Genomic DNA, 57671 nt, shown 5'->3' on the forward strand with positions numbered 1-57671 from the left:
CGGCGGCTGAATTTCTGGCGGTGCACGAATACACCCACGTGCAGCGCTGGGCGCATGAAATCGCCAAACGTCCTGCGGTTATTCGGGGCACCCGAGTCAACCGCACCTGGGGCGATGAAGCGACCCAAGTGCCGGAGCGGCATGACGCTGCGGATCTGGATTGAGGCGCAAGCGGCTCACATCTCCTCGATAGAAATCACGCCCTCCCGGCTAAAGCCAGTCCTACAGTTATGTGATATCCGTAGGAGCGGCTTTAGCCGCGAGAGGATTGACGTTACCTCAACCTTTCGCCGCCATTGCCGTCACTTCCACACGCATGCCTTCAACTGCCAACGCAGCCACGCCAACGGCAGCGCGCACGGGCCAGGGCTTGGCAAAAAAGCGTTTGTACACTTCGTTGAATGCGGCGCGGTCGGCCATGTCGGTGAGGTAAATGGTCAGGTGCAATACCCGATCCATGGAGCTGCCAGCCTTTTCCAGCGCTACTTTCAGCGCTTGCAAGGTGCATTCGCTTTGCAGCGTGATATCGCCCAGCTCCAGGCTGCCGTCGGCATGGGTCGGAATCTGCGTGGATACCAGCAAGCCGCCAAAACCGGCGACGTCGGAAGAAATGGAGTCCGAATCAGGGTCCGGGACGAAAGTGATGTCTTGGTTTGCCATGAAGGTCTCGTGTCTGGAAAGTATAAAGGTCACTTACTCAATTGCGTGAACAGTTTACAGCCCGACAGGCCTAAAACGCAGGCATGAAAAAACCCGCCGAAGCGGGTTACTTTTCATCAATACCATTCCAACATCCTGTCAGTAGCCATCCGGGCCATGGTGGTCATCCTTTACCTCCGAAGCGCTTCCTGCGTTTCGGTTGATGGGTTTAGATTGCGCTTATACGACACAGGGATAAATGGACGATCAGCAGCACGCGATGTAAGCCTTTCGCCATTAGTGGCGCTGTTTTCTCCTACATGATGGCACCACCGGTTACTCCGCTCTGTCCCAATACGGCGGTGTACCGATCGCATTCAAAAAATAATCCCATACAACCCGCACTTTCTGCGAGCGAAGGCGATTCTCAGGCGATAGCAGATGGATCTGGCTCGACGAAGGCTCGACAGCCCCCTCCCACTCGGGCAATAGCTGGATCAGCTCCTTGCTTCGCAAGTGCGCCTGATTGAACAGCCATGAAGGAAACAACACGATCCCCCTGCCCGCCAGCGCAGCCTCCATCAACACTTGGCCGTTATTGCTTCGTAACGGCCCGTCGACGTCAATGACCTCTTCGGCATCATGCCCGGGGTGGCGAAAATGCCAGCGCTGTATGCCGCTCACGCCTTTGTAAACCAGACAGGCATGATTACGCAGATCCTGTGGAGAAGTCGGTTGCCCGTGCTTTTCCAGGTATTCGCTGCTCGCACACAACAAATAGCGCTGATCGCAAATTTTGCGGCCTATCAAGCCCGAGTCAGGCAGTTGCCCGACCCGGAAGATGATGTCGGTGCCCTCCAGAACGGGATCAATGAACGCATCAGTGACGTTCAACTCGACAGTCAGCTCGGGGTACTTTTCATAAAGGCCATTCAATAACTTCACGATGTGCAAATGACCAAAGGCGACCGGAGCATTGATCCTCACCAGGCCGCGAATATCGCCGACCTTGCCGTTGACCTCCTCGTCCGCCGCGTCCAGCAACTCCAGAACTTCACGGATCTGCACGTAGTAACGTTCGCCTGCGTCGGTGAGTTTCACTGCGCGGGTATTGCGATAGAGCAGTTGCTGCCCCACGTCCCGCTCCAATGCCGCAATGAAGCGGGATACCGAAGAAGCAGGTACCTGAAAGTGCCGCGCCGTCGCGGAAAAACTACCGGTGACGGCGACCATGGCGAAGAATCTGTGGGCTTTTAGGTGCATGGGGAAAACTCAGGCGGCGATGCGAGAAATATAGAGTCTGTAGGAGCTGCCGAAGGCTGCGATTGCGGTGTGTCAACAAAATCTATCGCAGCCTTCGGCAGCTCCTACAGACCAATACGAGTCCAGCAAATCGTTTCGCGGCACATCCATCCAGTAAAACCACCAATTGCTAATACAGCAATAGTCTTTTGCTTTTCCGCTCAATTGTGGCTGCTTTAGCAACAACCTACCATGGGGGTCAATTTCATCTGACGAGAACGCCCTGTAGCTCCGGGCTTCTCGCTGGAACCAGATTCTGTCCATGGAGACTACAATTCATGACCAACCTTTTTGCCTCCTATGATCTCAGCGGCCTGACGCTGAATAACCGTTTCGTCATGGCGCCAATGACTCGCTCCCGCGCCCCGGAAGACATCGCCACCGAGCAGATTGCGCTGCATTACACCCAACGCGGCACTGCGGGCCTTATTGTTTCAGAAGGCACGCCGATTTCTCGTGAAGGCCAGGGTTATCTGTTCAACCCCGGCATCTTCAGCGATGCGCAAATCAAGGGTTGGAAACTGGTGACGGACTCCGTCCACAGCGTTGGCGGCAAGATGTTCGCCCAGCTCTGGCATGTCGGCCGGGTTTCTCACACCTCTATTCAGGTCGATGGCAAAGCCCCGGTCAGTTCCACGACCAAGCCAGCCCAAGGTGGCAAGGCATTCGGTTACACCGAGGACGGCGAGCCGGGCTTCGTTGACACGTCCATCCCGCGAGCGCTGACCACTGAAGAAGTTGGCCGAGTCGTTGGAGACTTCGCTCAAGCGGCTGCAAACGCTATCGATGCAGGTTTTGACGGCGTGGAAATTCACGGTGCGAATGGCTATCTGCTTGAGCAGTTCCTGAACCCGCTGGTCAACGATCGCACTGATCGCTATGGCGCGAAAAATCTCGAAGACCGTTTGCGTTTCGTGTTCGAAGTGGTTGATGCCGTCAGCGCCAGAATCGGTAAGGACAAGGTCGGCATTCGTATCTCGCCGTACGGCCAGTTGTTCGATATGCCGATCTACCCTGAAATTGATGAAACCTACGCGGCGCTCTGCGCAGGCATGAATGAGCGCGGCATTGCCTACGTCCACGTCATGGACCAGACCCACTTCTTCATGGCCGGTGAAAGCTCCGCTGCACAGGAAGAAGCGCTGCGCGAATTGCTCAAGGAATGCAAAGCCAAACTGGGCAACACCGCACTGATTCTCGCGGGCGACATGACGCTGGAGCGCGCTCAGGATCTGGTGGATGCCGGCTTGATTGACCTTGCCGCCTTCGGCCAACCCTTCATCGCCAACCCGGACCTCGTCGCCCGCCTGAAAAACGGCTGGCCACTGACCACTCCGGATCGCGACACCTACTACGGTGGCGATGCCAAAGGCTATGTGGATTACTCACCGTACGAAACGGCCTGACGTCGCAAGCGAAGGACCTCTGGGGAGCCAACTTGTTGGCTCCTACAGGTTCACCGCGAAGCCAGTACACACCGCTCCCCCTGTAGGAGCTGCCGAAGGCTGCGAAAGCGCTAAGCCTGACACACCGCAATCGCAGCCTTCGGCAGCTCCTACAGATCTCCCGCTTACGGCACGACAGCGTCCTGGTCGAACCAGATGGCGCATTTGTTCCACTTTCGGAATCTGTACACTCACTCCACCTTCACCAGACCCGCCGCATCGTACCGCTCACGAGCCTCGCGAAAACCCTCTGCATTGCCCGCCACCCACATCCAGAGCGGAATCATCTGCACCAGCAGTCCGCGACCAAGCTCCGACAGTTCGTAGTCGACGCGTGGCGGAACTTCGTTGTAATCCCGACGCAAAACCAGACCATCTCTTTCAAGCTGACGCAGGCTGCGGGTCAACATCCGCTGCGTCACGCCGCTCATGCGCCTGGCGATTTCCGCATGCCTCAGCCGCCCTTCCACACCCAGCGTGTGAACGATGCCCAGCGACCAGCGATTACCCGCATGAGTCAGCACTTCTCGCTTCAAACCATCGTCTTGCGCACTCAGCGCTTCGCAGGCCGCTTGCGATTGCCTGATGATTTCTTCGTTGTCCATTTGCCCCCCAGGATCACTCGTGTGCCTACTTATGGCCGCGTCTCAATGGTGACAGGATAACAACCGCTCGCCATTGAGCGGCTATCCGGAGGACATTCATGCAACCGACCACACCTGTGAAAACCGACAATATTCTCGTATTGGGAGCCGGAGAGTTGGGCACTCAAGTCCTGCGCGAACTGGCTGCAATGAGTGCTGACAGCACAAACGCGCGCATCACCGTGCTGCTGCGCCCCTCCGCTGTCGCCACTCAAAACAGCTCGAAAAAACGTGCCCTTGAAGAACTCCGAACGCTGGGCATCCATATTTTGCAGGCCGATGTGATCAACGATTCCATCGAGGCACTCGCCGAACACTTTCGGCAATTCGGTACAGTTATCAGCTGCGTTGGCTTCGTTGCTGGCGCGGGCACCCAACTCAAGCTCACTCAGGCGGCACTCAAGGCAGGCGTGAAGCGCTATGTGCCGTGGCAGTTCGGCGTGGACTATGACGTAATCGGTAAAGGCAGCCCGCAGGACCTCTTTGATGAGCAGCTCGAAGTCCGCGAGCTTTTACGGGCCCAGCGCACAACCGAATGGTTGATCATTTCCACCGGCATGTTTACCAGCTTCCTTTTCGAGCCCGCGTTTGGGGTGGTCGAGCTGGCTAAAAATACGGTTCACGCCTTGGGCACCTGGGACACGCAGGTCACCGTCACCACGCCAGAGGACATCGGCAAGCTGACGGCGCAGATAATCTTTGCCGAACCCCGCCTGATCAACCAGGTGGTGTTCGTCGCGGGGGACACGCTGAGCTATAGACAACTGGCGGACATCCTCGACGAAAAGCTTGGTCGCACGCTGTCTCGCGTGGAATGGACAGTCACGCAGTTGAACGGCGCTCTTGCCGCAGCGCCGGAGGATTCACTGTGCAAATACCGGGCGGTGTTTGCCCAGGGTAAAGGCGTCGCCTGGGATAAAAACCGCACATTCAACGCCACCCACGGTATTGAAATGACCACAGCCGCTGACTGGATCGAGCAGAACCTACTGCCTGCCAAGGGCGCGCTTGTGTAACACCTGCCTTAACAGATCGTGCCCGCTCACCAGCAGAATGCCGGCGAGAACCAGTCCCGAGCCGATCACAAAGGAGGATTCCAGCGTCTCATCCAGCAGCCACACACCAAACACCACGCCGAACAAGGGCGTCATGAATGACAGCACGCCCAGGCGCGAACCGAGATAGCGGCCCAGCAGCCAGAACCAGACGAGGAAACTCAGGAACGAGACGCCGATGGTCTGGTAAGCCAGGCTGCTGACCGCAACGGTGGTCAGGTTGATGCCCGTTTGACCGGTGGCCAGAGCCATCAACGCAAGGATCACAAAGGCCCCGGCCAACTGATAGAACAGTGTCAGCGGTGCGGGCGCGTCGGACAGTCTGGAGCCGCGAATGGTGAGGGTCGTACCGGCCCACAGAATAGCCGCCAGCAAACCCAACCCGTCACCAATCCGCTGATGCAGCACTGATACGCCGGGGGCTGCGGGGGCATAGAACGCCAGCACGACACCTGAGAAAGCGATGAGGATCCCGATCCATTGCAGCAACGTCAGCCGTTCACTGCGGAACCGAAAATGCAGACCGATGGCGACAAATATCGGTGCAGTGTAAAGGAAGATCACCATGTGCGCGGCCGAGGTATAGCGCAGCCCTTCGCCCACCGCGAGGTACTCCAGCGCAAACAGCACACCGACCATGATCCCGGCTTGCCAGGTGCCGCTGCGTTTCATCTGGTGCCAGCGCAGCATCAGCAACACGCCGACCATCAATGCCGCAAAGCCTGAGCGCAGGGCGATCTGGAAAATCGGCGCAATGTCCGGTGCAGCGGCCTTGATCGCGACTTGCTGCAGACCCCATACGGTACACAGCACGGTCATCATGACCGCAGCCTGACCGTCGATGGGTTTACGAATATTCACAGGGCTCGATCTCAGACTTTATTAGTCGCGGCATTATGGGGTTTGGCTGAAACGAAATGTTGAACATCTGAGACTGGGTGCCGGGATGTTGTGGGAGATTCTATGTTTGCTTGCAATCCCGTAGGACCGGCTTTAGCCGGGAGAGCGGTATTTCTGACGAGGAATATGTAGTGAATGTCCCGAAGCCCTCCCGGCTAAAGCCGGTCCTACGGAATAGCGCGGTCTATGTGTGCGGTGCTTGCTCGCGAAGCAGTCATTAAGGTGGATCAGATACACCGAGCCATCCTTGTTCGCGGGCAAGCCTCGCTCCAACAGATATTGCGTAACCCGTCGTAGCCGCGCCTATCCCCGATCAACCCGCCCCGCGTAACACCCTCTGCGCGCGTTATGAACATGGATGTAACTGACCTCTGGATTGGCAAATATCTGCTCGATCACCGGCTCTATCGCCACGCCCTCCACGACGTCAGCTTCGATCATCATCCCTTCCGCGTCATAGCCCCTCAGCGACAGCAGGCGGATGCGCATTGACTCAGGAACCTGATCGATAGCGTCGTAAGTCTGGCTAGCCCCTTCGCGGATGAAAATCGCATGAGTCGCGCGATAAGGAGTCATGGCCGGCTGGCAGACGTGATTCAGTAAAAGCACCGTCTCGCCAATTTCCGCGTCCAGCAATTCAATGCGGTCAGGGAAGCCTGGTTTTTTATCGACGTGGTAACGCTTTACGCCGAGCGCTTTCAAGGCGTCGTCGGATAAACCAAAAAGCGTCTGGAAAGGTTCCGGGGAGAGGCCTGTGATCCGAAAAGTCATGCTGAGCTCCTGCTGGATTGGAGCGTGTAGCAAACCCGCTATCCAACCTGATCACACCCTGCTTCTTGCTGTCCAACCCGAACTGCAATCAAAGTGACATCTCACCATTCACGGCTTTTTGCCTCGCTTGTGTGATAATCGCCGATTGGCTCACTTTCCTCCGTACAGAGAACTGCGCATGTCCTACCGGGCACCTCAGGACTTGGCCCTCGACCTTGCACTCTCCGCACTGCTTGAAGCCCAGGTGCGCGACGGGCATTACGCAAGTGTTGAAGACGCGCGCCAGGCGACTCTGCGGCTCATGCAAGTTCCCGAGGCCGGAGCGCGAGATGTGACGGCCGAGGAGACCGGCGAGACGGCGCTGTATGACTCCATGGATTTCGCCCGCCTTGCCCTTTCGGCGGTCAGCGGGGTTGGAGTCTGGACCTATGAAGTGTCCAGCGACTGTTTCTACTGCGACGCTGGCATCAGCGAGTTGTATGGCATTGACCCGGTGCAGGCCGCCGGTGGCATCAAGCGCAAGGATTTTCTCGCCAACGTTCACCCCGATGACCTGGCCGCGCTGCGCAAGACCATGGCAGGCGGGTTGGTCAACAGCGGCGACCTCGAACTCGAATACCGCATCGTTCATCCCGACGGGTCAGTCCGCTGGGTGCTTTCTCGCGGCCACACGTATTTCAGTAATACCGGCGAGCCGGTTCGGCGTACAGGCGTCGGCATCGAGATGACGGCTCAGCGTCTGCTCGAACAGCAACTGCGGCAGAGTCAGAAAATGGAAGCCGTCGGCCAACTGACGGGCGGTCTGGCTCATGATTTCAACAACCTGCTGACCGGAATCACCGGCAGCTTGGAGATGATCAAGCGGCGGATCGCACAGAATCGCGTCGGTGAAATAGACCGCTACCTCGACGCGGCACAAGGCGCCTCGCGTCGGGCAGCGGCACTGACCCATCGATTACTCGCCTTCTCGCGCCGCCAAACCCTGGAACCTATCGCAACCGACGTCAATCGCTTGGTCGCGAGCATGCTTGAGCTGATTCGCAGCACGATCGGCCCCGCCGTGAATGTGCAAGTCAAGAACGACGCTAATCTGTGGCTGACGCAGGTCGATCCAAATCAACTGGAAAACGCCCTGCTCAACCTGTGCATCAATGCCCGCGACGCCATGCCCGAGGGCGGCACCCTGACCATCCGTACCGGCAATTGCACTCTGCAGGCCAGGGCCGCCGCCGAACGGGATTTGCCTGTAGGCGAGTATCTGACCCTGAGTGTCTGCGACACCGGCAGTGGCATGAGCAGCGACGTTATTGCCCATGCATTTGACCCGTTCTTCACCACCAAACCCATGGGCGAAGGCACCGGTCTGGGGCTGTCGATGATCTACGGTTTCGTCCGGCAGTCGGGCGGTAGCGTGCACATCCATTCGATCATGAATGTGGGCACCAACATGACCTTGTACTTGCCACGGTCACGGAGCGAGATTGCGCCATCTGACACGCCATTGGCCCTGACGCCACCGCCGCTGGCCGAACGTGGCGAAACGGTACTGGTGATTGATGACGAACACACCGTGCGCATGCTGATCCGCGAGGTGCTGGAAGATCTGGGCTATACCGCCATCGAAGCGGAAGACGGCGCCAGCGGGCTGCGAGTACTCCAATCCAGCCGGCACATTGACCTTCTGGTCACTGATGTCGGTCTGCCCGGTGGTATCAATGGCCGCCAGGTAGCAGACGCCGGACGCAGTCTGCGCCCTGACCTGAAAATACTGTTCATCACCGGCTATGCCCATAACGCGCTGGGCTGGGAAGAACAGCTGGAGCCCGGCATGCATTTGCTGACCAAGCCGTTCTCCATGGATGAGCTGACCAGTCGCATCAAAAGCGTCATTACCGACTGACGTCCTTTGCAGGCGATTTACCAAACCTTTACCGAATCCAGACCTCCGCTTACATGAAACGGGTGTTTCATACGTCCATGGCGAACCCACTTATTTTCGCCAAAGGAGACACCATGTTTTCGAAGATGACCCAAGTCCTGATTCTGTCCGGTAGCCTGCTCGTTGCCGGGGCCGCTACCGCCAATGAACGCGACGTGATCGTCCCCGTTATCGCCGGTGCAGCCGTGGGTGCGGTATTGGCTACTGTGATCAGCCACTCGAGCAGGGACAATGACCGCCCGCGCTATCAGGAATACCGGCCACAACCGCGTTATCAGCCACGTTATCAACCACAGTATCAAGCGGTGCGCTACGTCCCGGTGCGTGCGGTTGAATACCGCCGCTACGACCCGCCCCGTGGCGGCTATTACGACCACAGGCCCCGCCGGGATTATGATCATGGCCGTGATCGCTGGTAAGGCTTGATCCGCAAGAGCCGCTGCCATCTGGCAGCGGCTTTTTTCATTCCCTGCATTCCGTCCCCGGGGTCGCCTGTGTATGATAGCAGCAGGCCAATGCTGCCTGCCGCTCGCTCCCGATGGGAAAGGTGAAAGCATGTTTTCTTCCGAATCCTGTCGCATCTCTTGATAGTCCAGGTTTGGCAATGCGAGCACCAGAAAGCCTCGACTCCAGGAGCCTTCATGTTTTCCATCGAACACGCCAAGCAAATGGCCAAGCGGCTGCGCGCCGACCTCGCCAGGTCTCATCAGGACATTTCCCACTCCGCAGCCCTTGAACTGGTCGCCCATCAACTGGGCCACAAAGACTGGAACACTGCGTCAGCGCTGCTCACCCACGAAGTTGCCCCGGCGGGTATCACCTTCGACAAATCGATCCCTATTCTGCGATCGTTTGACGAAACCAAGGCTCGCGAGTTTTACCTCGATTTCCTCGGCTTCAGCGTTGAATTCGAGCACCGGTTCGAAGCGGATCTGCCGCTGTATCTGGGAATAACCCGCAACGGCCTGCAACTGCACCTCTCCGAACACCACGGCGATGCCAGCCCCGGCTCGACGGTATTCATCCCGATGCAAAATATCGAACTGCTTCGCGATGAATTGCAGGCCAAGCGCTACGGCTACGGCCGACCGGATATCGTCGAGCAAGGCTGGGGCAAAGTGCTGGAGGTTTACGACCCGTTCGGCAACCGGCTGAGGTTTTGTGAGGGGTGAAACAGGCAGCGCCCTAAAACAGACATATAAACCCTCTTACTGAAATATCCTTCTGTAGGAGCCAACTTGTTGGCGAGGCGTCGTGTCAGTCATTACGTCTCGCGAACAAGTTCGCTCCTACCAAGGTCGAGGTATGCCAGATTTATAGCTGATCAACAGTCCTCCCCCTCACCCCAAAAAAACGCACCACCCGTCCAGCCCTTTACACATTCTTGGAATTTATCCGGAAGCCCCCGCCTCAGACCTACATACCAAGAACATTTGTAGGCTGCCTTATGAACTCTCTGCGCAATTTTGCTGATCGCCTGACCCCGGCAATGCATTCAGATGCAGATGCCAGAACCCTCTACCACCAGCTGTTGAGCGATCCCCAGCAGGTAGATGCCCGTACGCTTCGTCACTTTCTCGACGTCCATCTTCATGAAGCGCGGCAATGTTCCGTGGATCTTCCTGAAGACCTCAGCGAGATGCCCGCGTGGATGGAGGGAAAGGCAAGTGTTGTCGCCAGTGCGTACAGAGAGTATCTCGAAGGACGGCATGCAGGCGCAGGTAGGCAATTCTTCGGAAACAAGGCTCATGCCCTTTATTTTCTAAGACAGGTAGCACCGACCAAACTGGTGGATGGGGCCTGGCTATACGCGGCGATAAAACACACCGACGACTGGCGCTATCACGGTCTGATCCGTACCTATCTGGAAGAGCTGGGGGATGGCGATCCCGCGCTGAATCATGTGGTGCTGTACCGCAAGCTTCTGGCTGATCACGACTGCGCGCCCACCGAACAACTGGAAAACGTGTTGTACGTCCAGGGCGCCATTCAGCTCGCACTCGCGCAACTGGGTGACGAGTACCTGCCAGAGCTGCTCGGGTATAACCTGGGCTATGAGCAGCTTCCGTTGCACTTGTTGATTACTTCGTTCGAGCTCAACGAGCTGAACATCGATCCGTACTATTTCACGCTGCACGTCACCATCGACAATGCCAGTAACGGCCACGCCCACAAAGCCGTGCAAACCGTTCTCGACCTCTTGCCGACAGATGACACCCGGGATGAATTCATTGAGCGGCTGCGCACTGGCTATGCCCTGAACGAACTGGGCACGGGCACTAAAGAGGTCATCGCCAGCTTTGATCTGGAGAACGAAGTCGTGGCCATGCTGGAGCGCAAGCGTTCCTTTGGTCAGTACATGCATTCGGACTATTGCCGTCTGGACGGGTTGACCATCAACCAGTGGCTGGGCGAGCCCGGACGCAGCCGCGCGTTCCTGACCGCTCTTGAAAATAAAGGCTGGATCAAACGCAATCAGGACCCGACCCAAAGTCGCTTCTGGCAACTGATCGACGGCCCGGGAGCGGTGATGTTTGGCGTGTTCAGCGGTTATGAAATGCAGCTGTTGAGGGACTGGATTGCAGGGGATTGGGTTGACGAAAGTGCTTCGGCCAACAGCAACCCGTTTCGTGCCCGGTTCCGGCGTCGGGCGACACCCGCCTCTGTATCGCCAAAGCAACCTAAAGCTAACGGCTCGACTGAGCGATTGATCAGTCTGCTGTCCCCTTCCCAACACTCGACGCCTGAGGGCCTGATCGCCACTCGGGCCTATTCCAGCCAACTTGCTCAAGGATCGTTAGCGTGATGGACCACACCACTGCATCGTCATCGTTTACTAATGCACCCAACACTGAAGAACAGACCCATGACCTGGCACTCGTTCAGTTGGGTCGTCGACTACAGGCCGATGAGTACAAGTTCGTCACGGTGACGCCCCTGACCCATCAGCGCAATAACGAGCGCGAGCAAAACTGCAAGGCTCGTAACCTGCGCGATATCTTTGGCTGGAACCGGCCGTTTGAAACAAACCTGCTGCCAGAGGCGGAAATAAACGCCCTGCTGGCCAGCGGAATCATCCGCGCCCATGCCGGGTTGTTACTCAGTGAAGTACGCTGGTCGAGCCTGCAGGACCTGCTTTTCGTGCATTCCGGCTTCCCGACCATTTCAAACGATGCAGTCTTTTTCGGCCCCGACACCTACCGATTCGCCCAGGCCATTGAAGAGCATCTGAGAACCTCATTGCATCCGGTGCGCACTGCGGCTGATATTGGTTGTGGCAGCGGCATGGGAGCCATCCTCATCGCAAAATCCAGACCCAACGCCCAAGTGTTGGCACTGGATATCAATCCGACAGCCCTGAGGTTTACAGCGGTCAACGCTGCACTGGCGGAGATCGAAAACGTGCACGCCTGGCACAGCGATCTGCTGGAAAGTACTTCCGGCGAATTCGACCTCATCGTCGCCAACCCGCCTTATATGCAGGACAGCCAGAAACGCGCCTATCGTCATGGCGGCGGACGCCTGGGTTCAGAGCTTTCCGTACGCATCGTCGAGCAAGCGATGGGCCGCCTGGCACTGGGCGGTAGCCTGTTGCTGTACACCGGCACGCCATGGGTCGACGGAGTGGATCTGTTCCTTGAACACGCCCTGCTGTTGATTGATCGCCCAGGTTTCGCGTGGTCCTATCGCGAGATGGACCCGGATGTATTCGGCGAGGAACTGGAAACCGAAAACTACGCTCAGGCAGAAAGAATCGCTGCGGTGGTGTTAACGGTTACCCGGACGGCGTGAGCGGTTGTCGGCGTTCTTGACGTTGCAAATACTGTGGCTGTACCCACCCATTCGCGAATGAATTCGCTCCCACCGGATGTGCGCAAGTCTGATGCTCAACGCAAACTGGTAGGACCGAATTTATTCGGGAAGACAGCATTCCCGACGACGCAGATGCTGTGGCCGTACCGAACCCTTCGCGAATGAATTCGCTCCTACCGGATCTGCGCTAGCCTGAAGCTCAACACAACCTGGTAGGACCGAATTTATTCGGGAAAACGGTATCCCTGACGACACAGAGGCTGTGGCTGTATCGCGGGTGCTTAAGCCTCAGCAAGAGCCTCGCGCACGAAGTCTTCATAAGTGCGTAATGGGTGCCCAATGATGGTCTGAAGCTGCTCAATGGTTCCTTCTTTTGCCTGCATGCCAAACTTCTGAATCCCCGCCATCATCAGGCGCATGTCATACGCCAGCCAATTGGGACCGTATGAAGCGAGCTGCCCTTCGAAAGCCGCAACGTCATCACCACCGTAGGCGATCTCGCGCCCCAGCGCGGTACTCCAGACTTTCGCCACAGACGAACCGGTGAGCGGCTGCGGTCCGATCAACTCCAGCGTTACACAATCCAGCGCCGAGGCTGCTCTGTCACGACGCAGCAATTCCGCAACGGCGACATCAGCGATATCGCGCGCATCAATCATGGAAACACCTGCCGAACCGATTGGCATTGGATAAACCGAGTAATCCTGAATGGTCTGTTGGACCATGCGATCGTTTTGCATGAAATAAGCCGGACGCAAAATAGTCACGGACATGTCGAGGGTCTCGATCATGCGCTCAACCGTACGCTTGCCGGTGAAGTGCGGGACATTGGTGAACTTGTCCGCATGGATCACCGACAGGTAAACAATGCGCTCAATACCCACCTCGCGAGCAAGGTTCAGCGTAATGAGGGCTTGGGTGACCTCATCAGGCGTTACCGCATTGAGGAGGAACAGCGTACGCACCGACGACAGTGCCTCGCGCATCGACGCTACATCGGTTAGGTCTGCGACCACCTCAGTGACGCCCGTCGGGAAGGTCCGCTTACCCGGTTGGCGTACGAGAGCTTTGACGTCAGCGCCCGCGTCAGCAAGGCCTTGGGTGATCAGTGAACCAATAGTGCCGGTGGCACCAGTAACCAGAATGCTCATATTGAAACTCCTGCTGAGGATTTGAAGTTGATCTGCGAGTGAAATCCGCAACGACCTTGACGAGAAAGTAATCCGTTGCACTTATAAAACGAAGACCCCAAAATCCAGACACCTCGTTGCAAATATGGAACACCATGAACCTGAACGCGCTGATCGATTTCATGCTCGTCGCCACCCATTCAGGGCTGGGAAAGGCAAGCCGTGCGAGCGGTGTTTCCAAAGCCACGTTGTCGCGCCGAATCGCCGACCTTGAAGAGCAACTGGGCGTAAGGTTGATTGAGCGCAGCGCCCGCGGCCTGAAACTCACCGAAGCGGGCAAGGCGCTGATGTCTCGAACTGAAGCCCCGCTGAGTGAAGTAACTGAAGCAATGACGGCTGCAAGTGAAGGCGTTTCAACGCCTCGCGGGCGCTTGCGGGTCGCGGCACCGATTTTGTTCTCTCAGCTCGCGATGGGCCGTATCGGCGCCGAGTTCTGTGCGGCCTATCCGGAAGTCTTGATTGAGGTGGTTGCGGAAGATCGCATGGTCGATCTGGTGGAGGAGCAATACGACGTCGCCATCCGGATCAATCCAGGCCCGGACAGCAGCCTGGTCGGCAGGTGCTTCGCCAAAGACCGGCTGATAGTCGTGGCGGCGCCTGAAATACCCAAGCCGATGCCCGGCGCAATCAGACCCGTTCCGGGCATCGTGACTTCAACGTTCCAGCCCACCCACTGGAGTCTCGATGGCGGGCAGTTGGTCCTGGAGCCGATCCCGAAAATGAGCTTCTCTTCATTGCTGATGGTCCGCGATGCAGCTATCGCCGGGGGCGGTGCGGCCCTCATTCCACAGTCCATCGCCTGGAGTCAGCTTGCCCGAGGTGAGTTGGTTCAATGGGGGACTGTGTCGGGTGTCGAGCCGTCGCTGTGGGTTTTGCATACATCCAGGCGGCTTGCGGCTCCCAAAGTACGGGCATTTGTCGACTTCATGTGTGCCAGGTATCCGGACATGTCTCTGGTGCTTGATGGGTAGAAAATCGCTCACACAAGGGAATGCATTTCTGATCGCACAGATGCTGTGATGGTATAGGCCCCTTCGCGAATGAATTCGCTCCTACCGGATTTGTGCAAGGCTGATGCTCAACGCAAACTGGTAGGACCGAATTTATTCGGGAAGACGGTATCCCTGACGACGCAAATGCTGTGGCTGTGCCGGCCCCTTCGCGAATGAATTCGCTCCCACAGGGTCTGCACCTTCCTCACGTTCACCCCGATCCTGTGGGACCGGATTCATCCGGGAAGGCGGCATTCCCGACGATGCAGATGCTCTGGATGTACCGGCCCCTTCGCGAATGAATATGCTCCTACCGGATTTGCGCCGATCAATCATAAATAATCTTCTGATACACCGGGGTCTGCTGCGCGCTGTGTTTGATACGCCGCACCGAGCTGCCGGTGATCAATTGCCCGCCCAGTAGAAGATTGCCGCATGGTGATCGCGGTTCGAAGAGACGTTGCCTTAATACCCTGATCGCCTCCGCCCCCAACTCATCGCGAGGGACGTGAAGCGTGGTGAGCGGTATGTCGTTGATGTCAGCCAGATTGAAGCCATCCATGCTCATCACCGAAACGTCCTGAGGCACCCTCAAACCAGCGCTCTGTAGCGCTTTCACGGCACCGGCTGCCATGAAATCGCCCCCGGCAAGAATCGCGGTAGGTCGGTCATCAGGTGCGCAATCTGCGATAAAAGCCGCCACCCGCGCTTCCGCCTCGGCACTGCCGAAGCCTTCGGTAATGATCTGATGGTTCGCGTCGACAAACTCGAGATTCTGCTCCTTCCAGGCGTCGCGAATCCCACGCATGCGCAGATCCATCGTGTAGCGCCTGAGGCACTGCAATGTCAGTACGTTTCGATGACCCATCTGAAACAGGTAATTGATCGCAAAATGACCGATCAAAAAGTGGTCGGGCGATATGGAAGGCAGGCGCAGGCTGCGATCAATGCAGTTGATCAGCACAGCAGGCTTGCTGAAATCCGCTGCCAACTGGTGAATGTGCGGATCATCAATGCCGATCAGAATCGCTGCATCGGTTTCTTTCTGATTCATCTTTTCAAGAAACAACAATGCGTCGCTGTCGACCTCCTCAAGTTCGCAGTAACGAACTCGAACATCATGCTGAGCAACCGCCTGGGTGATGCCCTGGATAACCTTGTAGTAGAAGATATCCGAGCGGACGTTGAAGGCACGCGAGGGTGCAAAGATGGTCAGCCCGTTTAGCAGAAACCGGCCATTGGCGAGGTCTTCCATCACCCCATGCTGGCGCGCCACCGCCAACACTTTCTGCCTCGTTGCCGCGCTAGTATTTGATTTACCGGCAAGCACTCGGGAAACCGTCGCAATCGACAGACCTGTTTGTGCAGCGATCTCAGTAATACGTAGCTTGCCCACAGCGACTGATCCATTGAGACAATTTATGTAAAAGCTTTCATATCAGAAAAAGACCACAAGGCCTAGCGTGGTCTGGATTCCACCAATCGATTCACTAAGAAAATGTAAATTTATACATCGTTAGTTCTGTACGGGGCATAAGCCGTTGCCCTAGCGTTGAGCCTCAAATAAAAACAAAACGCCGGAAAATCCGGCACAGGCGAAGAATTGATGACTATCGATATCGACCGCAATGCTCGACTTTCGGCCAAGCGAAAATTCATCCCGCACCTGCGCTGGTGGATGCTCTCCCTGTTTCTGCTTGGCGTCACCGTCAACTACATCACCCGAAACTCATTGGGCATATTGGCCCCGGAACTGAAATCCACGTTCAGCATGTCGACTGAACAATACTCGTGGGTAGTCGCCGCTTTTCAACTGGCTTACACCATCTTCCAGCCCATCTGCGGATGGCTGATCGATGCTGTCGGGTTGAAACTCGGCTTCGTGATATGTGCCGTCATATGGTCGGTGATGTGTCTGCTGCATGCGGGCGCAGCGAGCTGGGTACACCTGGCGATCCTGCGCTTTTTCATGGGTGCTTCGGAGGCTGCCGCCACCCCCGCGAATGCCAAAGCCATCGGCGACTGGTTCCCGAAAAAGGAACGGCCTGTCGCGGCAGGCTGGGCTGGCGTCGGCTTCTCGTTGGGCGCGATGTTAGCGCCGCCCATCATCTATCTGGCTCACGTTTCGCTGGGCTGGCAGGGCGCATTTTTGATTTCCGGTGGCATCGGACTGGTGTGGGCTGGCCTCTGGGCCTGGCTTTACCACGCGCCAGCCATCCACCCTCGCCTCTCTCCCGCTGAGCGGGAACACATCCAACAAGACGGCGAAATAACCGGCCAGCAAATGCCGTTTTTCAAAGCGCTGAAAAAGATCGGTCGGGACAAAAGGTTTTACGGAATCGCCCTTCCCGCCTTCATGGCTGAACCCGCCTGGGCGGTCATGAGTTTCTGGGTGCCTCTGTATCTGGCCAATGAGCGAGGCATGGACCTAAAGCAAATCGTCCTGTTTGCCTGGGTGCCTTTTCTGGCAGCAGACCTGGGCAGCATCGCCAGCGGTTATCTCTCCCGCGCCTACCACCGAATCTTCAAATGCACGCGGGTCAACTCAATCGTTGCGAGTTCGATCACGGGCGCGTTTCTGATGTTTTCGTTAGCCGTCATGACTCAGGTGAAAGATCCCTATGTCGCGATCGCGCTCATTTCAGTCGGCGGTTTTGGCCACCAGATTATCTCCTGCATGTTGAGTGCATTGGTGGTCGAGACCTTTGATCGGGATGAACTGGCGACGGTAAACGGCATGCGTGGTTCCTGCGCCTGGATTGCCAGCTTTATCTTCTCGCTGATCATCGGTGTCAGCGTCGACAAAATAGGCTTTAACCCACTGTTCATCGCCATGGGGCTCTTTGATTTTATAGGGGCAATTTTCATGATCATGTTTATCGCGGACCGTACCCAGTCCAAATCCAGGCCAAAATCTGAAGTGGTGCACCCACAATGAAATCACTCAAAAACTGGAAGTTTCACGCACGAAAAGAAGGCTATATCGAGCTGCTGGTCGAGGACAGGCATGTATTCCGCATCCATATGCTCGAAGATGGTTTGGCTCGTGTCCTGCTGATGCGCGCAGGCACATTGGAACTGGATCGAACCTGGAGCATTGCGCCCAGGGAAGATGTCCCTTGGGAAGGTCGGTCTCGTGAGTCCGTTGCTGACTTTTCCTTGCCCGGCTTTGAGCTCGAAGAGCTCCAGGACCGACTGATACTGACCACCCAAAAACTGCGCGTAACGGTGCATCGGCCACTGTGGTTGCAATGGGAATTCCACGACGGCCTGGCCTGGAAGCCGCTGGTCTCGGATCGTCCCACCGGCGCCTACTCACTCAACGCCCATGGTGATGGCCTCGAGCATTATCAGTTGCGCGCCCCTGAACATCGCTACTACGGCCTAGGGGAAAAAACCGGTGATTTAAACCGCACCGGCAGACGTTTTGAAATGCGTAATCTCGACGCCATGGGCTACAACGCGGCGAGCACTGACCCGCTTTACAAGCACATTCCGTTCGTCATTACCCAGCAGCAAGACGCAAGTTTCGGGATGTTCTACGACAACCTGAACACCAGCGTCTTTGATCTGGGCAACGAGCTGGATAATTACCATCGCCCGTATCGTCGCTACAAAGCGGACGCGGGGGATCTCGACTATTGGGTTATTGCAGGGCCGCGCGTACTCGATGTGACCAAGGCCTTCGTCCGCCTGACCGGACGCACCTTGTTCCTGCCTAAATGGAGCCTGGGCTACAGCGGCTCAACCATGCACTACACCGATGCTGACAATGCTCAAGAACAGTTGCTCGGGTTTCTTGATCTCTGTCGTCAACACGAGATCCCTTGCGACTCGTTTCAGCTGTCCTCCGGGTATACGTCGATTGGCGACAAACGCTATGTGTTCAACTGGAATTACGACAAAGTCCCGGATCCAGAGGCGCTGGCGCAAGCGTACCGTGATGCTGGAGTCAGACTGATTGCCAACATAAAACCGTGTCTGCTGCAGGACCACCCACGCTACCCAGAAGTGGCAGATCAGAAGCTGTTCGTGACCGACTCGGAATACGACCAGCCAGAAAGGTCGGTTTTCTGGGACGACGAGGGCTCGCACCTGGACTTCACCAATCCGGCGGCCATCCGCTGGTGGCAATCAAACGTCACCTCGCAGCTTCTGGAAATGGGCATTGATTGCACGTGGAACGACAACAACGAATATGAAGTATGGGACGGCGAGGCACGCTGCCAGGGCTTTGGTCGCGAGATAGCGATCAAACATATCCGGCCCGTCATGGCGCTGCTAATGATGAGAGCCTCGCTGGAGGCGCAGCAGCGATTCGCACCTTCAGAACGCCCTTACCTCATCTCCCGCTCGGGTTGCGCCGGGATGCAGCGCTATGTTCAGACCTGGAGCGGCGATAACCGGACCAACTGGGACACCCTCCGCTACAACACCCGCATGGGCCTAGGCATGAGCCTTTCAGGGTTGTACAACGTGGGGCACGATGTCGGCGGGTTCTCGGGCAACAAGCCGGATCCTGAGCTTTTTTTACGTTGGGTCCAGAACGGTGTGATGCACCCGCGCTTCACTATCCATTCCTGGAACGACGACGGCACCGTCAACGAGCCATGGATGCACCCCTCCGTTACCGACGCGATCCGCGACGCCATCCGCCTCAGATACCGGTTGATGCCTTATTTCTATACCTTGCTGTGGCAAGCGAGTCATGAAGACGAGCCCGTTTTGCGGCCGACTTTTCTGGACCACGAGCACGATCCGCAGACCTTCGAAGAGAACGACGAATTCCTGCTGGGCCGGGACATTCTGGTCGCCAGCGTTGTAGAGCAAGGCGCACGCGAGCGCGAAGTCTGGCTACCGGTTAACGAGACGGGTTGGTGCGACTGGCATTCTGGTGAATGGTACGAAGGCGGCCAATACGTGTGTCTCGCTGCACCGCTGGAACGCTTGCCATTGCTGATTCGAGGAGGCGCTGCGATTGCCACCGGTGAATGCCACAAGCTCCATGACTCATCTCTTGATCGACATCGCGAGCTGGTGATTTTCCCTGCCCCCTCAGGCTCCGCAAACGGGGTGCTGTTCGAAGATGATGGCATTAGCCACGAGTGGAAAAGCGGCAGCAGCCTGCTGATTAACTGGACCCTCGAATATGGCCCGGACTTCATTGATTTGAAGATCGTCAAAACAGGAAGTTTTCGTCCCGCGTGGGAGCAGCTTGAGGTGTCGCTGAAGGTACAGGATGCGCGACCGTTGAGGATCAATGGCAATAGCCGAACGACTTTAGGGTTGGCCGAGATTCCGGATCACGAACTTGATTGATCAATGACTGATTTGGAATGCTTTTCTGTAGGAGCTCACGAGCACCGCGAGGCAGCGATGGCGGTCTGTCTGATACACCGCTATCGCGGCCTCGCGGTGCTCGTGCGCTCTAATAAAACAACATGCAATTACTGGATTGAAATGCATTTTCTGTAGGAGCTGCCGAAGGCTGCGAAACATTTCTCCTGATACACCGCGATCGCAGCCTTCGGCAGCTACAGGTCCTATGTTTGCCGCGAGACAGCGCGGTGATATGGAAACAGGGCCAGCTTGGCTGCCAGGTCTGTGGATTGCCCAAGCTCCATAACCACCTCAGGATTCGTCGCCCAGCCGGGACAGGCTTGCCGCGAGTTCATCCTTGCGAAACGGTTTGGCAAGCCGCGGAATATCCGCATCAAGCCCCTCACGCTCGGCATAGCCGGAGACCAGGAGGATTGCAGTCCCGGGCCGGGAAGTTCGGACTACTCTGGCCAGATCGGTGCCACTGATACCAGGCATCAGGTGGTCCGTGACGAGCAGGTTGAAGGGCTGCCCGGCGTCCAGCAGTTGCAAAGCCTCCTCGCCTGACGCGGCTTCGATCACCCGGTAGCCCAGGTCCGCCAGCATGTACGAGGTGCTTGCGCGTACCAGTTCTTCATCGTCGACCAGCAGCGCAACGCCGCGCACCGATTGTCGCTCCGGAGCCTCGACCACGCGCAAGGCTGCTGCCGGTACCGTCATGCTGCGCGGAAGCCACAGCTCCACGTTCGTTCCCAGACCGGGCAAGCTTTGAATCGTAAGCGCACCGTTCAACTGAGATGCCAGGCCGTGCACCATCGAGAGGCCAAGACCCGTTCCCTTCCCGACGCCCTTGGTCGAAAAGAACGGCTCCACCGCCCGGGCGAGCGTCGCCGCGTCCATCCCCGTGCCGGTGTCAGCGACAGACAGACAAAGGTATTCGCCGGTCGGAAGCCTCGAGCGGTGACCGCTACTGACCAACTCAGTGCTCGCGGATATGCGCATCGTCCCCCCTTCCAGCATCGCGTCGCGCGCGTTCACGGAGAGATTCAGAAGTGCCATTTCGAGTTGGTTCGGGTCCGCCATTGCCGCAGGCAGATTCTCCGGGGCATCAACGACGACCTTGATTTGCGGACCGGTGGTGCTGGCGACGAGATCGCCCATGTCGCTGACCAGCTTTGCCACGTCGACCGGAACCGCTTGAAGCGGTTGGCGACGCGCGAAGGCAAGCAACCTTTGCACAAGGGTCTTCGCACGATCCGCCGATTGCAGGGCTCCAGAAATCAGCCGCTGCTCTCGCTCGCCGCCCACGCCTCTGCGCTGGAGCATGTCCAACGTGCCAACGATCGGGGTAAGCAGGTTGTTAAAGTCATGAGCCACGCCGCCGGTAAGCTGACCCATTGCTTCCATCTTCTGACTCTGACGCAACGCCTGCTGGACTTCTTCCCGCTCAGCGATGGCCTGGGAAATCCTCGCTTCGAGCGTGGCATTGAGTTCGCGCAGTTCCTCCTCGGCGGCCTTGCGGGCGGTGACATCAACCACGGTGCCGGTAAAACGCAGACAGCGATTGGACGAATTGAATACAGCCCGGCCCTTGGCCGCTATCCAGCGGACAATGCCATCCTCGCGGCCAATCGTGCGGTAGTCCACTTCGTAGAGCGCGCGCTGCTCAGGATCGACGGCCGCTGCGAAGGCCTCAGTCGTTGCTTCTCGATCTTCCGGATGCAAACCGTCATAGAAGTGTTGCAACGTGACCGGCACATCAGCCGAAATGCCGAACATGGCCTTGGTCTGTGGCGGCCAGATGAGCGTTTGATGAACGATATCCACGTCCCAGAAGCCAATGTCGGCGTTTTCCACGGCAAGGCGCAGTCGCTCCTCGCTCTCGCGCAGACGCATCTCGGCACCTACCCGCTCAACATGTGCCCAGCAGCGCTCGACGACTTCCCTGACCAGGGATATTTCGGACGGTTGCCAGTCCCGGGGCTGATCCTGATGAACCGCCATCATTGCCGTCAGCCGGCCGTCCTTCACGAGCGGGCAACAAATGATCGCGTCCACACCAATGGATAGAAAGGTCTCAAGGCCCGCGCCACGGTTCAGTTCTGCGACAACATCACGTATGACCAACGTGCGGCCCGCGCGCATATCTTGCGCAGCACGAGGTCCAAAAAGGTCGAGGCTATAGGCTCCAACCGAACTCTGGATGCCGGGCGCATTGTAATCACTGCGAATCCAGAACCGGTCGTGGTCGATATCCACATCCGCGTAGGCGCAGCGCGAAATGTTCAGCCTCCGACCGAGCAGCTCGGTCGCGGCAAGCAGCGCGTCTTCGGCATGCTGGATATTGAAGAGCCGGTTGTCGAGTTCATCAAAAAAACGCAGTCGCGAAGCACTGTCTTGCAGTGCCGCTTCAGCCTGATGCTCGGCCGTACGGTCGCGGAAGATTTTCACAAAACCGCCATGATCCATGGCGAGCGGCATCATCAATCCCGACCCCCAGAAGCGTGTACCGTTTTTGCGGACGTGCCAGCGCTCGTTGACGGCTCGCCCCTGTTCACCAGCAACTTTTAGCTCGTTGTGGAACACTCGCTCGGCCTGGTCCATGTCCGTATAGAAAAAGTCGCCCTTGCGACCGACTACTTCCTCGGCATCGTAGCCGACCACACGCTGGGCACCGATATTCCAGCTCGTTACAGTGCCTTGCGCATCGAAGGTGATAATCGCGAAGTCCTCTGCGCCCTCAACGATCTGGCAGTATCGCGCCTCACTGACCCGGATAGCGGCCTTCGCCCGAGCTCGATGCACAACGAGACCCACCGTCTGGACAACGAAGTCGACGATCTGAGTATCTGCCAACAGGGGTTTGCGCGGTTCATGGTGGTACATGACAAAAGCGCCGAGCACGTCGCCCTGCGCCGAACGGATCGGGAATGACCAGCAGGCGTGCAGGCCGTGTTCAATGGCTTTCTCCCGGAAACCGGCCCACAGCGGGTCGTTCGCAATGTCGGACATGGGCACTGGCTCGCGCCGAAAAGCCGCAGAACTGCCGTAGCTCGAGCTCTGGCCGACAATGACGCCCTCCATGTCGGCATTGAATGAGCCGGGAAGACTCGGGCCTGCGCAATGCTGCAGCTGCTGACCGTCTTCATCCAGCAGCAGAATACTTCCCAGGAAACGGGACGTGGACAGCGCTTCCACTTCCCGGACAATCTCGTCCAGCGCGACGTTGAGAGGAGTCTCTTCGACGGCCAGTTTCAGGATACGGTTCTGTGCATCGCCCAGCGCGGCCGCGCGATTGCGTGCCTCAGTGAGGCGCGCATTCTCGATGGCAATAGTCGCCAGACGCGCCAGACTTTCCAGCCGTTTGATCGTATCCAGGTCGTGGGTGCGGACCTCCGACCAGTAAGCGCCCAGCGCCGCGACCGAAACCGGTCGTCCGATCGGTACCATCACCATGCTACGGACAAAAGTCGGCGAGTAGGCGTCTTGAGGAATGCGCGGGTCGAGCCGGACATCGGGAATGGCGACCGTCTCGCTGTGGTGCATGACCCAGCCCGAAATACAGTGGTCAGCCGGGAACGTCAGGCCTTCCCACAATGGAGAAACTGCATCCTCCGCCACATAAGAACAACGCCCGTCATGCTCAATAACGACCGCTACGCCCTCTGCTCCGACAGCGGCACGCGCCGTGTCCCGAAGCACGGCAACGACCTCTTCCACCGATGCCGCCATAACCAGTCGCTCACTGGCATCCAGCACATGGGACAAGCGTTCATCAACGCTTGGAGCTATCGGAACAGATGGCAAACGGATCTCCCACCGACGGCCACAGAATCGCTATTCCACGGACGGGTTCAAAATGAATGATGCCAAAAAGACATTATATATAGCATCCCGTCTCGATATGCAGAAATGCGACCATCGAGCATTACGTTAAAGAACTTCCAGCCTTAAGCCGCCTCAAGCGCCGCAGCAATAGCCTCGTTGAAAGCTGGGATATCATCCGGAGTACGCGAAGTAATCAGCGTCCATCCATTGGCCGGGCATTGCTTGACCTCGGCATCGACCCAACCGGCAGCACCGGCATTTTCCAGGTCAAGCTTTACGCTCGGGTACGAGGTGAGGGTCTTGCCATTGATCACGCCAGCGTTGATCAGCAACCACGGCCCGTGACAAATCGCAGCAATGATCTTGCCCGCATCAGCAAACTCCTTGACCAGACGCTGAGCGTTTTCATCCAGTCGCAACGTATCGGCATTGACCGTACCGCCCGGGATCACCAGTGCATCAAAATCCGACGCTTTCAGCCCGGCCAGCGCAGTCTGGGATTCAACCGTGCGATCTTTCTCAGTGTCCTGAACGAAAGTCTGAGCAGTCCCGCCGTCACTCGAACCGTGGGTGACCGAAGCCCCCTGAGCCTTGAGCGCTTCTAGCGGTTTAATCAGCTCGTCCCGCTCGATCCCTGTATTGGAGGTGATGAACAGTACTTTTTTGCCTTCCAGTTGATTACTCATGGTGGTTACTCCGTCCTCTTATCAAGGTGATCAATTCATGCGTGCGAATGGTGATTCATCCGACGCGTTGAAGATGGGAGGTCGGAGCGGTTTTGAAAGTTCAGCTGGATTTTGTGTTGGTGCCGGGTGAGTAGGCGGTACTGACACGACGCTATCGTGCAGTGAACACAAAACCCTTTGTGGGAGCCGGGCTTGCCCGCGATGCATGAGACACAGCCAGAAGGCAGACCGCGTCATCGTTTATCGCGGGCAAGCCCAGCTCCCACAGGACTTTGGAATGAGCCTTACATCTAGAGCGTCTTTAAAAAAAATCATGAATCAACCGCGGCTTCACAGTCGCAAAAGTTGACTCATGAACAGCGCTACCACGCAGCGCAGAATACTTCGATAGCGACAGCTAACTTCAGCCAGCGCCGTCAATTGCAGCTACCACGGCAGATAAGTGTCAGGCTCAAGCCTGCTCATCTTGCTCGTCTTCATCATGCTTGAGCGCAGGCTTCATACCTGGCTGAGACGCGTGCTCGGCATTCGGGGCGATTTCTTCGCCGTGATTCTTTTTCTCTTGCTGAACTTTTTTGTCGTGTGCAACGTTGCGTGGGTCGGTCATGGGATTTCCTTGATTGGGCAGTGGTTCAAATACCCATCGACGCGAAAGCTGAATCTGAGCGCCCGGGCAAGATTTGGAGTTCGCTGGGGATAGAGTGTTCAGTGCAATTCAAACCTGTAACGGCCGAGCAATGCGAGGAGAGTAAAAGCGTCTAAGAACGAAGCCATCAGGATCGGAAGCGAATAAATCAGCAATGCTGACGCAGGACACTAGTAGTACCCAAGGGTTTGTAACGTTCTGGCAAGACTCAGGACAGGTTGTAATTTCTCATCAAGCAAAGTCCACCACTCGTGCTCAACCCACTCACCTGTCTCTGTCTGGTGCATGGGAGGTATCCATTCTTTATGCCGATTGAAAACATCCGGGATGGCTCGTCCAAGGGCCGATAGTTGATTTTGGGTAAAATCCTCTTTTTGAAGCTCAACAACCTTCGCAAGCGCCAGACGATAATCCTCAACGTAAGTCATCGCCGGAGTAGAACTAGCGACCCGTATCAATTCGGGCAGTACTGACTCCAGTTCCTTGAGCTGACTCAACCTGTCCGCGTTCGTATAACGGTATTCGGCCATTGTGATTCCCTGCTATCTGTTGGGTAGCGGCACCAAGAGGCTCTCTTGAAGCCGCGCGACCAGCGGCTTCCCGAGAGCCTCAACCACTATGTCAGCGATACCAATCCGGTGCGCTTAGTCGATGAACTCGTCAGGCTTTTTAACCCACTCAAAGTAGCTCGTCCTTCAGCAGCTGCTTGATCAGTCGTTCCGTCTCATACATTTCGGCAAGAAATTCCTGATCATGATGACTGGTGGTTTCCAGGTAGCCCCGCGTGCAGTTCAAGAGCCCCTTCAAGCTCGCCTCCAGGTTTTGTTTTGAGCCGGTCCCGATTAGCGCCAGACTAGCCTCGTACCGCTTCAAGTAATCAGCTACGACGACTTCATCAGACGCGCTGCATTTGTCTCGAAGTGCAGCAATCGTTTTTTCGATTTGCTGGTTCACACTCCGCAAGCTGTCTGAAATCACCTTTTACTCCCGTTGCTATTCACCGAGCGGTGCCTGGATTTTATAGAGACAGATGAACGACAGGTTTTGGTCGGGAGCCCTCGTCGCTCGACCGGCGGTTTGTGGCTGATTTCTTCCTCTCACGAGAGGCAGAAATCGGCTAAGTGCAGCCATCGGGATCTAGTGATTGAGGTGAGTGAAACGGTCATGCTCAGATGAACATAAACGCTCCACTACACCTCAGCACCCTAATACACACAGTTGGCCAAGCTGGCCAAGGTTCTTGGTCTGCTCAGGTGTGTAATGCTCAACGACCCGAACCGTGTCGGACAATTGAATACAAGGGTAGTGTTCCCGCATCCCCTCGAGCATAACCATCGGCGGCCACGTGGCCTCCATGCCGCAGAACGCGGCCGCCTCGTTCAAAGGCATGTACGTGCAACGGGTGACCCACACGACAGTCGTTTGACCAGGTTTTCCTTCGCACTCATAACGCAGATAGCCAGGAACTATGTGCGATTCGCCGAAGCGGATCGTTGACCTCTTGTTTCCATTTAGCAAATCAGGGAAAAGTCGAGAGACCACCATTAATGTTTGCATGCTTGACTCCTTCATAAGCACATCAAGCGGTGCCGGGCGCGGAGGCAGATTTAAAAAAGCTTCTCTACCAAAACTGTAGTCGCGTAGATAGCCATATCTCCAAAATCACCCTCAAGGAATAAAACGTTCTCAACGATGTTTATCCCTTCAAGCTCTCCAAGCCCCCTTGAATCCTTAATATCAAGAGCGCCAAGCCTGATGGTGAGCTCAGTACCGTCGGCGTTCCATGCCATCAGCTTGTACTTGCTCTCGTCGTCCGCACTAACAACCATCTCAAAATATCGATGGGCCTGATCCACTGTGATCGACAAGACGTTGCTTTGCTCGAGCGCTTGAACATCCATGGCGAGGCTACTTTTGCTTAAAGCCGCATCCTACTACGGCAGATGCTTGCCTTGGAATATTCTCGCCCTGGTCTTCGGCTCGAATGAATGCGGTTGAGATAGCAGTAGATATTGTGCCTAGACTTAGGTGTTCACCTTGGATAAAGCGCCTCATGGGCAACCCCACGATAAAATCCTCACCCATCACAGCAAGGGATCACGGAGTCGGTTCAACATACGCTGGGGCAGTCTTACTACGATGCGGCTCGTGACCGGAGGTTGGTGGCTGAACAGAAATTGGCAATCTATCTACTGTGCCTGATAGCCAAACTCTTAAGACAATTACAGCGGTCGAGCGGAGTATAAATAATTCTGGGGCTGATCAATTTAACTTGCAAAATACGGATCCGAGACCTAAAGGTACCCGATCTACTCGTTAGGAGATGTGCCATGCAATATTATGTTCTTCGACATGAAGGGACAGCCGACAGCCTCGTCGATGCGGATGTTGAGTTCGTCCCTAGGCTTCCAGAGTACTATCAGGTGGGCAAGAAGTTTTTTTTGGCCGAAACCAGGGTTAACCTGAAGTTAGATAAGCGTGTGAAAAAGCTAAATGCGGATTTCTTTCTTGCAACTTGCGGTGCTTTTTTCGTGTCGGAGCCATTGAAAGAAATACTGAGCAGCCATAAGGTTGACCTGGATTTTCTCATGGTAAATTCCAGCTATTTCAATGGAAGCGCAACGGAAAATAGATATTTCCTGGCTCATGCTGAAAACAAGTTGATCTGTTTTGATTATCTCAATTCCGAGTACTCAGGAAAACCCATGATTTTAGACAGGATTGCCAACGGCGAGCTGTCCACGGATTATCAGGTCAGGGGTATCAAAAAATTATGCATCAATGAACAAGAAGTCAAAGGGTTGGACTTTTTCTTTGTTGATAAAATTATATGGGTTGACCCTCTCATCTCCGAGACGGTTGTAAATGCTGCAAGGGACAGTGGAATTAGACTGAATGTGGAGAAGATTTGTTAGAGCGATATTCTGCTGTGAAATCTTTATCACTCCGGCTCTTGTAATAAATGATTGGTGCCGTGGCTGCCAGCATTGAGTCAGCAACTTGTCGTCAGCCTATATCTGGCGCGATCAGGAGTAAAGCTATGACCCGGGGGGCAATTTGATCGAAAAACACATCACGTTTTCTGCCTGAAGCGGCTGGTAGAGAACTGCCAAAAGCGCCCTGTCGCGATCAGAAACGTTTGACGACAACACGTCCCTCTCGCACTCTGCTTTACCCCTTTCGTTCACCAGGCTCCCCATGACACTCCCGACCGTAGTGCCGCTCGACTTCTGGCCACAGCCCAGTACATCGCCCGAACCCGTGGTGTTCGCCACGGACACACAGCTATGTTTGCGGTACTGCGCCGATGGGGAGGAAATAGTTTTGATCCATTTTCCCCTGGTAAAAAAAATCCAGTTTGGCTGGCCAAACGATGAGGCTTTGGGCGGCCATCCACTGATTGGACTTGGACTCAAGCAATACCAGATTCATCGGGTAGATAATTCGCCCTGGCTGGCAGAGCTTGAGCAGAGAAACGCCATTCATCCGCGACACGATAAGCAACTGTTTGTAGAACATGCCATCCATTATGTCTTTACGTTTCAGGACTCAACTTTGGAATGCATCGTAACTGAGGAGCCGTTCTGGCATCCAAAAGTACAAGTCTTTACCTCGGAGCAGGAGGCAAGGGATGGCTGGCGCAAACTGATCAATGAAGTGGGCACATGAAAACAATTGCCAGTAGCGGATGACAGCTCTGAATCGGAAGTGGTCTTACGTGAGAGGCAGAGATCGGCCAGACGAAGCCGTCCAGGACCATTGGGTCCCGCGCAGAAGATTCGTCGAGCGTGGGTCGGGGCGCAAGAGCTCGCGCGTCAGGCCAAACAGATCACCTCGCTCGAATCCAACGGCATTACGGTGCACCGGTACTTTGTGTTCGCTCAAACACACCCCGTTATCCACGCGTTCATGCATCAGAGCCTGATGCGCTTCAGCTCGGTAATTGCCAGATAAACCGTCGGACCATCAGACGAAGAAGGTGCCCGGTAGCAACCCACTGCATCCAGGTGTTGAACCGCAAAGGCAGCAAGCTCCCAAGCCATGGCTTCGTCCTCGACAGGAAACGCCTCTTCGTTGCCAAACAGTTGAAAACCCGTAATGGCTTCCAGCTCCTTGAGCGGCAACGCCCGATCGCGAAGGGCGTCAGGCACGGTTGGATTACTCCAAGCCCATTTCCAGCTTGAGTGCTTTGGTACAAAGGAGCCGATATTGATAATCAGCGCTTCGGCGACCTTCCTGTCCTGCTCATCGAAAAAACTGAGAGAGGCGGTGTCCTGATCAAGCCACCAGCGCGCCATGCCACCCAACCCATACTGTTGCTGTAATGCTTCCTGCTTGCTCATCAACCCGGCCATGGCCGTTTCAAGCAGCACGTCAAAAGTGTCTTCCGACATCAATTCTTCCTTGTTCATTACGGCCCGTGCGCGCCTTTGAGCCCGGACATCCATACGTGATATTTGAGCGATTTCTGCCTTATTGCATCGTCTGCTTTCGGGCCTATAGGCATAACCTACGGATATCGACCATTTGCTGCCTGTCACTGAAAGGCTACCCGTAAGGCAAGGCGAGTGCCGAGCGACTCATTGCGCGGATAAACCAGCGTTCAGTTGAGTCGCACGCTCCTCCAGAGTAAGCAGTCAGTAAAGGCCTGTGGCGCTATCAGGATCGAATACCGGGACCTGGTGCACGCTGACCATGTTGTAGTTGAGCATGAAGCCGACGCCGCCCTCGGACTCCATCACTTCAGCCACCCAGCCAATAGGGTTGATGAACAATGAGTTGTCGTGGTTCAGCACGCCGACCGCCGCAGTGGTCTCATCATAATCCCAAACGACATCGCCCCAGTGCCAGCCCTGCCCTTCTACGTACTGTTGGCCGAGCAACGCGCCAAGCGCAAATATTTCGCCTTCGGGCAACGTTGTGCCACTCGCTTTGCACTCACGCACCCGCTCCGTAATTGCCTCAACCACGTCAGCCGGAGCGTGATCCGGAGTAAGATTCAGTAAGCCGAGCCCCTGTTGGATCAACCCTTTGAGCTCCTCTGCCAAATGGGCAGGCACCTTGCTGATTTCAGCCATTTCTATTCCTTCATTTAAAAAACTGCATCTAGATTCAATAATATAGTGGCACAACGTATTGGGTTTTGACTTGTCAGCTTCATTAGCTCATTAACGGAAACTGAGTCATAAACAATACTTCAGCCATGCCCCTCAAGGTGCCTTATGAGTTTGATACCCGAACTGAACAGCGAAGCTCACGTGCTGGTTTGCGGAGCCAGCCGAGGTATCGGCCTGGCACTCTGCGCGGCTTTGCTGGCTCGCGATGATGTGGCTCAAGTCTGGGCCGTAGCGCGAAAGGCCAGTACCTCCACAGAGCTGGCAAAGCTTGCAGAGCAATATGGCGACCGTCTGAAACGAGCCGACTGCGACGCGCGCGATGAGCAATCCCTCGAAGCACTCGTGAGGGAGACGCTTGAAGGATGCGATCATCTGCACCTCGTCATCAGTGCGCTAGGCATTCTTCATCAGGATGGCGCAAAACCAGAAAAGGGTCTGGCACAACTAACCCTTGCGAGCATGCAAGCGAGCTTTGCGACCAACACGTTTGCTCCAATCCTGCTGCTTAAACACCTGCTCCCGTTATTGCGCAAACAACCTTCTACCTTTGCGGCGCTCTCCGCGAGGGTTGGCTCAATTGGCGATAACCGATTGGGTGGCTGGTACAGCTACAGAGCCAGTAAAGCGGCGCTCAACCAGTTACTGCACACGGCCAGTATCGAATTGAAACGTCTGAATCCTGCCTCTACTGTTCTGGCAATACACCCAGGCACGACTGACACGGATCTGTCCAAACCCTTTCAGGCAAACGTGCCTGATGGTCAACTGTTCGAACCGGCTTTCTCGGCGGATCGTATTATTGAGTTGGTGGGAATACATGGACCGTCCGACAGCGGGACCTTTTGGGCGTGGAACGACGAACCCATTGTCTGGTGATTTATTTCACTGACATCCAAGACTATGGAGATCTATCGACGTATGAATCTGGCCTACGAAGACATCCGAGAATTTCTTACCAATGGCGTCGTTGTGGGTGATCTTCTTTTACCCACGCACTATGCCAAACCGGATCGTCTTGATGATTTTCAGGCTGGCTTCCGGACCCACGGGAATACCGGCGAAAGCCTGGTATCCGACATTGAAGGCGAATGGAATCCCGACTGGTATGTCCTAGCGATGACCGGGCTGGATGACCCGGTTTTTATTGCCACGACCGAAGCTCAAAGCGGCTATCCGGTCTATACCGCACCCCACGGAGCAGGCCGGTGGGACGCCATACAGATAGCGCCGAGCATTATGGCTTTTCGCCGTTTGCTGGAAGCATTGGCAGAAGTGAATGATGACACCCTCGAATTCAATCGCTTGATCATGGCGGAGATTGGCTCTGCGAATCAGTACTGGCGTGAAGTCATCGATGCGCGTCAGGAAGCAGAGCTTCTGGAGCAATCGACACCTGAAATCAGTGTCTATGATCCGGCTGATTTTGAAAGCGGCGACTTGATCGTTACTGCCTTTGGTCTCCATAAGCTCAAGGTCGTTCAGCTAGTCAGCAAAGGGAGCAAAGGGAGCAAATTGTCATTGAAAGAAGCACTGGCACTTGCCGACGCGCCTGAATTCAAGGCAGGAAGTGGCACCAGACTTCAACTGCGCCAATTGCGTGACCGGCTGGAGGCTTTGGGCGCAACGGTCGAGTTCCGGCCTGATTGATAGCTGAGCGCGAAATCAGTTTGTCATTTGGTGCAGATGTAATCGGCCAGAAGTAGCGCATCGGGAAACTCTGCGTTGCCAGGTAAATTGATAACGAGTGTAATTGCCCCATACCTCTCCTCCGGCCCAATCATATGCAGCTCAGCGCACTCACCCTTGATCGAGTCAACCGGCCAGGTTCTTCATCGGGCGGGTGTACCGTCACAGAGCGTAACTACCTGGACTTTCGAATCGACGGATGTTCCGTCCTGAATATCCTCACGAGCACGGACGGTACTCACTCAGATTTCATGACTCCCTTTGTCAGTGGTTTCCCCCAACAACACCAGACATTCGTCGCCGACCTCCTGTGCCGGGATCTACCTGAAGGAGGGGCTGCCCGAGTGATTATTTACATCTGCCCGGAGTGCGGGGACATTGGGTGCGGAGCTTATTCTGTAGAGATTGAAAGGAGCGATATCGGCATTGTCTGGGGTTCATTTGCGTATGAAAACGGCTATGAATCTCCTCTTCCAATCAGCGATATTGGCCCATTTTTGTTCGATCCAGATGAGTACAAGCGGATCATCATCGAAGCACCGGCACTGTGCTAAGGAGCCTGCACTGGACATCAACAGGCTATTGAAAAAACGACAACTGAACGTACAAGAACAGAATGCAGTCGCTGCCTATAAGATCGCACAGACCGCTAGCGCCTGGCGGAACAGGAGCATTCCTGCTTGCCTGGCCGAACATGCCGAGAGCCAAGGTGTTGCCTGGTCAGAAACCATCGTCCTGGAACTGGAAATAGATTTTCCCGGTATGCCGCGCTTGTTTGGACGACTGCTCACTCAAACCGAACATTTCATTGCGTTCGAGATTGACACCGATATCACACACCGAGAACTTCAAGCCGTTGATCGCTGGGAGGACGTATCTGCTCAGCAGGACTACTCGGTGTCGAAGAAAGGTATCGGGAAAGGCTATGGCGCTATCGCGCTGGAGGTCAGGCGACAACTTCTTTCCCTACCGCAAAAACCTGCCTTCAACGCTGCCACTTGAGATCTTGCCGGAGGAGTTGACCAGAGTGTCCATAAGGTTCGGATTCGGCCAGAAACGACCGATAGAATTAGACTACCCCGAATTATTTGCATGCTGATTGAGTGTCTAAGGTGCGGCCTGGACACCAACTCCCTTCACCACCCCCAACGCAATAATTCTGCCCTCCCGCTCCAGCAAAAAGCGTGAGCCGGTAGCCGCCGAAACCGGCGCGCCAAGTTGCAGCGACATGTCGCCGCTGTCGCCAGGGTTGAGGGTATGGGTCGACGACACCAGCCCCTGGCTAACGCGGCCGTTTATCCAGACGGTGACGGGACTGTCTTTTTGCAGTGCCAACGTCCACTTCGACTCTAGCGGCGTTAGCAGATAGATAAACGTCGCCAGTTGCTGACCGTTGATAAAAGCGAGAGATTCCTCCGGCCGATCAGGGGTGTTTTTGAGTGCAGCAAGAGCGTCGCTTAACTCATCGCCACCGCGCCACAAGGTCTTGACCGTGAACAGCGCAGCCTGATCGCCGTTCAGGTCATAGGTGCTCAGCACTGCCCGGGCCTCTTGCTCTTCCATCTTCAGCAATTCACTGTCTTTCACTCGGCCGGTGTTGACGAACAACAAAGATAGGCTGGGCACTCCCGCCTGCCGGGCGATCAGGATATGTTCACGGATAATTTGCAGCGGGCCTCGTGTTGCGTCGACCACAATCACCGCATGCTTTGCGCGCTGGGCCAGGGAGGCGATGCTTGAGGCGGAACTGCCCAGTGGCGCAGTCGCTACGCTGTTCGCGCCGGAACGGCATGGCTGCGTGCATTGTTTCAGCAATAACACGCGGGCGTCGTCACCAAGCACCACGATATCGGGGAACGTGTTGCTCCATGTGGGCAGGGAAAACATGAGTAGCATGCAGGCGATGGCCTTACAGACTGTCGACTTCATTGAGTTCCTATTGCGGTCGGTTCTAGCGATCACCTGCTTTCTCCTGCCAGTGCGCAAAATTATCCTGGTGCCTGGATGGTGCCAGAAGCAGTCATCCCGGTTGAGCGCTATCCGGAATGACTTTGGCCTCGACGTCAAACCTGCTCAACAATGCGGCACCGTCAGTGACACCAAGGTTCTGATCAATTGCATTCGCTGGATAATTGGGAGTGTCATTCACAAGGCAGTCAGGCGATCAAGCTGCTCTGCTGAAGGGAATCCTAGTGTCCGATAGCGAGGTGGATAGCCAGCTTCTGTAGTCAGCAGATCGCCAAGCTCGGATTCAAGTTCGCTCCATAGAACGGTTTTGACTGTCGGCTCCCCACCCTCAAAGGGGTCAACCAACACGATGCGATCACTCTTGGGCAATAGGGTAGGCACATCTTTTGTCCAAGTGCTGATCGATACGGTTTTGCCGTTCTGGTCAGTCAGCTCGTAGAGAAGGTACGAGGCAACAAACACATCGACGCTCGTTTCAAGATTGACCTTATCGAGCAACTCTTTCTGATTACTGTAGCTACCCTGGAGCAGCAGATGTTCCAGCGTGGCCAGACGGTTATTGACCGCATCATCATCAGGGTGAAATGGGACGATATCGCGCCCGTCATAGGTATAAATGTCGGTGGAGACTGCCCTGCCCCTCTCAAGCGCTTTGAAGCCAAGCTCGACCATCTGACGGATGCCTTGCTCGTCCTTGTCGCCCGTGACCATCAAGACGTCACGACTGGGGATCATGAACACCGGTCGACCTTTAACGGGTGCGCGCTGTAGAACATCTGGCAACAAGACTCTGCTGCTGTCGTATCCGTCCGCCCACTCCGCGGAGTAAAGCCCAGGGATAATTTCACCAAAGGCCTCGTGCGTAGCATCACGCAAGTTCTCAATGGAGATCGCCACTGCCTCATCCATTGTGACACCCCACTGCGCTTCAGGGCCGCTGGTAAGGGTGGCGGTGGACTCGGGAGAGTCAACGGCAAGCATAATCACACAGTCGCGGCCCAAGGGCTGATAAACGACATCGTGCCGCTTGTCGCTATGATTTCTGGCGTGCTCCAGTCGAATTTCCTCAAGCATGGCAAGATTTCGAATCACCGGACGTAATTGCGATTTCACGTCTTCAAAGACCGTCCCGGTTCTCTGGCCAGACACCAACAGAGTCGATACGTACCCATTCAGAATTGCGACCTTCTGGGTCTTGTCTCCATTTTGATAGTCGTGAAAGGCGTTATGAAGATTGAAGTACGAGCCATTGTTATGACGGATGCGAAACTCGCTAGCCTGAAAGTCCATGGCCTCGCTGTAGCCAGCCTTGCGGGCTGAATCGATAAATTTTTTGGCAAATTCTTCCTGAGTCAGAGGACGACTGAAGATTTTGTCGAGCAGGGATTTGAGCATGCACAGGATCCTTCGTGTCAGCAGGCATTTGTAAACAGAGTGGGTTGGGCGAGGCTAAACTTGTTCACAGCTTGAACGGCTGCTTTCTATATCGACGGGTCTCAGATGAAAAACAGGGTCGTACACCTGGAGCTAATTTTATGAATCCTACAACCGGGACGGGCGTTATTTTATTGCAAATGCCCGCCTTTCACGATAGGCAGACATCAGCCAGAAGCTGCCTCCCAGAAAGCTAACGCCGAACGGTCAATCGTCAAACAAGGTCCAGCCATGGCAAATGCCGACAAAGTCTTTTGCCGTAAAAAACAATGTCAGCTCCTCTGGGTCAAATTCTTTGTAGAGCCAGTGCCCAGGTAGCGGGCCTCTCGTTATCACGTATTCCAGGTGGTATTTCTGGACGGTTCCAAAACTGCAGGAGCGTGAGTTCAACTCAAATCTGTCACCGCTGTTGAGCGCCCATAGATTTTCAACAAGGCATTCATCAAGCACCACCTCTCCCGCTATCTCAATGAGATGCTGCGAATGAAGTTTCTTCTGAAGCCTAACGCTTCTGGCCATATATCAACCTAAGTATGAACTGTCCGGGCATCGGCATAATAATACTGGTACATGGCGATGACCGATCTGGTTGGAAAAAGCGGGCATTTCGAGTGTCGCTTGATTTAGGGGGGATTTCACTGCGTGGGCGGTTCTCGGTATCGTGGGAAATTTGGCGGTTCTCGTTATCACGGTCCAGCAAAACTCCTCGCGGTGATGGGCAATATGATATGTACTGACAGGCGGCTTGCAGCCATGAGCCGTTGATAACGAAACGAATCCTGGAAGTGAGTAAATATTTTATGAACGAAGGTTGGCAAAACGACGATTACCTCATCATGCTCACACAGGATGAAAGCTTCGCTGCGATGAAAGCCTACCGATTTGACCATTACCTGCCGGGTTACACGCTACTGGGCCTGAGGAGTTGGGATGACTTTATAGTCATCAACTCTTGCGGAGTAATGTTTACGGTTCCAACGCTGCCACTTGATGCGTCCTGTATTGCACCTTATGAGCTGCCCCAGCAGATTTCGCTGGAGCCTGACGAGCAGTTCACAGGGAAGATCAAGTGGTATGTGAAGCCGTTAGCCTGCGGGGGCGATCCAACAGACCAAACGAATGTGGCGTGGGTCACTCATGAACAACATGCTGAACTTGCCGTCTGGTGGAACGAGCAGTACAAGCGCGCAGCTGTCGCGAAGTAAAGCTCTAGACTCAATACAGCCTTTAGGTGTTGGCATAGCCTGGAAGCCGCCTGATTTACACGGGATCCAGTGCACTCTCATCATTAGGTATCAGGAATGATCAAGCGCGTTGCGATTACGACACTGGCCTTTCTCATTGCACTCCCATCATTCGAATGGTTATTTAGTGAAGCGGCAGTGATGTTCGAAATGGCAAACACGGGAGCCACATCAAGAGCTGAGCTGGCAGACGACTTTGGTCTTGGCATCATTGGAATCATGGTTGTCTTGCCAGCAACCATAATCGGTGCAGTCATCACAGCATCAGTTGTCTGGTGGAAAATGAGCCCCCGAGAGTGAGGCTAAATGCCTGGCAGAACATCCAGAGCGGCTGAAAGAAGCGCTTCACGAGGCGATCCTCCTGTAAAACCCAAATGTTGGTTCCTGCCGTGAAGATAGTGAAATCTGTCCGTTTTGACGATGTCGACCTTGATCTGGAGTATGAGTACCGTGGCTACCATTACAGCGTGGAGCACGAAGGGAATATGTTCCTGATCAGAACTTACGATGACGAGCCTGGGCGGGCGATAGTCGTAAGGCCGGCTACGATGCATACCAACGATAATCTTGGGCCGCTTGTCTCTTTCTTGCAGGCGGACTTAGGGGTCTCCAGGATCAGGCTCTACAAGGGAGACTTGGGAAGCTATGCCGAGATCGACCCTGAGACGTTAGCGTTCCTTCCCGTTTGAATTCGGCAGCGACAGCATGTTTTTTGGGGAGACGCACTCCAGGTCACTCAAGAGCTACGCAGACCTGTTCGAACCACGCCGCAAAGGTTAGCCAGCTTTCGTCTGTACTTCCGTTGTGTGACCAGTATCGAACAGCCCCCGCCTGCGATATGCAGAAGTAGTCACTGTTATCCTCAATGAAAGGCAACCAATCCCGCGACAAGCCCTGAGCCCAGGCGGCTTCAGCAATTTCAAAGATATCCAGATGGCTGCATCCGCTCAAAATCAACGCGGGTTCAAATACGGCGTTTGCGACGTCGCTGCCACCTTTCAGGAACTGGATATATTGATCGGGAAAGCGAAAATTGAGCCTGCTCTCCGCGTCAGCAATTTCAGCATCTGTTGGGATACGAAAAGGATCGTCTGTCATTCGTTCAAGTCCGAGTGTTGATCAGTATCGTGCGGTGAGCTTATCAATCAGAAAGTGCAGGAGTCCGCTTTGGGTCGATAGCGGCGGCTGCACACTACGCCGTCAGCCATGGCATCAACGCTAACGTGATTCGAAAGTGGATGCCGCTGTACCGAGATCAGCCACCAGCGATGCTATCAGCTTTTATTCCAGTGAAATCTACGCCAAAACGGTCGACTGAACAGTCGGCGGTTATCGATCTGTCGTTTGGCGATCAATCGACCACAGTGAACTGGCCAACTTCTGATCATGAAGCTGGTGGTTCTATCACGCGACTTTAAAAGGCTGTAATTCGCGCCGAAAGGCGGCAATTCAGCTATCAGCAAGGTGTATCTGCCAGACGCTCACATTAAGCGAGCACAATAGGCTGAAGTCCGGTAAACCAACATCTCTCATTATTCAAAAATCCCTTTCACCAACGCGAGCCCTAGCGTCTCGCGCCTCGCATCAATCTCCTGATCAACCCCCCGCTTACCACTCACCAGCCGCATAGCTTTCAACTCTGGCAACGGCTGATCAAGCAAAGCCAGCAAATCCAACTCCGGCGTTTTATAAATCGACAACTTGCCAATCGGCGCTTCGCCCAACCCGTCAATTCGCCCAAGCGACTTGAGATTAGCCAAACGCAACGCCCGCAACCTGCTACCCGTCCCGAAAACCAGCTCACCCAAGTGCGGCTGATCCTCAATCTCCAACACCTCAAGCCTGGGAAAGCGTCCAGGCTCCAGCGCTTGCAACCCGCGCACCCGGAGCAGGCTCAAGTGCGTAACGCTGTCACTGAACAACTCCGGCATCGCCTCACGGCTGCCAAAACCGATTGAAAGAGTCTTCAAACTGGGTAACTTCGAGATCACCTCAAACGTGGTAGTGGCCGGCTGTCGGTACAGGCTGAGTTCGGTCAGTCCAGTAAGCGCTTCCAGCGGCTTCAGTCCCTGGGTTTTTGCATTCAGGTGCAGCACCCGCAGGTGGGGCAGGCGGCTGACCGAAGCGAGGTCCAGCTTTGGCCCCACTTCCTGGAAAACCCGCAGCATGGTCAGGTTTTGCAAGTTGCTGAAGGCCAATATCGGGTTGAGGTCAAGCTTGTCCACGCCAAGCGCCAGACTGCGCAGGTGCTCAAGGCTTGCCAGCGTCTCAAGCCGTTCGGCGTGATAGAGGCAATCGAGGGTCAAGGTCTGCACATTAGGCAGGGCTTCGAGTGTGCGACCGTCGAAGGGCTGGTCGGCGGCGTAGTGCCCGTAGAAGCGCACGTCGAGGCGATGGCCGTGTTGTGCGCACAAGGCGTCCAGCGCTGCCAATATCGATGCCGGGTATTGCTCGGGCGCCGAGAACTGCACCACGACGTGTTCGTCACTGTTGCCGAGCAGTTCGGCCACGGTGGTTTGCAGATCGTGCAACGAAGGTGATTGGATACGTTGGGGCAACATGGCACAGCCTTTTAAGCAGAGAGTGAGGGTCGATGTCAGGGAGTGGCGGAACTCACAACGTCGGTTTCGGCCGCTCTGGAGCGACTCGAATCCGCTTGCGATCCTCTTCCAGTGAAGGCACATAGGGAAGTCCGCACCAGAGATCACCCAGGCTAAGATACGCCCCAGTCTTCCAGCGTGCAGACAACTTGAAGCCTAGCGTTTCCTCATAAAAGGCAATGCTGCGTAGTAAGCTGCATACGGCGAGGATGAGATGATTGAATCCGGTCAGCATGAGATCGCCTGAAACAGATGGACGGCTAGAATGTAGATCAGACAGGATGAAATGTCAGCTTTAGCTGCAATGAAGCTCAGCCCCCAGTGCTACATACCAGAATCATCCACCCAAGAGATCGTAAAGGCGGGATGCCCGGACGGTGACTCCTTATAAATTCAGCAATCGGCATTTGCGGTCAGGCTATATCGGGAACACGGTCGCCCTGGACGTCATCACAAGCGCTTACTCGTTCAGTATTGCCTCAGCCAATAGCGACTAATGGCCCGTTGAGCCAACCCTAAATACGGCCCTATAAAACTTCACGGAGAAAGCCAGATGTCACGCCGCATACTCATCACAGGAGCCAGTATCGCAGGCTGCGCCACCGCTTGGTGGCTGGCTAAGCAGAACTGTGATGTCACGGTCGTCGAGCAGGCGCCAGCCTTTCGGGACGGTGGGCAGAATGTAGATGTCCGGGGCCCGGCCCGGGAAGTGCTACGGCTTATGGGGCTCGAGCAGGCGGTTAAAGATCACAACACTGGCGAGCGTGGAATAGCGTGGGTCGACAATCAAAACACGACCGTGGCTCGTATTGACCTGGCTGATCTGGAAGGAGACGGCCCTACCGCCGAGCTGGAGATATTGCGCGGCGATTTGGCCCGTCTCATCTACGAAGCATCATTGCCTCACACCGAGTATCGCTTCGGGGAGCGGGTCACTGCCGTTGTACAGGATGAAAAGGGAGCGATTGTCAGGTTCGAGAGCGGCACCGAGGAGCGCTTTGATCTGGTGATCGTAGCCGAAGGCGTTGGCTCATACACCCGTGACATGGTGTTTCCCGGAGAGAACACACCACGCTGGATGGATCTGGCGACTGCATTCTTCACCGTGCCACGCGCTTCGACGGACAGTGAGACCGCACGTTGGTATAACGCTCCAGGCGGTCGAAGCGCAGGCGTGCGCCCGGACAATTGTGGTACCACCCGCGCCTTCTTCAACATTCAGGGGCAGCGAAACGTGGCAACCGTCAGGACTATCGCCCAGCAGAAGGCTTTTCTGAAAACGCATTTCGAAGGTGCAGGATGGGAAGTACCACGCCTGCTCTCGGGCATGGAGGCAGCCGACGACTTCTGGTTCGACGATCTGCGGCAGGTGAAGATCAAACGGTGGTCGGCGGGTCATGTGGTTCTCACCGGCGACGCTGCCTGGTGCGTCACCCCACTGGGAGGGGTTGGAGCTTCACTGGCCCTTGTAGGCGCATACGTGCTGGCTGGCGAACTCTCGAAATCCCACGATCTTTCTGCTGCGTTTGCAGCTTATGAGAGCGTCCTGCGACCCGTTGTCGAAAAGTCGCAGAACATCCCAAAGATCGTCCCCCGCCTGACCCACCCTCGCAGCCGCGTGGGGATCACCTTGCTCCGTACCATGCAGCGGATTGTTGCAAGTCCTGTTATTAGCAAGCGTGCAGCGAAATCGCTTACTCCAGCTCTACAATCGTTCAAACTACCGAGCTATTAACTGTGCTTAACGACGCGTTTCTCTGTCTCCTCGCCACACTCGACTTTCCAGACAAATATTGGGCGTTGTGTGATCGCTTCCCTTTAGTTCCTGGTTCATCATTTGCTGCGTCGAAAAAAGAGATACTTGCCGCCTTCGAAGCAGCCGGGACTTCCATCCGCTACGACAGTCGCGATAGATCATTTGAGATCGAGTCGGAAAAGATTGGCGCGATTGAATGGAAGGCGTTGCTCGTAAAGCAGCGCGGTGGTCTCGAGCTCATGATTTCGGGGCTCGGCCCTGAAGGATATATCGGGTCCAACTTTGCTGTGCTTGCCTATGAGGGAAAGCGCAAGGAAGACCCAGGCTTTGTCCGCAGCCCGTTCTCAGGCCCGCCGCCATACCCAAGACCTTCAGCCTCAAATCCTGTTCAACTCGCAGCTCTAGTGCAAGAGTTCGTTGGACTGGTGAGGGAAATCAAGGCAGCACTTCGCAAATGCGCAGAGGCTGTGTAACAGATCGCTCAGCGGTAGCGAGGGACGACAAAGGTCACGCCCATTCTTAAAAATCGAAATGCTGATCAAACACCATCTGTCGCCCGTGGTTGATCAGTTTCATTTTCCCAGCCCATCAGATCAGATTTAAAGCATCACAAATCACCCAACCCCTCATACCGCCCCTGAATCCGCCCCAACTCCCCCGACTTTCGCAACTTCTCGAGCGCCCTCCTCCACCCCGTCACCACCTCATCATCACAATCCAGACTGAACGCGATGTACAACGAAGACCGGTACACCTCCACCGGTATCCGCCTCAGCGTGCCCGGCGGAATTTTCAGTTGGCGGGTGTAGTAAGCGACGCCTGCGTCGGTGTCGCCGACGATGATGTCGGTGCGCCCGGCGAGGAGCATGCGGTAGAGCTGAGGGCTTTGGGTGGCGGTTTTGTCGAGGTTGGTGAAGTTGAGAGCTTGCAGGGTGTTGGGCACCAGACCGGCGTGTCGGGTAGTGACCATGGGTGCCTGGCGGAGTTGTTCCAGAGTGTTTAACGGCGGAGCATCGGCCATTTGGTAAGGATGTATCGATTCCTCGACGATGGGACCGACCCATTTGTATAACGGCTCGCGCTCGGTAGTGCGGAACATGGAATACATGATGGTTTTGGGACGCGAATTCAGTGCGTAGCCGGCGCGCATGCTGGGTAGCGGCACGATATCGAAGTTGTCCCCGGTGAGTGCCATGATGGCCCGGACAATTTCGGTGGTCATTCCAGTGAGTTGGTTGTTTTCCACATAGTTGTAGGGCGCCCACTCTTCGGTCACGACCTGATAGTGATCGGCCCTGACGGGCGCGCTGAGTAACAGGCTGAGGCAGAGCAATGCTGCGTTGGGTATCGAATGTCTCACGTGTTCTGCCTGGTAGGCTGTGCGCGAAGGGTCGACCTTGTCTGCAAGGTCAAACTCAGCATAGACCCTTCCAGCCATCTCCCACCTTGAACCACGCTGCAAACGGTGAGGTTTATCAGGTTTCTTCAGCGATAAACCTGGGCAGAGCGGGTTTAGCACCGCTCAGGAAGGTGAACTTCAGGTCGGCAGAACCAGCGTGAAAACAGTCCCGGCGCTATCACTTGCCACGGTGACCTGACCGCCATGGGCTTGCATGATTGAGCGCACGATAGCCAGGCCAAGTCCGCCCGAGTCGCCGGGCTGGTTACGGGAAGGATCGCAGCGATAAAAGCGCTCGAAAAGGTGCGGCAGATGCTCTGCGCCGATAGGCTCGCCAACGTTGTGGACGTAGATTTCCAAACCGCCCGTGCTCAGCGTGCTGCCGATGGTTACGGGGGTGTTCGGTGACGCATAACGCAGGGCGTTCGCGATCAGGTTGGCCAATGCGCGGCGCAGTAATTCAGGGTCGGCGTTTAGCGTGCACTGGCTCTTATCAAACACGGAATAACCATCTGGATAAACCTGGTCTTTCTGTTGGAGCGAGGCTTGCCCGCGAAGAACGATAGCGTGGTGTGCGTGACTTACCGAGTCGACGGCTTCGCGGGCAAGCCTCGCTCCCACAAGCCCGTGTTTGCCGCACGACAGCGGGGTGTCAGTGACACTGGGGCGGCTCCTATTGATCAGCTCGATGCCACGGTCTTCGCCCATGCCTTCGAAGTAATCGCACAACTGAGCGACCATCGCGTAAAGGTCGATCTGTTGGCGGTTGATCGAGGCTTTGGGCTGTTCGGTACGCGCCAGGAACAACATGCTGTCGATCATGCGCGCCAGCCGTTCGTATTCTTCCTGATTGGAAACCAGCAGTTCCTGATAGACCTCAGGCGAGCGGCTGCGGCCCAGTGTCTGTTGGGTTTGTCCCATGAGATTGCTCAGCGGTGTGCGCATTTCATGGGCAAGGTCTTCGCTGAAGCGGGTGAGCTGGGCGAACCCGTCTTCCAGACGGGCTAGCATCTGGTTGAGGGCGTGACTCAGGGCGCTCAGTTCGTTGACGTCCTTGAACGCCTGCAAGCGCAGGTGCAGGTTTTGCACATCGATGCTGGCAGCACGTGTCGCCAGCTGCCGAACCGGACGCAGCCCCCGCTGGCTGACCATCCAGCCCAGCAGGAACGCCAACACTGCGCCGACCAGCAAGGCCACCCAGATTTTCATGCGGTAGGCGCTGAGCATTTGCTCGCGCTCGTTGACCAGCTTGCCAGCGATCAGTTTGAGATGTCGATCGGTGCCTGGCACATCGAGCCACGCCAGTCGCAACGACTTGTCACCCGGGCTATCACCCAACTGTGGCGAAGGCGCTGCTGGCAACTCGGGCACTGGCAGGGCAAGCGGGTTGACGTCGATGAGCAGTTGCCCGGCGTCATCGACAATCCACAGCACGTTATCGCGATTGCCCAGCATGTTTTCGTAAAGCTGCGGACGTTTGCGCAGGGTGTCGATGCTGTCGCTGTCAGTGATCAGCGCCTGCATGCGCTCCACGCGACCGAGTAGCGCTTGATCATCGCGCCAGGTGATTTCGCGTTGCAGGGATTGATAGAGGTAAAAGCCGACAGCGCCTAAAAGCAGCACGCTGACCAAAGCGAACATGAACGCCAGGCGCAGGCTCAGGGTTCTGGGCCACAGGGTCATTGCTGCAGCTCCAGCAGGTAACCAATGCCGCGCACGGTGTGGATAAGTTTCGCTTGGTAGGGGTCGTCGACTTTGGCACGCAGCCGCCGAATCGCGACGTCGACCACGTTGGTGTCGCTGTCGAAATTCATTTGCCAGACGTGGGAGGCGATCAGCGCACGGGACAGGACTTCGCCCTCTCGACTGAGCAGAAGATGCAACAGTGCGAATTCCTTGTTGGTCAGGTTCAGGCGTTCGCCATTACGGGTGACTTTGCGCTTTAGCAAATCCAGCTGCAGATCGGCAATCTGAAACTGTTCCACTTCACGAGGCGGACCGCGACGCAACAAAGTGCGAACCCGGGCCAGCAGCTCCGCGTAGGAAAAGGGTTTTACTAGGTAATCATCGGCCCCCAGTTCGAGGCCTTTGACACGATCTTCCACGGCGTCGCGTGCAGTGAGGAACAGCACCGGCGTCTGCCATTTACGGCGAATGATCTGCAGCAGTTGCCAGCCGTCGAGGCCGGGCAACATGACGTCGAGGATGATCAGGTCGAACTCGCTTTCCTGCACCAGATGCAGCCCGTCAAGACCGTTCAAGGCCACTTCCACCAGATAGCCGGATTCCCCCAGCCCTTTGCGCAGGTAATCCGCTGTTTTCGCTTCGTCTTCAACCACCAGGATACGCATTAAGTCCTCCGCCACTGATGCATAGCGTAAGCCGATACGCCGCCCCATCTCATTACAAATACGTAATCCGCAGGCAATCAGTTTGTGCGGAAGGCTTGGGCAGTATGGCTGGCAATTGCTCAGCCGAGCCTGAACCGGAGATTTGCATGCTGATCCGAAGCGTCACCCTTTCTTTATTGACACTGGCCATGGGGTCCGGCGTCGCGCTGGCCGATGTGCCGAACGTCGCCCAGCGTCCGGATGTCACCCTGAAGCTTGCCAATGACCTGCTGAGTGCAACCTTGGCGGCCTGTCACGCCGATGGCAAAACCGCTGTCGCTGCGGTGGTTGATCGCGGCGGCAATCTGGTCGCTGTGCAGCGCGACGACAATGTTGGCCCGCACAACACGCTCGCGGCGCAACGCAAAGCCTTTACTGCGCTGTCGACCAAAACCCCGACGCGACTGCTGTCCGAACGCGCTCGCAACAACCCCGAAGCCGAGAACCTCAACACCCTTGATGAGCTGCTGCTGTTAGGCGGTGGCGTGCCGTTGAAGATGGGCGATCAGGTTATCGGCGCTATCGGCGTTGCGGGTGCAGGTGGTGCGGAAGTCGATGAAGGCTGCGCGCTGAAAGGCATCGCTCACGTTTTACCCAACCTCAAATAATCTGGAATATCACATATGAACATGTTCAAAACACTGATTGCAGGCGCTGTATTGAGCGGCCTTTCGTCCATCGCGCTGGCCGCGGGTAATCCGCTGAGCGTACACGTGCTGAACCTGCAGGACGGCCTGCCTTCCTCCGATGTCAGCGTGACGCTGGAAAAACAGGAAGGTCAGGGCTGGAGCACGCTGAACAAGGGTGTAACCAATGAACAGGGCCGGATTACCGGGCTGTACCCGGAAGGCAAGACGCTGGAGAAAGGCACCTACCGAGTAACGTTCAAGACCGGTGAATGGTTCCAGAAGCACCAGACGGCGAGTTTCTTTCCCGAAGTGCCGGTGATCTTCAACGTTGACGGCAGCTTGCCGCATTACCACATTCCGCTGCTGATCAGCCCTTACGGGTTCTCGACGTATCGCGGGAGCTAGTAGGCGCATTGTTGCGTGGATGGATCTGACATAAGCGCCATCGTTCATCGCGAGCAAGCTCGGCTCCCACAGATGTCGGCGATCCTCTGTGGGAGCTGGGCTTGGTCTGGGCGGCATTCCGACGATTCAGACACCTCGGTGTATCAGGCATACCGCGTCATCGTTCACCGCGAGCAAGCTCGGCTCCAACTAATAAGCATCGCATTCCCTTGTAGGAGCTGCCGAAGGCTGCGAAGGCGTTTTGCCTGACGCACCACATCGCAGCCTTCGGCAGCTCCTACAAGGGTGTGCGGTAATTAATCACTAAGTAATGGCGTCAACAAAACGTCTAAAAATCACATTCGTTACACATCGTTTTTTCCAACCGCCGAACGGACGACGGTTTCCCGACGCACGGTCACAACTTTTACGCGTCTTCGTGTCATATCAGAGTGCTAGCCGATTGGATTTTGGCAGCCGAGCAACCTAGGCCTGATAACGGAGATAACCCCATGATTTTTAACGTCCAAAATTTTGGCGCCAAAGGAGATGGCGTCACGGATGATACCGCTGCCATCCAAAAGGCTATTGATGCAGCAGCAGCGGCAGGCGGGGGTCAGGTTTATATTCCGCCAGGGACGTTCATTGTCAGTGGGGGTGAGGAACCGTCGGACGGCTGCCTCATGCTCAAAAGCAATGTGTACATGTATGGCGACGGGATGGGCGTTTCGAACATCAAGGTGGCTGACGGCTCGGATACGAAAATTACCGGCATCATTCGCTCGGCGTACGGCGAAGAAACCCATGACTTCGGCCTCAGCAACCTGACCCTCGATGGCAACCGGGATAACACCACCGGCAAGATCGACGGCTGGTTCAATGGTTACATTCCCGGCCAGGAAGGTTATGACTCCAACGTCACCCTGGACGGCGTAGAAATCAAGGACTGCTCCGGTTACGGCTTCGACCCGCACGAACAGACCGTCAACATGGTCATCAAGAACAGCGTGTCCCACGGCAATGGCCTGGACGGCTTCGTGGCCGACTTTCTCAGCAACAGCACGTTCGAGAACAACGTCGCCTACGACAACGACCGCCATGGCTTCAACGTGGTCACCAGCACTCACGACTTCACCCTGACCAATAACGTCGCCTACAACAATGGCGGCGGCGGGATCGTGGTGCAGCGCGGCAGCGAGAACATTCCTTCGCCGAGCAACATCGTCATCACCGGTGGCGAAGTTTACGGCAATGGTGCCGAAGGCGTGCTCATCAAGTTGTCCAGCGATGTCACCCTCAGCGGTGTGGATATCCACGACAACGGCAGCGCCGGGGTGCGGATCTACGGCAGCAACAACGTTGACGTGACCGACAACACCCTTAGCAACAACGCCCTGAAAGGCGGTGTACCGGAAATCATCATCCAGTCCTACGACGATACCCTTGGCGTCTCCGGCAAGTATTTCAACGGCAGCGACAACACGATTCAGGGCAACACCATCACCGGCAGCAACCTGTCGACTTACGGCGTGGCCGAACGTAACGAAGATGGCACCGACCGCAACGCGATCATCGGCAACACCATTGGCCATACCACCAAGGGCGAGACCCTTGTTTATGGCGATGGCAGTTACGTCAGCGCCACCGTTCCAGTCGTCACTGTTCAGGGCACCGACGGCAACGACACGCTGATCGGCAGCAGCGCCAATGAAATCCTTTATGGCGCAGCCGGTAACGACGTGATCAATGCCGGGGCAGGAGCCGATATCCTGGTCGGCGGCGCGGGCGTCGACAAGCTCACCGGCGGTGCGGGCGCGGATACCTTTCGCTTCGCCAGCCAGTCCGACAGCTATCGCAACGCGACGAACAGCTTCGTCGACACCGTTACCGATTTCGATGTCACTCAAGACAAGATCGATATCGCCGACCTGGGCTTCACCGGGCTGGGTACCGGTCGCGGCGGCACCTTGCAGCTCAGCTACAACGCCAGCAACAACCGCACCTACATCAAGGATTACGATGCGGATGCCAACGGCAATCGCTTCGAGCTGATTCTGAACGGCAATCTCACCAGCACGCTGACGGCCGACAACTTCATCTTCAACCGGACGGTGACCGGCACCAGCGGCAACGACTCGTTGCAGGGCACGGCGGCGGCAGACACCCTGCTTGGCCTGGCCGGTAACGACAGCCTGGCTGGCGGCGCGGGCGATGACACGCTCAATGGCGGTTCGGGCATGGACACGCTCAGCGGTGGTGCGGGCGCGGACACCTTTGTGTTCTCCGAACGCACGGACAGCTACCGCAACTACAACGCAGGCGGCGCTAACCTGGGTGACCTGATCACCGACTTTGATCGCACCGCCGACAAGATCGACGTCTCGGCGTTGGGCTTCACCGGTCTGGGCGATGGCAAAAACAACACCCTGTATCTGGTGCTCAACGACGCCGGGACCAAGACTTACATCAAGTCACTGGAAGCCGATGCCAACGGCAACCGCTTCGAGATCGCGTTGGATGGCAATTACCTCGACAAGCTGACCAACGCCAACTTCGTCTTCGCCACCGCGCCCACCACCAATCAGGCGCCAATCGTGGCGACGCCGCTGCTGGATCAGAATGCGACGGAAAACACCGCGTTCAGCTATGTCGTCCCTGCGACCAGTTTCACCGATCCTGACAATGACAGCCTCAGCTACACCGCATCCCTCGCCGACGGCAGCGCCCTGCCCGGCTGGCTGACGTTCGACGCTGCCAGCCGCACACTCAGCGGCACGCCGGACAGCACCGCTTCGGGCAACTATTCAGTGAAAATTACTGCCACTGACGGCAGCAATGCCACGGTCAGCGACAGTTTCACACTGGCGGTGCAGGACGTTCCGGGTGCGCCGATCATCATCAATGGCACACCAAACAACGACACCCTGACGGGCACTGCGGCCAACGAGCAATTGCTGGGCGGTGCAGGTAACGACACGCTCAACGGCGGCGCGGGCAACGATATTCTTGTCGGCGGTGCCGGTGCGGACAAACTTACCGGTGGTGACGGCGCTGACGTTTTCCGCTTCACCTCGAAGATGGACAGTTATCGCACCAGCACGACCAGCGCCAGTGATCAGATCCTTGATTTCGACGTAGCCGCCGACAAGATCGACGTTTCGACGCTGGGCTATACCGGCCTGGGCAACGGCCTCAACGGCACGCTGCAGGTGATCTACAACGCGTCGAACAACCGCACTTATCTCAAGGACAACACGGTCGACGCCAACGGCAACCGCTTTGAGGTTTCAATGGCGGGCAATCTGGTCAACAGCCTGACGGCCAACCATTTCGTGTTCGCTGACCAGAACACGCCGACCAATGTCGCGCCAGTCGTCGTGATCCCGCTGCTGGACCAGAACGCAACTGAAAACACCGCCTTCTCGTACACGGTAACCAGCAACAGCTTCGCCGATGGCAACAGGGATGTGTTGAGCTACAGCGCCACCCTCGCAGACGGTACAGCGCTGCCTTCATGGTTGAGCTTTGACGCAGTCAACCTGACCTTCAGCGGCACACCCACCAGCACAGCGGCAGGCAATTACGACGTACTGATCAAAGCCACCGACCCAGCGGGTGCGTCGGTCAGTGACAACTTTGCATTAGTGGTGGCGGATGCTCCGGCCAATACCATCGCAGGCACCGACAACGCTGAAACCCTGACCGGTACAGCAGGCGCGGACCTGATTCTGGGTCTGGGCGGCAACGATACAATCCGCGCGGGTGCCGGGGCGGATATTATTGACGGCGGCGCCGGACGTGACTCGCTTTACGGCGGTGAAGGTGCCGACACGTTCCGCTACAGCAACGTGCTCGACAGCTACCGCGATTACGACGCGGGCGGGGTTACCGCAACCGACACGATCTATGACTTCACCCAGGGTGTGGACAAGATTGATGTCTCGGCCTTGGGCTTCCTCGGCCTGGGCGACGGCAGCAACGGCACGCTGTACATGACCCTCAATGAGGCGGGCGACAAGACCTACATCAAATCCAGTGTGCCCGATGCCGATGGCAATCGTTTCGAGATCGCCCTCAGCGGTAACTACCTCAACACGCTGACCGCCGACGACTTCGTTTTCGGCCAACGCGCCCAGCAGGACATTCTTTACCTGCCGACGCTCGGGCAGTCCAACGCGCGACTGCTGCGCATGACCGAGGACGATGATCAGTCCGGCACCTCGATGCTGGTCAACGACCTGAGCAAGTACACCACTTACGACGTGCGCAGCCAGTTCAACGATGCTGACGGCAATGGCATCGACATCGCAGTGGGCGGCAGCACCGTCAACGGCATGTCCACACTGGGCGCCGAAGAGCTGAAATTGTGCTGGTGGCTGACCGACACCAACGAGCCGGGCCCGGCGCTGTTGCGTGCCGTTGCACTGCTGCAGAACCAGCTCACCGAGCTCAAGGCCATCGATAACGTCAAGATGGGCATCATCTGGGGTCAGGGCGAAGAAGCGGCGCAGGAAATTGGCCGGGCCACTGACAAACAGGCAGCGGCTGCGGACTACAAAGCGGCAACACTGGCGGTGTTCGACTACCTGCACGCGCAGGTCGGCAGCTTCGATGTGTACATGATGGAGACCGGTCACTACGACCAGGACGCCGCCCGTGCACGGGGTTATTCCGAAGAGAAGATCGCGCAGATTGTTGAGGGTGTGGACTACGTCCGCGCCACACAGGAAGCGATTGCTGCCGAACGTACCGACGTGAAACTGGCCGTTGATTACACCGACTTGCCGTTGCGTCATGAAGTCGATCCGCTGGTATATCCCGATGACGTCTGGCACTTGCATGAAGAGTCCGCAGAAATCGTCGGCCAGCGTCTGGCTGACTACATTGCTGATGACTTGGGCTTCAAGGGCAACCCGAACGACAACAACAGCGTGCAGGACATCTTCGACAACGCTCATAACGAAGGCGGGATGATCTTCGGCACCGATCAGGCCGACACGCTGGTTGGCACCTCGGGCAACGACACGCTGGACGGCGACCTGGGCGCTGACACCATGACCGGCGGCGACGGCAACGATATTTATGTGGTCGACAACGCCTTCGACAGCGTGGTGGAAAGCAACACCTCCCCGGCGCAGATCGACACGGTGCAGGCCTCGGTTAGCTGGACACTGGGCGACAACCTGGAAAATCTGGTGTTGACCGGCGTCTCGGCAATCGACGGGACAGGCAACGCGGTCCGCAACTTCATCACCGGTAACTCGGCCAATAACGTGATCAACGGTGCGGCTGGTGCGGACAGCATGAGCGGTGGCAACGGCAGCGACACCTATTACGTGGACGACATCGGCGACAACGTGATCGAGACCAACAGTGACAAGGTGTCGGGCGGTACCGACAGCGTTCACAGCAGCCTGGCGACCTACACCCTCACGGCGAACGTTGAGAACCTGTACATCGACAGTAACGCAGCAGCTAATGGCATCGGCAACGCGCTGGACAACATCCTGTTCGCGGGTGCTGGCGATAACGTCTTGGAAGGCCGTGATGGCAACGATACGGTTTCGTTCGAGCGCGCGCTGGCGGGCATCACTGCGACGCTGTCCACCTCTGCGCAGCAAAACACCGTGGGCTCGGGACTGGATACCCTCAAAGGTATCGAAAACCTGACCGGCAGTGCTTATGCCGACACCCTCTCGGGCAACAGCAGCGCCAACGTGCTGAATGGCGGCGCGGGCAATGACACGCTGGTGGGTGGTGCAGGCAATGACCGACTGATCGGCGGCGAAGGCACGGACAGCTTGACGGGCGGAACAGGCGCTGACACTTACGTCTTCGGCTCGCTGTCTGACATGGGCACCGGTGCATTGCGGGACGTCATCAGCGGCTTTAAAACCGCTGATGGTGATCAACTGGACCTCACCGGTCTGGATGCCAACCCGCTGACCAGCGGGATGGACGCCTTCAAGTTCATCGGCAGCAACGCCTTCGACACCGCAGACGCCACCGGCCAGATTCGTTTCGCCGACGGCATCCTCTACGGCAGCCTGAATGCGGACGCCACCGCGGAGTTCGAAATCCAGCTGGTCGGTGTCAAGGAGCTGCACGCCAGCGACTTTACGGCCTGATCAGTGTGAGGGGATCCGGTGTGGCTTCTGATATCAGGGGCTGCATCGGATCTCTACACATTGGTCTGTAGGAGCTGCCGAAGGCTGCGAAGGCGTTTTGCCTGAGACACCGCAGTTCGCAGCCTTCGGCAGCTCCTACAGATTCCCTTGTCACTGCTCAATGGCGAGTTACTTTCCCTGTGGGAGCCGGGCTTGCCCGCGATAAGGTTTCGGTGATCTGCCTGCCAGACCGCGGTGTCTGTATCGCGGGCAAGCCCGGCTCCCACATGGATCTGAGTCGGCTGGAAGATCGCAGCGGCATCAAAACAACCGCTGCACCTGTTCCAGCACACCGCGATTCATCAGGCCGGTGTGGGTATGCAGGCTCACATAGCTTTGCAGCATGTCGAGCTTGGCGTTGAGCAAATCACGGCGTGCCTGAAACACGCGTTGTTGTGCATCAAGGATATCCACCGTCGAACGAACACCACCCTGAAAACCTTTCTCGGTCGAGGTCAGCGCTTGCTGGCTGGACTCCACCGCACGCTGCATGGCCTTGCTTTTGGCAAACCCGGCAACTACCCCCACGTAATCCGTTTCGATGTCTTCCGCCAGTTGCTGACGCTGCACGTCGTAGTCTGATTGCGCGCCAGCCAGTTGCGCCTCGGCCTTGGCCACCGACGCTCGAACCGAGCCACCGCGATACAACGGGATATCCAGCTGGACACCCACGTAATACGTGTCCTGACGCGGATCGAGGTCCTGATACTGGCGGGTCTCTCGACGCGTCAATTGAGTGGTCAATGACAGCGTCGGATAATGCCCGGCACGTTGCGTATCAGCTTGCGCCTCGGCCACCCTCATGGCCGCCAGACGCGCTGCAAGCTCCGGGCTGGCGTCCTTGGCAATGGCCGTCCAGTAAGGCAAATCCTGTTCAGCAGGGATCGGGCTGGCGGCGGAAAGTTCTTCGCGCATCGGCTGAATATCATCAATTGGCACGCTCGCGCGGCCAGACAACGCTCGCAGCGCGGCCGTGCGCCGCGCCATGGCTTCTGTCTCCTGCGCTTCAACAAGATCCAGACGAGACTGCGACTCGTAAATGTCGGTAATAGCGCCCTGCCCAGACTTGAACAGTTTTTGGCTTTGCGTGACCAGGCCGCTGATCGCTGCTTTTTGCTGAGCGATCAGCTTGATCTCGTTTTCGGCACGGGCTACATCGAAATACCCCTTGGCAACCCGGTCATAGAGACTTTGATTGGCAAGGTCGAACTGTTGTGTACCCAGCACTCCACGCGCCTTGCCCTCTTTATAAGCCGCCCAGCGCCCTTTGTCATACAGCGGTTGTTGAGCGGCAAGCGTGACGTTGTTGGCCTGGTAATCATTGCTGTTCACATAGCCGTTATCGCTGCCGCCATCGGTGCGGCCGCCATTGCCATAGCGCGAGGTCAAAGACACCTGCGGAAGAAGACCGCCACGACCGATCGCCTCTTCCTGCTGTGACGCGTCATAAGCATGACCGGCCGACTTCAGCGTCGGGTCATTAAGGCGTGAGGCATCGTAGGCCTGGGTAAGGCTCAACCCGGCCTCAGCGGCCCATGCAGGATTGAACACCACACAGCCAGTCCAGAGACCAGCACAGAGACCTGCCACTAAAAAGCAACGGGAACGGCGAGAACGCGGGATCATGCTCATTCCTCTTTGAACGCAGCGAGCATCCGTTCGCGCAGGGGCTTCATCAGGTAATTCATCAGCGTGCGCTCTCCGGTCACCACCGTGACATCGGCAAGCATGCCGGGACGCACCAGCAATCCAGCATTTTGCAGCGCGACCACCGTCTCGGCAGGGATCTCGACCTTGGCGGAGAAATACGGCCGACGCGTCTGTTCATCAAGCAACTGATCCGCTGAAACGGTACTCACCACGCCTGTCACAGTGGGCGTATCAACCCGTTGCAGCGCTGTGAAATGCACGTTCACCGGTAAACCCGGTCGCAATTTGTTTGCCATCAACGGTTCGAAACGCGCCGTGATTGCCATCGGCGCATCCAGCGGCACGACCTGCATCAGGCTTTGGCCGGCCTGCGCGACACCGCCCACGGTGTGAATTGTCACGTCCATGATCTGCCCGGAAACCGGCGCGCGAATGGCACCGCTTTCGACTTCAAACTGCAACGCACTGATCTGATCGGCAAAGCCTGCTGCCTCGGCGGAAACCTCGCTGAGCTGGGTCTCGGCATCACGACGAAACTCCTGTTGGGTCTGCAGCATCTTGAGTCGGCTTTCATTGATCGCCTGACGCGTTTTGCCAACATCACCCTGCCCGGACGAAATCTGCCCAGCCAGCAACGCGCCGTTGCGCTCGGCTTCGTAGAGCTTGCTGCGCGGCACATACCCTTCACGCGCCAGTTCGCGCAGGCCTTCAAGTTCCTGCTGCTGGAACTGCATCTGCGCATCGAAATTGCGTTTCACGCCTTCGTAACCTCGTAGTTGCTGCTGCAACGACTCGATTTCGTGCTCGATGATTTTCAGGCGGCTGGCCAATTCGGCGCGACGGGTCTCGAACAACTGAGTTTGCAGTGCCATGGCCGACTTGATTCGTGGCTCCTGAGCGCGCTCCAGCAATTCAGGCGGCCATTCGATGCTCGGGTTGCCCAGACGCTCCGCGATCAACCGCGCTTCCACCGCACGATCATTGAGCAACTTGCCTTGGGTGACGTCCAGCTGCGACTGCGCTCGCAAGGTATTGAGCTGCACCAGCAATTGGCCCTGACTGACGTGATCGCCGTCGCTGACCATCAGTTTCTCAACCACACCGCCAACCAGCGACTGCACCGCTTTGCGCTCACCGGCAACCACCACCGTGCCGCTGCCCACGACGCCTTGATCAAGCGGCGCAAGGCACGCCCACAGAAGAAAACTGCCCAGCGCGACACAGAGAAAAATGACCCCGTAACGCGCAGCGCCGCCCGCGTCGGTACTGGCCTTGGGCGCGGCACCGGGGTTACGCACGCTGACGGGATTGTCGATGCGCACGTTGGCGCCAGGATCAAGATCACGCATCTTTGTTGGCTACCCTGACAGGAGCGGTTTTATCGGCTGGCATCAATGCCTTGAGCACCTGATCCCTTGGACCAAAGGCCTGCTGGGCGCCGTCTCTGAGCAACAGAATGTGATCGACCACGGCCAGAATGCCTGGCCGATGGGTGATCAACACCACGGTACTGCCCGAAGCCTTGAGTGCCTTGACCGCCTGAATAAGCGCCAGCTCGCCCGCTTCGTCCAGGTTAGAGTTGGGTTCATCGAGGACGATCAATGCCGGGTTGCCATACAGCGCACGGGCCAGGCCCAGGCGCTGCTTCTGACCGCCGGACAATCCGAGCCCGCCAGGACCCAGCGGCGTGTCATAGCCTTGAGGAAAACGCAGGATCATGTCGTGAATGCCCGCATGACGGCTGGCCGCGATGATCTTGTCGGCGTCCTGCTCACCGAAGCGGGCAATGTTGTCGGCAACGCTACCGGCAAACAGCTCGATGTCCTGAGGCAAGTAGCCAAGGTGGGGGCCCAATGCATCGTGAGTCCACTGACTGATTTCGGCGTTATCCAGACGCACCGAACCGCCCAGCACGGGCCAGACGCCGACCATTGCTCTTGCCAGCGTTGACTTGCCACTGGCACTGGCGCCGATCACCGCAAGCACGTCGCCTTTATTGAGGGCAAAATTGATCCCGCGCAGGATCGGTTGCGTTGCGCCCGGCGGTCCCGCATACAGTTGCTCCAAACGCACCGCGCCTGTGGGTGGCGGCAATGGCATGCGCAGTCGTTCGCGGGGATGCTGAGTCAATAGCTGGCTCAAGCGCTGATAACTCTGGCGCCCTGAGCTGAACTGCTTCCAGGAACCGATAGCGATTTCAACCGGAGCCAGCGCGCGACCGAGCAGCAGCGACATGGCGATCATCATGCCCGCCGAAAGCTGGCCCTCAAGCACTAACAAGGCGCCCAGCCCCAACGCCAGCGACTGCCCGGAAATACGGACGAATTTGGTAGCAGAGGTGATCTGAGCGCTGCGGTCGCTGGCTTGCGACTGGGCGGCAATGATCCGCTGCTGCAACAGACTCCAGCGTTGGCGCAACGGGCCGAGCATGCCCAGCGCCCTGATCACTTCGGCGTTCTGCAACGTGCTGTTGACGTACCCCGCCGAACTCACGCTCACGCGGTTGGCTTCACCCAGACTGGCCCGTGTCGCCAGTTCGCCCCACAGCGCCAGACCAATCAGCACGAGGGCGAGCACCAGCGTCAGCAGACCGAACCAGGGGTGAATAACAAACGCCACCAAGAGAAAGATCGGCAGCCACGGAGCATCCAGCAAGGCAATCAAGCCCTGCCCGGTGATCAACTGACGAAGGCTGGTCAGATCGCTGAGGACCTGCGCCGGATTAGCGTTGTGCTCTTGCAGGCTGCGAGCAAATGCGGCGTCGAACACACGCTCGCCCAGCGCCTCATCCAGACCCGCGCTCATGCGAATCATCACGTGGCTGCGCACCCACTCGATCATCCCGCTGAACATGAACAACGCCAGCGCGATCATGGTCAGCATGACCAGAGTGGTTTCGTTCCGGCTGGTAAGCACCCGGTCGTAAACCTGCATCATGTACAGCGAAGGCACCAGCACTAGCAGGTTGATCACCCCACTGAACAGCGCCAACGACCAGAACACCCGGCGGTAGCAGAGCAAAGCGGCATCAATGTCATGACGCGGATCAAGCAGGAAGCGCATAGGGTATCGACCGAAAAGAAGAGTCAGTGTATTGATCGCAATCCATGCGCTCGGGTTTTAGCTGGAGGTAAACCCAATCCTGCAGGAGCTGCCGAAGGCTGCGAAAACATTAAGGCTGACGCACCGTCATCGCAGCCTTCGTTAGCCCTATCAAAAAAACATAACAATCTGATTGAAATGAGGTTTCTGTAGGAGTGAGCTTGCTCGCGATCGCGTCAGTTCAGGCAATAAATTCTTCAACCAAGAAACCAAATCGCGAGCAAGCTCACTCCTACAGGGTCGGCGTTTGCTGCGCGACAGCGCGGTGCCATTGACACCGGCGTCGCGCCTGCAGATTCAATGTTCGCGGCGCCGCGTCAATGTCCCGGCAATCCGCAAGTGATTGACAGCACTTGGCCAGCTTAGTGCCTGTTTGGTGGGCTTTTTTCTGCGGGGATTTGGGATAAGTCGTGCAACACACTGATCGCGAACAGCAGGCCGAGGCAGCTTCAGCCAGGGACCTGCAGTTCACTGTGCGACTTACAGAAAGGTAAACACTGACTCGGCCGCCAGACGCGACTTAGGCAGCTTGGCGTTGAAGTCGGTTTCGCTGCGATAACCCAGGCTGACGATCACCAGGCTGGTGAAACCCTGAGCGCGCAGACCGAGCTCTTCGTCGAGTTTCTTGAAGTCAAAACCTTCCATTGGCGTGGCATCCAACCCCAGCGAAGCCGCGCCCAGCAGCAAGGTGCCCAGTGCCAGGTAGGTTTGCTTTTCCATCCAGTGCTGCACGTCTTTCTGGTCATAGCGGTGCATATCGACATAGCCGCGACGGGTTTTGTCCTGACCCGCCCTGGCCTCGGCACTCTGAAAGCGACCGTCCAGATCCTCCTGATCCAGCACCGCGTGCAGGTGATCCTCGGTCATCTCGGTGCGGGTGCACAGCACAATGACGTGAGACGCGTTGAGGATCTTCGCCTCGTTATAGGCAAAACCATCCTGCGCACCTTTGGCGATGCGTGCTTTGCCCTGTTCG

53 protein-coding genes and 1 pseudogene (2 of these 54 cut by a window edge) are annotated in these 57671 nt (G+C 56.6%); 24 read left to right on the forward strand and 30 right to left on the reverse strand.

Annotation, left to right across the window (positions count from 1 at the left end):
- On the forward strand, window positions 1-164 hold the end of the coding sequence (yghU, locus tag AO242_RS23365) for a glutathione-dependent disulfide-bond oxidoreductase (RefSeq protein WP_099270538.1). Its footprint begins 673 nt before the window's first position; only the last 164 of its 837 coding nucleotides appear in the window; its start codon lies beyond the left edge, outside the window; the stop codon is at window positions 162-164.
- Between the two features lie 115 nt (window positions 165-279).
- On the opposite strand, the gene AO242_RS23370 is transcribed toward yghU, so the two are convergent.
- Complete coding sequence (locus AO242_RS23370; protein ID WP_087274197.1) at window positions 280-660, reverse strand: RidA family protein; 381 nt, start codon at window positions 658-660, stop codon at window positions 280-282.
- A 315-nt stretch (window positions 661-975) separates the two neighbouring features.
- Window positions 976-1902 (reverse strand): LysR family transcriptional regulator, encoded by a 927-nt coding sequence (locus AO242_RS23375; protein WP_027899661.1) that lies wholly within the window; start codon window positions 1900-1902, stop codon window positions 976-978.
- Window positions 1903-2219: 317 nt separating this feature from the next.
- Here AO242_RS23375 and AO242_RS23380 point away from each other — a divergent pair, with 317 nt between their 5' ends.
- Complete coding sequence (locus tag AO242_RS23380; RefSeq protein ID WP_099270539.1) at window positions 2220-3347, forward strand: alkene reductase; 1128 nt, start codon at window positions 2220-2222, stop codon at window positions 3345-3347.
- 230 nt (window positions 3348-3577) lie between these two features.
- Here the strand turns inward: AO242_RS23380 and AO242_RS23385 are convergent, their stop codons facing one another.
- Window positions 3578-3991, reverse strand: coding sequence for a winged helix-turn-helix transcriptional regulator (locus tag AO242_RS23385; protein WP_027899663.1), 414 nt, complete (start codon window positions 3989-3991; stop codon window positions 3578-3580).
- A 98-nt stretch (window positions 3992-4089) separates the two neighbouring features.
- On the opposite strand from AO242_RS23385, the gene AO242_RS23390 reads away from it, so the two are divergent.
- Window positions 4090-5046, forward strand: a complete 957-nt coding sequence (locus AO242_RS23390; protein WP_099270540.1) for an aromatic alcohol reductase — start codon at window positions 4090-4092, stop codon at window positions 5044-5046.
- Here the strand turns inward: AO242_RS23390 and AO242_RS23395 are convergent.
- Both AO242_RS23395 and AO242_RS23400 read right to left on the reverse strand, forming a co-directional pair.
- Complete coding sequence (locus tag AO242_RS23395; RefSeq protein ID WP_099270541.1) at window positions 5017-5946, reverse strand: DMT family transporter; 930 nt, start codon at window positions 5944-5946, stop codon at window positions 5017-5019. The genes AO242_RS23390 and AO242_RS23395 overlap by 30 nt on opposite strands.
- Window positions 5947-6288: 342 nt before the next feature.
- Window positions 6289-6756, reverse strand: coding sequence for a DUF1203 domain-containing protein (locus AO242_RS23400; protein ID WP_027899666.1), 468 nt, complete (start codon window positions 6754-6756; stop codon window positions 6289-6291).
- Window positions 6757-6934: 178 nt separating this feature from the next.
- Between AO242_RS23400 and AO242_RS23405 the strand changes: the two genes are divergently transcribed.
- From AO242_RS23405 to AO242_RS23415, 3 genes are all read left to right on the forward strand, one after another.
- On the forward strand, window positions 6935-8656 hold the full coding sequence (locus AO242_RS23405; protein WP_099270542.1) for a PAS domain-containing hybrid sensor histidine kinase/response regulator: 1722 nt from the start codon (window positions 6935-6937) through the stop codon (window positions 8654-8656).
- A 113-nt stretch (window positions 8657-8769) separates the two neighbouring features.
- Window positions 8770-9114, forward strand: coding sequence for a hypothetical protein (locus AO242_RS23410; RefSeq protein WP_099270543.1), 345 nt, complete (start codon window positions 8770-8772; stop codon window positions 9112-9114).
- 222 nt (window positions 9115-9336) lie between these two features.
- Window positions 9337-9867 carry a glyoxalase superfamily protein gene (locus tag AO242_RS23415; protein WP_176560689.1) on the forward strand — a complete coding sequence of 177 codons (531 nt, stop codon included), beginning with the start codon at window positions 9337-9339 and terminating at the stop codon, window positions 9865-9867.
- Between the two features lie 323 nt (window positions 9868-10190).
- On the opposite strand, the gene AO242_RS30295 is transcribed toward AO242_RS23415, so the two are convergent.
- Window positions 10191-10445: a hypothetical protein gene (locus AO242_RS30295; protein ID WP_373562254.1), complete on the reverse strand. Its 255-nt coding sequence runs from the start codon at window positions 10443-10445 to the stop codon at window positions 10191-10193.
- Between AO242_RS30295 and AO242_RS23420 the strand changes: the two genes are divergently transcribed.
- The gene (locus AO242_RS23420) at window positions 10347-11501 is read left to right on the forward strand and encodes an iron-containing redox enzyme family protein (RefSeq protein WP_373562252.1); all 1155 of its coding nucleotides are present in this window, start codon (window positions 10347-10349) and stop codon (window positions 11499-11501) included. The two genes, AO242_RS30295 and AO242_RS23420, sit on opposite strands and share 99 nt — an antisense overlap.
- Entirely contained in the window at window positions 11501-12487 is a 987-nt protein-coding gene (locus AO242_RS23425; protein ID WP_099270545.1) for a methyltransferase, read from the forward strand. Before AO242_RS23420 ends, AO242_RS23425 begins: the two co-directional genes overlap by 1 nt.
- Window positions 12488-12789: 302 nt before the next feature.
- On the opposite strand, the gene AO242_RS23430 is transcribed toward AO242_RS23425, so the two are convergent.
- A complete protein-coding gene (locus AO242_RS23430; RefSeq protein ID WP_099270546.1) occupies window positions 12790-13659 on the reverse strand; it encodes an NmrA/HSCARG family protein in 870 nt (289 codons plus the stop codon).
- 134 nt (window positions 13660-13793) lie between these two features.
- Between AO242_RS23430 and AO242_RS23435 the strand changes: the two genes are divergently transcribed.
- Window positions 13794-14669 carry a LysR family transcriptional regulator gene (locus AO242_RS23435; RefSeq protein WP_099270547.1) on the forward strand — a complete coding sequence of 292 codons (876 nt, stop codon included), beginning with the start codon at window positions 13794-13796 and terminating at the stop codon, window positions 14667-14669.
- A gap of 349 nt (window positions 14670-15018) precedes the next feature.
- On the opposite strand, the gene AO242_RS23440 is transcribed toward AO242_RS23435, so the two are convergent.
- Window positions 15019-16086 (reverse strand): LacI family DNA-binding transcriptional regulator, encoded by a 1068-nt coding sequence (locus AO242_RS23440; protein WP_099270548.1) that lies wholly within the window; start codon window positions 16084-16086, stop codon window positions 15019-15021.
- 210 nt (window positions 16087-16296) lie between these two features.
- On the opposite strand from AO242_RS23440, the gene AO242_RS23445 reads away from it, so the two are divergent.
- Window positions 16297-17628: an MFS transporter gene (locus AO242_RS23445; RefSeq protein WP_099270549.1), complete on the forward strand. Its 1332-nt coding sequence runs from the start codon at window positions 16297-16299 to the stop codon at window positions 17626-17628.
- Window positions 17625-20009 (forward strand): glycoside hydrolase family 31 protein, encoded by a 2385-nt coding sequence (locus tag AO242_RS23450; protein WP_099270550.1) that lies wholly within the window; start codon window positions 17625-17627, stop codon window positions 20007-20009. Before AO242_RS23445 ends, AO242_RS23450 begins: the two co-directional genes overlap by 4 nt.
- A gap of 312 nt (window positions 20010-20321) precedes the next feature.
- On the opposite strand, the gene AO242_RS29475 is transcribed toward AO242_RS23450, so the two are convergent.
- The 7 genes from AO242_RS29475 to AO242_RS23500 form a co-directional block, all read right to left on the reverse strand.
- Entirely contained in the window at window positions 20322-23741 is a 3420-nt protein-coding gene (locus AO242_RS29475; RefSeq protein WP_373562253.1) for a PAS domain S-box protein, read from the reverse strand.
- A gap of 218 nt (window positions 23742-23959) precedes the next feature.
- Window positions 23960-24523 carry a type 1 glutamine amidotransferase domain-containing protein gene (locus AO242_RS23475; RefSeq protein WP_099270552.1) on the reverse strand — a complete coding sequence of 188 codons (564 nt, stop codon included), beginning with the start codon at window positions 24521-24523 and terminating at the stop codon, window positions 23960-23962.
- 451 nt (window positions 24524-24974) lie between these two features.
- The gene (locus AO242_RS23480; RefSeq protein ID WP_099270553.1) at window positions 24975-25130 is read right to left on the reverse strand and encodes a hypothetical protein; all 156 of its coding nucleotides are present in this window, start codon (window positions 25128-25130) and stop codon (window positions 24975-24977) included.
- A 209-nt stretch (window positions 25131-25339) separates the two neighbouring features.
- Window positions 25340-25699 carry a hypothetical protein gene (locus AO242_RS23485; protein ID WP_099270554.1) on the reverse strand — a complete coding sequence of 120 codons (360 nt, stop codon included), beginning with the start codon at window positions 25697-25699 and terminating at the stop codon, window positions 25340-25342.
- Between the two features lie 148 nt (window positions 25700-25847).
- The gene (locus AO242_RS23490; protein ID WP_099270555.1) at window positions 25848-26147 is read right to left on the reverse strand and encodes a hypothetical protein; all 300 of its coding nucleotides are present in this window, start codon (window positions 26145-26147) and stop codon (window positions 25848-25850) included.
- 219 nt (window positions 26148-26366) lie between these two features.
- The gene (locus AO242_RS23495) at window positions 26367-26726 is read right to left on the reverse strand and encodes a hypothetical protein (RefSeq protein ID WP_099270556.1); all 360 of its coding nucleotides are present in this window, start codon (window positions 26724-26726) and stop codon (window positions 26367-26369) included.
- Between the two features lie 50 nt (window positions 26727-26776).
- Window positions 26777-27070 (reverse strand): hypothetical protein, encoded by a 294-nt coding sequence (locus tag AO242_RS23500; protein WP_099270557.1) that lies wholly within the window; start codon window positions 27068-27070, stop codon window positions 26777-26779.
- A 429-nt stretch (window positions 27071-27499) separates the two neighbouring features.
- Here AO242_RS23500 and AO242_RS23505 point away from each other — a divergent pair, with 429 nt between their 5' ends.
- Window positions 27500-28084: an imm11 family protein gene (locus AO242_RS23505; RefSeq protein ID WP_099270558.1), complete on the forward strand. Its 585-nt coding sequence runs from the start codon at window positions 27500-27502 to the stop codon at window positions 28082-28084.
- 409 nt (window positions 28085-28493) lie between these two features.
- Complete coding sequence (locus AO242_RS23510; RefSeq protein WP_241154133.1) at window positions 28494-28838, forward strand: hypothetical protein; 345 nt, start codon at window positions 28494-28496, stop codon at window positions 28836-28838.
- Window positions 28839-29083: 245 nt separating this feature from the next.
- Here the strand turns inward: AO242_RS23510 and AO242_RS23515 are convergent, their stop codons facing one another.
- A complete protein-coding gene (locus AO242_RS23515; protein ID WP_027900102.1) occupies window positions 29084-29563 on the reverse strand; it encodes a DUF6882 domain-containing protein in 480 nt (159 codons plus the stop codon).
- A 243-nt stretch (window positions 29564-29806) separates the two neighbouring features.
- Window positions 29807-30247, reverse strand: coding sequence for a hypothetical protein (locus AO242_RS23520; RefSeq protein ID WP_099270560.1), 441 nt, complete (start codon window positions 30245-30247; stop codon window positions 29807-29809).
- A gap of 144 nt (window positions 30248-30391) precedes the next feature.
- On the opposite strand from AO242_RS23520, the gene AO242_RS23525 reads away from it, so the two are divergent.
- The 3 genes from AO242_RS23525 to AO242_RS23540 all read left to right on the forward strand — a co-directional run bounded on the left by AO242_RS23525 (window position 30392) and on the right by AO242_RS23540 (window position 32974).
- On the forward strand, window positions 30392-31162 hold the full coding sequence (locus AO242_RS23525) for an SDR family NAD(P)-dependent oxidoreductase (protein WP_099270561.1): 771 nt from the start codon (window positions 30392-30394) through the stop codon (window positions 31160-31162).
- Between the two features lie 42 nt (window positions 31163-31204).
- Entirely contained in the window at window positions 31205-31933 is a 729-nt protein-coding gene (locus AO242_RS23530; RefSeq protein ID WP_176560691.1) for an SMI1/KNR4 family protein, read from the forward strand.
- Between the two features lie 498 nt (window positions 31934-32431).
- Entirely contained in the window at window positions 32432-32974 is a 543-nt protein-coding gene (locus AO242_RS23540) for a hypothetical protein (RefSeq protein WP_257153492.1), read from the forward strand.
- Between the two features lie 105 nt (window positions 32975-33079).
- On the opposite strand, the gene AO242_RS23545 is transcribed toward AO242_RS23540, so the two are convergent.
- The 3 genes from AO242_RS23545 to AO242_RS23555 form a co-directional block, all read right to left on the reverse strand.
- Window positions 33080-33901 carry a hypothetical protein gene (locus AO242_RS23545; RefSeq protein ID WP_099270563.1) on the reverse strand — a complete coding sequence of 274 codons (822 nt, stop codon included), beginning with the start codon at window positions 33899-33901 and terminating at the stop codon, window positions 33080-33082.
- Between the two features lie 216 nt (window positions 33902-34117).
- Window positions 34118-35335, reverse strand: a complete 1218-nt coding sequence (locus AO242_RS23550) for a DUF1444 family protein (RefSeq protein ID WP_099270564.1) — start codon at window positions 35333-35335, stop codon at window positions 34118-34120.
- A 246-nt stretch (window positions 35336-35581) separates the two neighbouring features.
- On the reverse strand, window positions 35582-35893 hold the full coding sequence (locus AO242_RS23555) for a hypothetical protein (protein WP_099270565.1): 312 nt from the start codon (window positions 35891-35893) through the stop codon (window positions 35582-35584).
- Window positions 35894-36174: 281 nt separating this feature from the next.
- Here AO242_RS23555 and AO242_RS23560 point away from each other — a divergent pair, with 281 nt between their 5' ends.
- The 3 genes from AO242_RS23560 to AO242_RS23570 all read left to right on the forward strand — a co-directional run bounded on the left by AO242_RS23560 (window position 36175) and on the right by AO242_RS23570 (window position 37307).
- Window positions 36175-36579 (forward strand): hypothetical protein, encoded by a 405-nt coding sequence (locus AO242_RS23560; protein ID WP_099270566.1) that lies wholly within the window; start codon window positions 36175-36177, stop codon window positions 36577-36579.
- Between the two features lie 96 nt (window positions 36580-36675).
- Complete coding sequence (locus tag AO242_RS23565; RefSeq protein WP_027900108.1) at window positions 36676-36918, forward strand: hypothetical protein; 243 nt, start codon at window positions 36676-36678, stop codon at window positions 36916-36918.
- Window positions 36919-36992: 74 nt separating this feature from the next.
- Window positions 36993-37307, forward strand: a complete 315-nt coding sequence (locus AO242_RS23570) for a hypothetical protein (RefSeq protein WP_099270567.1) — start codon at window positions 36993-36995, stop codon at window positions 37305-37307.
- Window positions 37308-37350: 43 nt separating this feature from the next.
- Here AO242_RS23570 and AO242_RS23575 read toward each other — a convergent pair whose 3' ends face one another.
- The 3 genes from AO242_RS23575 to AO242_RS23585 form a co-directional block, all read right to left on the reverse strand.
- Window positions 37351-37716: an SMI1/KNR4 family protein gene (locus tag AO242_RS23575; RefSeq protein WP_099270568.1), complete on the reverse strand. Its 366-nt coding sequence runs from the start codon at window positions 37714-37716 to the stop codon at window positions 37351-37353.
- A gap of 434 nt (window positions 37717-38150) precedes the next feature.
- Window positions 38151-39179 carry a hypothetical protein gene (locus AO242_RS23580; RefSeq protein WP_099270569.1) on the reverse strand — a complete coding sequence of 343 codons (1029 nt, stop codon included), beginning with the start codon at window positions 39177-39179 and terminating at the stop codon, window positions 38151-38153.
- Window positions 39180-39231: 52 nt separating this feature from the next.
- The gene (locus tag AO242_RS23585) at window positions 39232-39453 is read right to left on the reverse strand and encodes a VOC family protein (protein ID WP_099270570.1); all 222 of its coding nucleotides are present in this window, start codon (window positions 39451-39453) and stop codon (window positions 39232-39234) included.
- Between the two features lie 327 nt (window positions 39454-39780).
- On the opposite strand from AO242_RS23585, the pseudogene AO242_RS23590 reads away from it, so the two are divergent.
- Window positions 39781-40953, forward strand: a pseudogene (locus tag AO242_RS23590) (FAD-dependent monooxygenase); the annotation flags it as partial.
- Window positions 40954-40955: 2 nt separating this feature from the next.
- Window positions 40956-41447 (forward strand): hypothetical protein, encoded by a 492-nt coding sequence (locus AO242_RS23595; protein ID WP_099270572.1) that lies wholly within the window; start codon window positions 40956-40958, stop codon window positions 41445-41447.
- A gap of 134 nt (window positions 41448-41581) precedes the next feature.
- Here AO242_RS23595 and AO242_RS23600 read toward each other — a convergent pair whose 3' ends face one another.
- From AO242_RS23600 to AO242_RS23615, 3 genes are all read right to left on the reverse strand, one after another.
- Window positions 41582-42334, reverse strand: a complete 753-nt coding sequence (locus AO242_RS23600; RefSeq protein WP_099270602.1) for a substrate-binding periplasmic protein — start codon at window positions 42332-42334, stop codon at window positions 41582-41584.
- A 177-nt stretch (window positions 42335-42511) separates the two neighbouring features.
- On the reverse strand, window positions 42512-44056 hold the full coding sequence (locus tag AO242_RS23610) for an ATP-binding protein (RefSeq protein WP_257153493.1): 1545 nt from the start codon (window positions 44054-44056) through the stop codon (window positions 42512-42514).
- The gene (locus AO242_RS23615; protein ID WP_027900116.1) at window positions 44053-44724 is read right to left on the reverse strand and encodes a heavy metal response regulator transcription factor; all 672 of its coding nucleotides are present in this window, start codon (window positions 44722-44724) and stop codon (window positions 44053-44055) included. The genes AO242_RS23610 and AO242_RS23615 overlap by 4 nt, the downstream gene beginning before the upstream one ends.
- A 146-nt stretch (window positions 44725-44870) precedes the next feature.
- Between AO242_RS23615 and AO242_RS23620 the strand changes: the two genes are divergently transcribed.
- The 3 genes from AO242_RS23620 (at window position 44871) to AO242_RS23630 (ending at window position 51904) form a co-directional block, all read left to right on the forward strand.
- Window positions 44871-45371: a GlcG/HbpS family heme-binding protein gene (locus AO242_RS23620; protein WP_099270573.1), complete on the forward strand. Its 501-nt coding sequence runs from the start codon at window positions 44871-44873 to the stop codon at window positions 45369-45371.
- Between the two features lie 15 nt (window positions 45372-45386).
- Window positions 45387-45797: a hydroxyisourate hydrolase gene (gene uraH, locus AO242_RS23625; protein WP_027900118.1), complete on the forward strand. Its 411-nt coding sequence runs from the start codon at window positions 45387-45389 to the stop codon at window positions 45795-45797.
- A gap of 491 nt (window positions 45798-46288) precedes the next feature.
- The gene (locus AO242_RS23630; RefSeq protein ID WP_099270574.1) at window positions 46289-51904 is read left to right on the forward strand and encodes a putative Ig domain-containing protein; all 5616 of its coding nucleotides are present in this window, start codon (window positions 46289-46291) and stop codon (window positions 51902-51904) included.
- A 300-nt stretch (window positions 51905-52204) separates the two neighbouring features.
- On the opposite strand, the gene AO242_RS23635 is transcribed toward AO242_RS23630, so the two are convergent.
- The 4 genes from AO242_RS23635 to nfsB form a co-directional block, all read right to left on the reverse strand.
- Complete coding sequence (locus tag AO242_RS23635) at window positions 52205-53575, reverse strand: TolC family outer membrane protein (RefSeq protein ID WP_373562246.1); 1371 nt, start codon at window positions 53573-53575, stop codon at window positions 52205-52207.
- The gene (locus AO242_RS23640; protein WP_099270576.1) at window positions 53572-54942 is read right to left on the reverse strand and encodes an HlyD family type I secretion periplasmic adaptor subunit; all 1371 of its coding nucleotides are present in this window, start codon (window positions 54940-54942) and stop codon (window positions 53572-53574) included. The genes AO242_RS23635 and AO242_RS23640 overlap by 4 nt, the downstream gene beginning before the upstream one ends.
- Window positions 54935-56656 (reverse strand): type I secretion system permease/ATPase, encoded by a 1722-nt coding sequence (locus AO242_RS23645; RefSeq protein ID WP_099270577.1) that lies wholly within the window; start codon window positions 56654-56656, stop codon window positions 54935-54937. Before AO242_RS23645 ends, AO242_RS23640 begins: the two co-directional genes overlap by 8 nt.
- Window positions 56657-57175: 519 nt before the next feature.
- Window positions 57176-57671, reverse strand: the 3' portion of a protein-coding gene (gene nfsB, locus AO242_RS23650) for an oxygen-insensitive NAD(P)H nitroreductase (protein WP_099270578.1). It continues 158 nt past the right edge of the window; 496 of the gene's 654 nt are visible here — the last part of the coding sequence; the start codon falls outside the window, past its right edge — the gene reads right to left on this strand; the stop codon is at window positions 57176-57178.

It is taken from the genome of Pseudomonas sp. ICMP 561, from assembly GCF_002699985.1.
Lineage (GTDB): Bacteria > Pseudomonadota > Gammaproteobacteria > Pseudomonadales > Pseudomonadaceae > Aquipseudomonas > Aquipseudomonas quasicaspiana.

Coding starts and splice junctions, on each gene's coding strand:
- AO242_RS23385 (WP_027899663.1), bottom strand. CDS start 3,991: ATGGACAACGAAGAAATCATCAGGCAATCGCAAGCGGCCTGCGAAGCG.
- AO242_RS23370 (WP_087274197.1), bottom strand. CDS start 660: ATGGCAAACCAAGACATCACTTTCGTCCCGGACCCTGATTCGGACTCC.
- AO242_RS23520 (WP_099270560.1), bottom strand. CDS start 30,247: ATGGCTGAAATCAGCAAGGTGCCTGCCCATTTGGCAGAGGAGCTCAAA.
- AO242_RS23615 (WP_027900116.1), bottom strand. CDS start 44,724: ATGCGTATCCTGGTGGTTGAAGACGAAGCGAAAACAGCGGATTACCTG.
- AO242_RS23545 (WP_099270563.1), bottom strand. CDS start 33,901: ATGAAGTCGACAGTCTGTAAGGCCATCGCCTGCATGCTACTCATGTTT.
- AO242_RS23410 (WP_099270543.1), top strand. CDS start 8,770: ATGTTTTCGAAGATGACCCAAGTCCTGATTCTGTCCGGTAGCCTGCTC.
- AO242_RS23375 (WP_027899661.1), bottom strand. CDS start 1,902: ATGCACCTAAAAGCCCACAGATTCTTCGCCATGGTCGCCGTCACCGGT.
- AO242_RS29475 (WP_373562253.1), bottom strand. CDS start 23,741: ATGGCGGCATCGGTGGAAGAGGTCGTTGCCGTGCTTCGGGACACGGCG.
- AO242_RS23500 (WP_099270557.1), bottom strand. CDS start 27,070: ATGGATGTTCAAGCGCTCGAGCAAAGCAACGTCTTGTCGATCACAGTG.
- AO242_RS23420 (WP_373562252.1), top strand. CDS start 10,347: ATGGAGGGAAAGGCAAGTGTTGTCGCCAGTGCGTACAGAGAGTATCTC.
- AO242_RS23505 (WP_099270558.1), top strand. CDS start 27,500: ATGCAATATTATGTTCTTCGACATGAAGGGACAGCCGACAGCCTCGTC.
- AO242_RS23570 (WP_099270567.1), top strand. CDS start 36,993: ATGTTGGTTCCTGCCGTGAAGATAGTGAAATCTGTCCGTTTTGACGAT.
- AO242_RS23450 (WP_099270550.1), top strand. CDS start 17,625: ATGAAATCACTCAAAAACTGGAAGTTTCACGCACGAAAAGAAGGCTAT.
- AO242_RS23645 (WP_099270577.1), bottom strand. CDS start 56,656: ATGCGCTTCCTGCTTGATCCGCGTCATGACATTGATGCCGCTTTGCTC.
- AO242_RS23630 (WP_099270574.1), top strand. CDS start 46,289: ATGATTTTTAACGTCCAAAATTTTGGCGCCAAAGGAGATGGCGTCACG.
- AO242_RS23565 (WP_027900108.1), top strand. CDS start 36,676: ATGATCAAGCGCGTTGCGATTACGACACTGGCCTTTCTCATTGCACTC.
- AO242_RS23475 (WP_099270552.1), bottom strand. CDS start 24,523: ATGAGTAATCAACTGGAAGGCAAAAAAGTACTGTTCATCACCTCCAAT.
- AO242_RS23585 (WP_099270570.1), bottom strand. CDS start 39,453: ATGCTGACCGGATTCAATCATCTCATCCTCGCCGTATGCAGCTTACTA.
- AO242_RS23430 (WP_099270546.1), bottom strand. CDS start 13,659: ATGAGCATTCTGGTTACTGGTGCCACCGGCACTATTGGTTCACTGATC.
- AO242_RS23530 (WP_176560691.1), top strand. CDS start 31,205: ATGAATCTGGCCTACGAAGACATCCGAGAATTTCTTACCAATGGCGTC.
- AO242_RS23400 (WP_027899666.1), bottom strand. CDS start 6,756: ATGACTTTTCGGATCACAGGCCTCTCCCCGGAACCTTTCCAGACGCTT.
- AO242_RS23415 (WP_176560689.1), top strand. CDS start 9,337: ATGTTTTCCATCGAACACGCCAAGCAAATGGCCAAGCGGCTGCGCGCC.
- AO242_RS23405 (WP_099270542.1), top strand. CDS start 6,935: ATGTCCTACCGGGCACCTCAGGACTTGGCCCTCGACCTTGCACTCTCC.
- AO242_RS23560 (WP_099270566.1), top strand. CDS start 36,175: ATGAACGAAGGTTGGCAAAACGACGATTACCTCATCATGCTCACACAG.
- AO242_RS23540 (WP_257153492.1), top strand. CDS start 32,432: ATGAATCTCCTCTTCCAATCAGCGATATTGGCCCATTTTTGTTCGATC.
- AO242_RS23485 (WP_099270554.1), bottom strand. CDS start 25,699: ATGGCCGAATACCGTTATACGAACGCGGACAGGTTGAGTCAGCTCAAG.
- AO242_RS23635 (WP_373562246.1), bottom strand. CDS start 53,575: ATGAGCATGATCCCGCGTTCTCGCCGTTCCCGTTGCTTTTTAGTGGCA.
- uraH (WP_027900118.1), top strand. CDS start 45,387: ATGAACATGTTCAAAACACTGATTGCAGGCGCTGTATTGAGCGGCCTT.
- AO242_RS23620 (WP_099270573.1), top strand. CDS start 44,871: ATGCTGATCCGAAGCGTCACCCTTTCTTTATTGACACTGGCCATGGGG.
- AO242_RS23495 (WP_099270556.1), bottom strand. CDS start 26,726: ATGCAAACATTAATGGTGGTCTCTCGACTTTTCCCTGATTTGCTAAAT.
- AO242_RS23580 (WP_099270569.1), bottom strand. CDS start 39,179: ATGTTGCCCCAACGTATCCAATCACCTTCGTTGCACGATCTGCAAACC.
- AO242_RS23550 (WP_099270564.1), bottom strand. CDS start 35,335: ATGCTCAAATCCCTGCTCGACAAAATCTTCAGTCGTCCTCTGACTCAG.
- AO242_RS23525 (WP_099270561.1), top strand. CDS start 30,392: ATGAGTTTGATACCCGAACTGAACAGCGAAGCTCACGTGCTGGTTTGC.
- AO242_RS23390 (WP_099270540.1), top strand. CDS start 4,090: ATGCAACCGACCACACCTGTGAAAACCGACAATATTCTCGTATTGGGA.
- AO242_RS30295 (WP_373562254.1), bottom strand. CDS start 10,445: ATGAGCCTTGTTTCCGAAGAATTGCCTACCTGCGCCTGCATGCCGTCC.
- AO242_RS23640 (WP_099270576.1), bottom strand. CDS start 54,942: ATGCGTGATCTTGATCCTGGCGCCAACGTGCGCATCGACAATCCCGTC.
- AO242_RS23515 (WP_027900102.1), bottom strand. CDS start 29,563: ATGTCGGAAGACACTTTTGACGTGCTGCTTGAAACGGCCATGGCCGGG.
- AO242_RS23555 (WP_099270565.1), bottom strand. CDS start 35,893: ATGGCCAGAAGCGTTAGGCTTCAGAAGAAACTTCATTCGCAGCATCTC.
- AO242_RS23575 (WP_099270568.1), bottom strand. CDS start 37,716: ATGACAGACGATCCTTTTCGTATCCCAACAGATGCTGAAATTGCTGAC.
- AO242_RS23380 (WP_099270539.1), top strand. CDS start 2,220: ATGACCAACCTTTTTGCCTCCTATGATCTCAGCGGCCTGACGCTGAAT.
- AO242_RS23435 (WP_099270547.1), top strand. CDS start 13,794: ATGAACCTGAACGCGCTGATCGATTTCATGCTCGTCGCCACCCATTCA.
- AO242_RS23445 (WP_099270549.1), top strand. CDS start 16,297: ATGACTATCGATATCGACCGCAATGCTCGACTTTCGGCCAAGCGAAAA.
- AO242_RS23480 (WP_099270553.1), bottom strand. CDS start 25,130: ATGACCGACCCACGCAACGTTGCACACGACAAAAAAGTTCAGCAAGAG.
- AO242_RS23425 (WP_099270545.1), top strand. CDS start 11,501: ATGGACCACACCACTGCATCGTCATCGTTTACTAATGCACCCAACACT.
- AO242_RS23610 (WP_257153493.1), bottom strand. CDS start 44,056: ATGACCCTGTGGCCCAGAACCCTGAGCCTGCGCCTGGCGTTCATGTTC.